General features: G+C 67.6%; 47 protein-coding genes, 1 tRNA gene and 1 pseudogene (1 of these 49 cut by a window edge). 27 read left to right on the forward strand and 22 right to left on the reverse strand.

Annotation, left to right across the window (positions count from 1 at the left end):
• The first annotated feature begins 817 nt into the window (after positions 1-817).
• The 5 genes and pseudogenes from rimP (at position 818) to infB (ending at position 7,237) form a co-directional block, all read left to right on the forward strand.
• Complete coding sequence (gene rimP, locus LZD57_RS04420) at positions 818-1,411, forward strand: ribosome maturation factor RimP (protein ID WP_233717923.1); 594 nt, start codon at positions 818-820, stop codon at positions 1,409-1,411.
• 158 nt (positions 1,412-1,569) lie between these two features.
• Complete coding sequence (gene nusA, locus LZD57_RS04425; protein ID WP_233717924.1) at positions 1,570-3,183, forward strand: transcription termination factor NusA; 1,614 nt, start codon at positions 1,570-1,572, stop codon at positions 3,181-3,183.
• A gap of 95 nt (positions 3,184-3,278) precedes the next feature.
• Positions 3,279-3,917: an RNA-binding protein gene (locus LZD57_RS04430; RefSeq protein WP_233718608.1), complete on the forward strand. Its 639-nt coding sequence runs from the start codon at positions 3,279-3,281 to the stop codon at positions 3,915-3,917.
• Positions 3,918-4,009: 92 nt separating this feature from the next.
• Positions 4,010-4,156 (forward strand): annotated as a pseudogene (locus LZD57_RS24120) (translation initiation factor IF-2 associated domain-containing protein); the annotation flags it as partial.
• A 753-nt stretch (positions 4,157-4,909) separates the two neighbouring features.
• On the forward strand, positions 4,910-7,237 hold the full coding sequence (gene infB, locus LZD57_RS04435) for a translation initiation factor IF-2 (protein WP_420844751.1): 2,328 nt from the start codon (positions 4,910-4,912) through the stop codon (positions 7,235-7,237).
• Positions 7,238-7,627: 390 nt separating this feature from the next.
• Here the strand turns inward: infB and lepA are convergent, their stop codons facing one another.
• On the reverse strand, positions 7,628-9,439 hold the full coding sequence (gene lepA / locus LZD57_RS04440; RefSeq protein ID WP_420844752.1) for a translation elongation factor 4: 1,812 nt from the start codon (positions 9,437-9,439) through the stop codon (positions 7,628-7,630).
• A 111-nt stretch (positions 9,440-9,550) separates the two neighbouring features.
• A complete protein-coding gene (gene ruvC, locus LZD57_RS04445) occupies positions 9,551-10,063 on the reverse strand; it encodes a crossover junction endodeoxyribonuclease RuvC (protein ID WP_233718610.1) in 513 nt (170 codons plus the stop codon).
• Between the two features lie 152 nt (positions 10,064-10,215).
• On the opposite strand from ruvC, the gene LZD57_RS04450 reads away from it, so the two are divergent.
• Positions 10,216-10,815, forward strand: coding sequence for a Uma2 family endonuclease (locus LZD57_RS04450; RefSeq protein ID WP_233717927.1), 600 nt, complete (start codon positions 10,216-10,218; stop codon positions 10,813-10,815).
• 79 nt (positions 10,816-10,894) lie between these two features.
• Here the strand turns inward: LZD57_RS04450 and LZD57_RS04455 are convergent, their stop codons facing one another.
• Positions 10,895-11,644: a YebC/PmpR family DNA-binding transcriptional regulator gene (locus LZD57_RS04455; protein ID WP_233717928.1), complete on the reverse strand. Its 750-nt coding sequence runs from the start codon at positions 11,642-11,644 to the stop codon at positions 10,895-10,897.
• A 112-nt stretch (positions 11,645-11,756) separates the two neighbouring features.
• Positions 11,757-12,725, reverse strand: coding sequence for a polysaccharide pyruvyl transferase family protein (locus LZD57_RS04460; protein ID WP_233717929.1), 969 nt, complete (start codon positions 12,723-12,725; stop codon positions 11,757-11,759).
• A gap of 230 nt (positions 12,726-12,955) precedes the next feature.
• Here LZD57_RS04460 and LZD57_RS04465 point away from each other — a divergent pair, with 230 nt between their 5' ends.
• Positions 12,956-13,447 carry a GFA family protein gene (locus LZD57_RS04465; protein WP_233717930.1) on the forward strand — a complete coding sequence of 164 codons (492 nt, stop codon included), beginning with the start codon at positions 12,956-12,958 and terminating at the stop codon, positions 13,445-13,447.
• Positions 13,448-13,547: 100 nt separating this feature from the next.
• On the opposite strand, the gene LZD57_RS04470 is transcribed toward LZD57_RS04465, so the two are convergent.
• Positions 13,548-13,967: a BLUF domain-containing protein gene (locus tag LZD57_RS04470; protein WP_233717931.1), complete on the reverse strand. Its 420-nt coding sequence runs from the start codon at positions 13,965-13,967 to the stop codon at positions 13,548-13,550.
• 162 nt (positions 13,968-14,129) lie between these two features.
• Here LZD57_RS04470 and LZD57_RS04475 point away from each other — a divergent pair, with 162 nt between their 5' ends.
• The 3 genes from LZD57_RS04475 (at position 14,130) to LZD57_RS04485 (ending at position 17,482) form a co-directional block, all read left to right on the forward strand.
• The gene (locus tag LZD57_RS04475) at positions 14,130-14,738 is read left to right on the forward strand and encodes a tetratricopeptide repeat protein (protein ID WP_233717932.1); all 609 of its coding nucleotides are present in this window, start codon (positions 14,130-14,132) and stop codon (positions 14,736-14,738) included.
• Between the two features lie 188 nt (positions 14,739-14,926).
• A complete protein-coding gene (locus tag LZD57_RS04480) occupies positions 14,927-15,766 on the forward strand; it encodes an MBL fold metallo-hydrolase (RefSeq protein WP_233717933.1) in 840 nt (279 codons plus the stop codon).
• 204 nt (positions 15,767-15,970) lie between these two features.
• Positions 15,971-17,482 carry an MDR family MFS transporter gene (locus LZD57_RS04485; protein WP_233717934.1) on the forward strand — a complete coding sequence of 504 codons (1,512 nt, stop codon included), beginning with the start codon at positions 15,971-15,973 and terminating at the stop codon, positions 17,480-17,482.
• A 107-nt stretch (positions 17,483-17,589) separates the two neighbouring features.
• On the opposite strand, the gene LZD57_RS04490 is transcribed toward LZD57_RS04485, so the two are convergent.
• The 3 genes from LZD57_RS04490 to LZD57_RS04500 all read right to left on the reverse strand — a co-directional run bounded on the left by LZD57_RS04490 (position 17,590) and on the right by LZD57_RS04500 (position 20,525).
• Positions 17,590-18,096, reverse strand: coding sequence for a thermonuclease family protein (locus LZD57_RS04490; RefSeq protein WP_233717935.1), 507 nt, complete (start codon positions 18,094-18,096; stop codon positions 17,590-17,592).
• A gap of 438 nt (positions 18,097-18,534) precedes the next feature.
• A complete protein-coding gene (locus LZD57_RS04495; protein ID WP_233717936.1) occupies positions 18,535-19,791 on the reverse strand; it encodes an ATP-binding protein in 1,257 nt (418 codons plus the stop codon).
• The gene (locus tag LZD57_RS04500; protein ID WP_233717937.1) at positions 19,788-20,525 is read right to left on the reverse strand and encodes a response regulator transcription factor; all 738 of its coding nucleotides are present in this window, start codon (positions 20,523-20,525) and stop codon (positions 19,788-19,790) included. Before LZD57_RS04500 ends, LZD57_RS04495 begins: the two co-directional genes overlap by 4 nt.
• Positions 20,526-20,762: 237 nt before the next feature.
• Here LZD57_RS04500 and LZD57_RS04505 point away from each other — a divergent pair, with 237 nt between their 5' ends.
• Entirely contained in the window at positions 20,763-21,704 is a 942-nt protein-coding gene (locus LZD57_RS04505; RefSeq protein WP_233717938.1) for a hypothetical protein, read from the forward strand.
• 211 nt (positions 21,705-21,915) lie between these two features.
• Here the strand turns inward: LZD57_RS04505 and LZD57_RS04510 are convergent, their stop codons facing one another.
• Positions 21,916-22,680, reverse strand: a complete 765-nt coding sequence (locus LZD57_RS04510; RefSeq protein ID WP_233717939.1) for a DUF1045 domain-containing protein — start codon at positions 22,678-22,680, stop codon at positions 21,916-21,918.
• A 218-nt stretch (positions 22,681-22,898) separates the two neighbouring features.
• Here LZD57_RS04510 and LZD57_RS04515 point away from each other — a divergent pair, with 218 nt between their 5' ends.
• Positions 22,899-23,771: a D-alanyl-D-alanine carboxypeptidase family protein gene (locus LZD57_RS04515; RefSeq protein WP_233717940.1), complete on the forward strand. Its 873-nt coding sequence runs from the start codon at positions 22,899-22,901 to the stop codon at positions 23,769-23,771.
• A 26-nt stretch (positions 23,772-23,797) separates the two neighbouring features.
• Here LZD57_RS04515 and LZD57_RS04520 read toward each other — a convergent pair whose 3' ends face one another.
• The 4 genes from LZD57_RS04520 to LZD57_RS04535 all read right to left on the reverse strand — a co-directional run bounded on the left by LZD57_RS04520 (position 23,798) and on the right by LZD57_RS04535 (position 33,052).
• A complete protein-coding gene (locus LZD57_RS04520) occupies positions 23,798-24,172 on the reverse strand; it encodes a PIN domain-containing protein (protein ID WP_338034682.1) in 375 nt (124 codons plus the stop codon).
• On the reverse strand, positions 24,172-24,363 hold the full coding sequence (locus LZD57_RS04525; protein ID WP_233717942.1) for a type II toxin-antitoxin system VapB family antitoxin: 192 nt from the start codon (positions 24,361-24,363) through the stop codon (positions 24,172-24,174). The genes LZD57_RS04520 and LZD57_RS04525 overlap by 1 nt, the downstream gene beginning before the upstream one ends.
• Before the next feature lie 176 nt (positions 24,364-24,539).
• Positions 24,540-31,103, reverse strand: coding sequence for a translocation/assembly module TamB domain-containing protein (locus LZD57_RS04530; RefSeq protein WP_233717943.1), 6,564 nt, complete (start codon positions 31,101-31,103; stop codon positions 24,540-24,542).
• Entirely contained in the window at positions 31,103-33,052 is a 1,950-nt protein-coding gene (locus tag LZD57_RS04535; protein WP_233717944.1) for an autotransporter assembly complex protein TamA, read from the reverse strand. Before LZD57_RS04535 ends, LZD57_RS04530 begins: the two co-directional genes overlap by 1 nt.
• 476 nt (positions 33,053-33,528) lie before the next feature.
• On the opposite strand from LZD57_RS04535, the gene LZD57_RS04540 reads away from it, so the two are divergent.
• From LZD57_RS04540 to LZD57_RS04560, 5 genes are all read left to right on the forward strand, one after another.
• The gene (locus LZD57_RS04540) at positions 33,529-33,855 is read left to right on the forward strand and encodes a type II toxin-antitoxin system RelE/ParE family toxin (protein ID WP_255699769.1); all 327 of its coding nucleotides are present in this window, start codon (positions 33,529-33,531) and stop codon (positions 33,853-33,855) included.
• Positions 33,852-34,172, forward strand: a complete 321-nt coding sequence (locus LZD57_RS04545; protein WP_233717946.1) for a helix-turn-helix domain-containing protein — start codon at positions 33,852-33,854, stop codon at positions 34,170-34,172. The genes LZD57_RS04540 and LZD57_RS04545 overlap by 4 nt, the downstream gene beginning before the upstream one ends.
• 301 nt (positions 34,173-34,473) lie before the next feature.
• Entirely contained in the window at positions 34,474-34,962 is a 489-nt protein-coding gene (locus LZD57_RS04550; protein ID WP_233717947.1) for a (2Fe-2S)-binding protein, read from the forward strand.
• A 114-nt stretch (positions 34,963-35,076) separates the two neighbouring features.
• Positions 35,077-37,422, forward strand: a complete 2,346-nt coding sequence (locus LZD57_RS04555) for a xanthine dehydrogenase family protein molybdopterin-binding subunit (RefSeq protein WP_233717948.1) — start codon at positions 35,077-35,079, stop codon at positions 37,420-37,422.
• 134 nt (positions 37,423-37,556) lie between these two features.
• On the forward strand, positions 37,557-38,363 hold the full coding sequence (locus LZD57_RS04560; protein WP_233717949.1) for an FAD binding domain-containing protein: 807 nt from the start codon (positions 37,557-37,559) through the stop codon (positions 38,361-38,363).
• Between the two features lie 116 nt (positions 38,364-38,479).
• On the opposite strand, the gene LZD57_RS04565 is transcribed toward LZD57_RS04560, so the two are convergent.
• Together LZD57_RS04565 and LZD57_RS04570 are read right to left on the reverse strand one after the other, a co-directional pair.
• Positions 38,480-38,968 carry a BA14K family protein gene (locus LZD57_RS04565; RefSeq protein ID WP_233717950.1) on the reverse strand — a complete coding sequence of 163 codons (489 nt, stop codon included), beginning with the start codon at positions 38,966-38,968 and terminating at the stop codon, positions 38,480-38,482.
• A 286-nt stretch (positions 38,969-39,254) separates the two neighbouring features.
• Positions 39,255-39,686 carry a BA14K family protein gene (locus tag LZD57_RS04570; RefSeq protein ID WP_233717951.1) on the reverse strand — a complete coding sequence of 144 codons (432 nt, stop codon included), beginning with the start codon at positions 39,684-39,686 and terminating at the stop codon, positions 39,255-39,257.
• A gap of 276 nt (positions 39,687-39,962) precedes the next feature.
• Here LZD57_RS04570 and LZD57_RS04575 point away from each other — a divergent pair, with 276 nt between their 5' ends.
• Positions 39,963-41,210 carry a putative DNA modification/repair radical SAM protein gene (locus LZD57_RS04575; protein WP_233717952.1) on the forward strand — a complete coding sequence of 416 codons (1,248 nt, stop codon included), beginning with the start codon at positions 39,963-39,965 and terminating at the stop codon, positions 41,208-41,210.
• Positions 41,211-41,363: 153 nt separating this feature from the next.
• On the opposite strand, the gene LZD57_RS04580 is transcribed toward LZD57_RS04575, so the two are convergent.
• Positions 41,364-41,439, reverse strand: a tRNA-Thr gene (locus LZD57_RS04580).
• A 465-nt stretch (positions 41,440-41,904) separates the two neighbouring features.
• On the opposite strand from LZD57_RS04580, the gene LZD57_RS04585 reads away from it, so the two are divergent.
• From LZD57_RS04585 to LZD57_RS04595, 3 genes are all read left to right on the forward strand, one after another.
• Positions 41,905-42,705 carry a putative quorum-sensing-regulated virulence factor gene (locus tag LZD57_RS04585; protein ID WP_233717953.1) on the forward strand — a complete coding sequence of 267 codons (801 nt, stop codon included), beginning with the start codon at positions 41,905-41,907 and terminating at the stop codon, positions 42,703-42,705.
• A gap of 80 nt (positions 42,706-42,785) precedes the next feature.
• Positions 42,786-43,139 (forward strand): DUF2147 domain-containing protein, encoded by a 354-nt coding sequence (locus tag LZD57_RS04590; RefSeq protein WP_233717954.1) that lies wholly within the window; start codon positions 42,786-42,788, stop codon positions 43,137-43,139.
• Between the two features lie 124 nt (positions 43,140-43,263).
• Positions 43,264-45,003 (forward strand): cisplatin damage response ATP-dependent DNA ligase, encoded by a 1,740-nt coding sequence (locus LZD57_RS04595; RefSeq protein WP_233717955.1) that lies wholly within the window; start codon positions 43,264-43,266, stop codon positions 45,001-45,003.
• A gap of 25 nt (positions 45,004-45,028) precedes the next feature.
• On the opposite strand, the gene LZD57_RS04600 is transcribed toward LZD57_RS04595, so the two are convergent.
• The gene (locus tag LZD57_RS04600) at positions 45,029-45,904 is read right to left on the reverse strand and encodes a LysR family transcriptional regulator (protein ID WP_233717956.1); all 876 of its coding nucleotides are present in this window, start codon (positions 45,902-45,904) and stop codon (positions 45,029-45,031) included.
• 136 nt (positions 45,905-46,040) lie between these two features.
• Here LZD57_RS04600 and LZD57_RS04605 point away from each other — a divergent pair, with 136 nt between their 5' ends.
• Both LZD57_RS04605 and LZD57_RS04610 read left to right on the forward strand, forming a co-directional pair.
• Positions 46,041-46,700, forward strand: a complete 660-nt coding sequence (locus LZD57_RS04605; protein WP_233717957.1) for an NADPH-dependent F420 reductase — start codon at positions 46,041-46,043, stop codon at positions 46,698-46,700.
• A gap of 133 nt (positions 46,701-46,833) precedes the next feature.
• The gene (locus LZD57_RS04610; RefSeq protein WP_233717958.1) at positions 46,834-47,103 is read left to right on the forward strand and encodes a DUF6460 domain-containing protein; all 270 of its coding nucleotides are present in this window, start codon (positions 46,834-46,836) and stop codon (positions 47,101-47,103) included.
• 172 nt (positions 47,104-47,275) lie between these two features.
• Here LZD57_RS04610 and LZD57_RS04615 read toward each other — a convergent pair whose 3' ends face one another.
• Positions 47,276-49,591: an FdhF/YdeP family oxidoreductase gene (locus LZD57_RS04615; protein ID WP_233717959.1), complete on the reverse strand. Its 2,316-nt coding sequence runs from the start codon at positions 49,589-49,591 to the stop codon at positions 47,276-47,278.
• A 184-nt stretch (positions 49,592-49,775) separates the two neighbouring features.
• The gene (locus tag LZD57_RS04620) at positions 49,776-50,336 is read right to left on the reverse strand and encodes a L,D-transpeptidase family protein (protein WP_338034679.1); all 561 of its coding nucleotides are present in this window, start codon (positions 50,334-50,336) and stop codon (positions 49,776-49,778) included.
• Between the two features lie 99 nt (positions 50,337-50,435).
• Between LZD57_RS04620 and LZD57_RS04625 the strand changes: the two genes are divergently transcribed.
• Both LZD57_RS04625 and LZD57_RS04630 read left to right on the forward strand, forming a co-directional pair.
• Positions 50,436-51,119: a response regulator transcription factor gene (locus LZD57_RS04625; protein WP_233717960.1), complete on the forward strand. Its 684-nt coding sequence runs from the start codon at positions 50,436-50,438 to the stop codon at positions 51,117-51,119.
• A 315-nt stretch (positions 51,120-51,434) separates the two neighbouring features.
• Complete coding sequence (locus tag LZD57_RS04630; protein ID WP_233717961.1) at positions 51,435-51,887, forward strand: cyclic nucleotide-binding domain-containing protein; 453 nt, start codon at positions 51,435-51,437, stop codon at positions 51,885-51,887.
• Positions 51,888-51,924: 37 nt separating this feature from the next.
• Here LZD57_RS04630 and LZD57_RS04635 read toward each other — a convergent pair whose 3' ends face one another.
• Positions 51,925-52,728, reverse strand: coding sequence for an exodeoxyribonuclease III (locus LZD57_RS04635; RefSeq protein WP_233717962.1), 804 nt, complete (start codon positions 52,726-52,728; stop codon positions 51,925-51,927).
• Positions 52,729-53,007: 279 nt separating this feature from the next.
• On the opposite strand from LZD57_RS04635, the gene LZD57_RS04640 reads away from it, so the two are divergent.
• Positions 53,008-53,889 (forward strand): alpha/beta fold hydrolase, encoded by an 882-nt coding sequence (locus LZD57_RS04640; protein WP_233717963.1) that lies wholly within the window; start codon positions 53,008-53,010, stop codon positions 53,887-53,889.
• 36 nt (positions 53,890-53,925) lie between these two features.
• On the opposite strand, the gene LZD57_RS04645 is transcribed toward LZD57_RS04640, so the two are convergent.
• Positions 53,926-54,573, reverse strand: coding sequence for an outer-membrane lipoprotein carrier protein LolA (locus LZD57_RS04645; protein WP_233717964.1), 648 nt, complete (start codon positions 54,571-54,573; stop codon positions 53,926-53,928).
• Between the two features lie 163 nt (positions 54,574-54,736).
• Positions 54,737-55,918, reverse strand: a complete 1,182-nt coding sequence (gene metC, locus LZD57_RS04650; protein ID WP_255699770.1) for a cystathionine beta-lyase — start codon at positions 55,916-55,918, stop codon at positions 54,737-54,739.
• Positions 55,919-56,137: 219 nt separating this feature from the next.
• Between metC and LZD57_RS04655 the strand changes: the two genes are divergently transcribed.
• Positions 56,138-56,980 carry the 5' portion of an amino acid ABC transporter substrate-binding protein gene (locus LZD57_RS04655; RefSeq protein WP_233717966.1) on the forward strand. It continues 177 nt past the right edge of the window, so the window shows 843 of its 1,020 coding nt (coding positions 1-843); it begins with the start codon at positions 56,138-56,140; its stop codon lies off the right edge, out of view.

Genomic DNA, 56,980 nt, shown 5'->3' on the forward strand with positions numbered 1-56,980 from the left:
CAACATCATCCGAAGCGCAAACGATAAACACTCCCTCAAATCACGACGAAAACTTGCTGGATGGTCACCGAATTACATCGCAGAACTGCTCCAACAAAGCCTATAAAAATTTGGATTCGGAGCCCTGGAACGCTGCGAATGATTCTCGCCGGCGGCCATGGCAAAAAATATTCTGTCGAACTTAGTATTTTGCATGCATTGCCGTCGTCCTTGCTTCGCGCTCGTCCATGCGTTTCAACAGAGGGGACGCATTCCCAATGGATGAACGCGTTTCGCAGGAGTGACGAAGGGCCTTTGCCCGATGTCCGGCTCTTTGGTCGTCTCGTCCTGCGCCGTTCCCGACGAAAGCCGTCCGGAAGCGACGATCGGCTCTCCGCGCCCCTCCGGCGCGATATCCAGACCGGACGACTCCTCTGCGACCCGACCCGGACGACTCATGTGCTTGCGACGAGGACCGATCGACAGGACCGATCCGGCTCTTGAAGCGCGGAACGAAGCGGGGTATATGAAGCGCATATTCTCTGCGGTGATGTCGTGAGAGTGGGTCCGGCCGGTCCCGCTCTTTTTTGTTACCAAACGCCGGGACTACCGTTCCGGCCCCGGGTGAACGGCAGCGCTGCAGTGATTGGGAGATCGAAACCGTGCCGGCAGCCGAATCGGCCGCAGGCGCCGCGATCCCCGGGTCATCCGCGCCGACGGGCCGGCGGCAGCTTCCGGGGCCTCGAAAGCGGCGCGGGCCTCGCGGCGCCGCCGCGCCGAGAGCGATCGGCAACGACGATTCGGGATCGATCGGCAAAGGAGCATCAGTCTGAGCGACATGCGCATCGTCCGCGAACAGGGTCTGGAAGCCAAAATCGCCGACGTCGTCGAGGCGACGATCGAAGGTGCCGGCTATCGCCTCGTGCGCGTCCGCATCTCCGGCCTGAACGGCATGACCGTGCAGATCATGGCGGAGCGTCCCGACGGGACGATGACCGTCGAGGATTGCGAAACGGTGTCGCGGGCGATTTCGCCGGTGCTCGACGCCGTCGATCCGGTCGACCGCGAGTATCATCTCGAGGTCTCGTCGCCGGGCATCGACCGGCCGCTGGTCCGCAAAAGCGATTTCGAGACCTGGGCCGGCTATCTGATGAAGCTGGAAACCAGCCGGTTGATCAACGACCGCAAGCGCTTCCGCGGCAAGATCGTCGAGGTTTCGGACGCCGCCATTCGGGTCGAGCGCGACCAGCCCGCCTATGGCGAGCCGAGCGCCATGGAGATTCCCTTCGACGCCATCGGCGAAGCCCGTCTCATCCTGACCGACGAGCTCGTCGCCGCCTCGCTGAAGGCCGACAAGGCGGCGCGCAAGGGGCGCGGCGAACCGGAAGAGCCAAGCGAAGAGTCGGGTTCCGACCCGAGCGGACTGCATTGAAAGAGATGGCGCCGGACGATCCGGCGCCGCGCCGCACGGCCGCAAGGCGGTGGCGAAAAATGAATGGCCCCGTTGATCTGCGGGCAGGAAACGAATGCTTCAGGACGAACGCGCGGGAACGAGCCCGGCCGCGATCGTCCGATCAGGAGACTTGAAAAATGGCAGTCAGTGCGAACAGGCTCGAGCTTCTGCAGATCGCGGACGCGGTGGCGCGGGAAAAATCGATCGACCGCGAGATCGTCATCGGCGCCATGGCCGACGCCATCCAGAAGGCCGCCCGCTCGCGCTACGGCCAGGAGACCAACATCCGCGTCGACATCAATACCAAGACCGGCGAGATGAAGCTGCAGCGCCTGCTCGAGGTGGTGGACGACGTCGAGAACCCGAACACCCAGATCTATCTGGAACTCGCGCGCGACAAGAATCCCGATGCCGAGCCCGGCGACTTCATCGCCGAGCAGCTGCCGCCGATGGATTTCGGCCGCATCGCCGCCCAGTCGGCCAAGCAGGTGATCGTCCAGAAGGTGCGCGACGCCGAGCGTGACCGTCAGTACGACGAATTCCGCGACCGGGTCGGGGAGATCGTCAACGGCACGGTCAAGCGCGTCGAATACGGCAACGTCATCGTCGACCTCGGCCGCGGCGAAGGCATCATCCGCCGCGACGAACAGATCCCGCGGGAGATGTTCCGCTACGGCGACCGGGTCCGCGCCTATGTCTACGACGTGCGCCGCGAGCAGCGGGGCCCGCAGATCTTTTTGTCGCGAACCCATCCGCAGTTCATGGCGAAGCTCTTCACCATGGAAGTGCCGGAGATCTACGACGGCATCATCACCATCAAGGCGGTGGCGCGCGATCCGGGGTCGCGGGCGAAGATCGCCGTGGTCTCCTCGGATTCCTCGGTCGATCCGGTCGGCGCCTGCGTCGGCATGCGCGGCTCCAGAGTTCAGGCGGTGGTCGGCGAACTGCAGGGCGAGAAGATCGACATCATCCCCTGGTCGCCGGATGCCGCAGCCTTTCTCGTCAACGCGCTGCAGCCGGCGGAAGTCGCCAAGGTCGTGCTCGACGAGGATGCCGAGAGGATTGAAGTCGTCGTTCCCGATGACCAGCTTTCTCTGGCGATCGGCCGGCGCGGCCAGAACGTCCGCCTCGCCTCGCAGCTCACCGGCTGGGACATCGACATCCTGACCGAGGAAGAAGAGTCCTCGCGCCGCCAGAAGGAATTCCAGGAGCGGTCGGAGACCTTCATGGAGGCGCTGGACGTCGACGAGATGGTCGGCCAGCTCCTCGCCTCGGAAGGCTTCGCGACGGTCGAGGAAGTGGCCTATGTCGACGCCGACGAGGTCGCCTCGATCGAGGGCTTCGACGAAGACACCGCCCAGGAGATCCAGACCCGGGCCCGCGAGTATCTGGAACGCCGCGAGGCGGAGTTCGACGCCAAGCGCAAGGAACTCGGCGTTGCCGACGAATTGAAGGAGATCGACGGGCTGACGACGGAGATGCTCGTCGCGCTCGGCGAGGACGACGTGAAGTCGCTCGAGGACTTCGCCGGTTGTGCCGTCGACGACCTGACCGGCTGGAGCGAGCGCAAGGACGGCGAGACGAAGCGCTATCCCGGGACGCTGAGCGCCTTCGACGTTTCGCGCGCCGACGCCGAACAGATGATCCTGTCGGCACGGCTGAAGGCCGGCTGGATCACCGAGGCGGATCTCAGGGGTCCGGAAGTCGACGAGGAAGAAGGCGAGGAGGCAGTCGAAGACCACGCGGCTTGAACGGCGACCGGGCAGGTGCTGCGGTGACGGGGCCGGATGGCGGGGCGGAACGGGGCGAGGCCCCGGACGAAAGCGATTTTCCGGGGGAGGATCTCCTGAACCCGCGCACCTGCATCGTCACGCGGCAGAGCCTCGATCCGAGCGCGCTCATCCGGTTCGTGCGCGACCCCGAGAACCGGGTCGTGCCGGATCTGAAGCGGCGGCTTCCCGGGCGCGGCGCACATGTCTCGATCAGCCGCGAGGCGGTTGAGGCGGCGGTGAAGCGGCGGCTGTTCGCCAGGGCGTTTCGCTCCAAGGTGGAGGCGCCGGAGGATCTCGGGGCGATGGTCGATCGCCTTCTGGCGAGCCAGGCCACCGGCTCTCTCGGCCTCGCCCGCAAGGCCGGCCAGCTGGTCGCGGGCGCCGCCAAGGTGGAGGCCGCGGTCCGGACGGGACGGGCCATCGGCCTTCTCCAGTCGCTGGAGGCGGCCGAAGACGGAGTGAGGAAGATCGAGGCGGTTCGACGCGCCAGACAGCGCGAGACGGGCCGGACGATCGCAAGGTTTCGCCTCTTTGGCACCGACGAAATCAGCTTGGCGTTGGGCGGGGGGAATGTGATACATGCAGCCATCCTTGCCGGTGATGCAGGCTCGGCTGCTCTGAAGCGCTTGGAAGCGCTGGCCAGATATCGGGGTGAGATCCCCGAAGAGGCGATCGACGGCGCCGTCCGCGGCGACTCGTCGCCGGAACATTGAGACTGCAAACGATTGGAAGCGCCTCGCAAAGCGCGCTTCCTGGCAAGACGAAGGGCGCGGGAACCGATCCCGCGCAGGAAGTGGAAGCGTAGATGAGCGATACCAAGTCCGGCGACGACAAGACGCTCCATGTGAGCTCGAAGAAGACCCTGACCCTGAAGCGCGGCGGCGTCGAGCAGTCGACGGTGCGCCAGAACTTCAGTCACGGGCGCACCAAGAATGTCGTGGTCGAGACCAAGAAGCGGCGGATTCACAAGCCGGAAGAGGCGGCGGCGCCCAAGCCGAACGTCGCTGCCGGACTGAAGCCGCGCGCCAGCGAGCCTCAGCCGGCCCAGCCGGCCCCGCAGCAGGACCGTGCGCCCGCCGGCAGCGTCGCCCCGAAGGTCGCGCCGGCGCCTCAGCCGCTCAACAGCGGCGGTCGCCCCAAGCAGATCGAATTCCCGCCGAAGCCGGCTCCGGCGGCTGCTGCAGAGCCGGCCGAGACGCCGGCGGCGGTCGCGCCCGAGGCGCCCGCAGCCGCGAGCGCCCCTGCCGAAGCGCCGGTCGCGGCCGAGGCTGCGGCCCCGAAGGCGCCGCCGCAGGAGCCCGTTGCCGAGGCCAAGCCGGCCGAAGTCGCTCCGGCCGAGCCGACGCCCGCGGAAGCGCGTGCGACGTCTCCTGCCGCGGACGAGACCGCCGAGACGGCCCGCCCGGCGACGACGGCGAGCGATGCGTCGGCGACCGGCGCACCGCAGCGGCCCGCCGCATCGGCGCCGTCTTCGCGCACCGGCCAGGCCTCTTCGACGCCGGCCCCCGTCCAGCGTGGCCGCGACGGCGCGGGACGCGACGGTCCGCGTGGTCCGCGCCCGGACAACCGTGGCGACACCCGCGACAATCGCGGTGGCCAGAACCGTCCCGGCGGCCGTGACGATCGCCGCGCCGCGCCGCAGGCGGCTCCCACGGGTCAGCGGCAGCCGCGCGGCGCCGTGCTTTCCGACCTGTCGTCGCGGGAAATGGATGCGCGCCGCCGGGCCCTCGAACTCGCCAAGCAGCGCGAGGCCGAGGCGCGCCGGCTCTTCCAGGAGGAAGAAGCCCGCCGCATCGCCGACGACGAACGTCGCCGGGCCGAGCGCGAGGAATCCGAGCGCCGTCAGGTCGAGGAACAGGCCCGTCTCGAGGCCGAAGCCGAAGCAAGACGCAAGGCCGAAGCCGACGCCGCGACCCGGCGCAGCAACAAGCCCGCCTCGACGGCCAAGGAAGCCGCGCCCCTGTCTCCGGCCGACGCCGAGGCGGCGGCGGCCAGGGCCGAACGCGGCGAAGGCCGGCGGCGCAACGTCGGCGAGGAGGACGAGGGTGCGCGCCGCGGCGCCAGCAGCCCGCGTCGCAGCCCGCGCGGCGGAGCCACGGCCGAGACGCCGAAGCCGGCGCGTTCGGACCGCAACGAGGGACGGCGGAGCGGCAAGCTCACCCTCGACAAGGCGCTGACGGCCGAAGAGGGTGGCCGCGGACGGTCGCTGTCGTCGATCCGTCGCCGCCAGGAGAAATTCAAACGCTCGCAGCAGAACACGCCGCGAGAGAAGATCATACGCGAAGTGATACTTCCAGAGACGATCACCATCCAGGAACTCGCCAACCGCATGTCGGAGCGTTCCGTCGACGTCATCAAGTTCCTCATGAAAGAGGGGCAGATGATGAAGCCGGGCGACATCATCGAGGCCGATCTCGCCGAACTCATCGCATCGGAATTCGGGCACACGGTGAACCGTGTCGCCGAGTCGGACGTCGAGACCGGCATCTTCGGCGTCGAGGACAATCCCGAAGCGCTGGTGTCGCGGCCGCCGGTCGTCACCATCATGGGCCATGTCGACCACGGCAAGACGTCGCTGCTCGACGCGATCCGCAAGACCAAGGTGGTTTCCGGCGAGGCCGGTGGCATCACCCAGCACATCGGCGCCTACCAGGTCGAGCAGAACGGTCACAAGATCTCGTTCATCGACACGCCGGGCCACGCCGCCTTCACGGCGATGCGTGCCCGCGGCGCCCAGGCGACCGACATCGCGGTGCTGGTCGTGGCGGCGGACGACAGCGTCATGCCGCAGACGATCGAGTCGATCCGCCACGCCAAGGCGGCCGGCGTGCCGATCGTCGTGGCGATCAACAAGATCGACAAGCCGAGCGCCGATCCCGCCAAGGTGCGCAGCGGACTGCTGCAGCACGAGGTGTTCGTCGAATCCATGGGCGGCGAGGTTCTCGACGTCGAGGTTTCGGCGGTCAAGGGCACCGGTCTCGACAAGCTTCTGGAGGCGATCCTCCTGCAGGCCGAACTGCTCGATCTGAAGGCCGATCCGACGCGCACCGCCGAGGGCGTCGTCATCGAGGCGCAGCTCGACAAGGGCCGCGGCCCGGTCGCGACCGTACTCGTCCAGACCGGCACGCTGAAGGTCGGCGACATCGTCGTCACCGGCGACGAGTGGGGCCGGGTGCGCGCTCTGGTCAACGACAAGGGCGAGCAGCTCAAGGAGGCTCCGCCGTCGCTGCCGGTCGAGATCCTCGGCATGCAGGGGACGCCGCAGGCGGGCGATCGCTTCGCGGTGGTCGAGAACGAGGCCAAGGCCCGCGAGATCTCCGAGTACCGCCAGCGGCTCGCCCGCGAGAAGCAGGTGGCGAAGTCCGCCGGCCAGCGCGGCTCGCTCGAGCAGATGATGTCGCAGCTCCAGGATACCGGCCAGAAGAACTTCCCGCTGGTCATCAAGGGCGACGTGCAGGGCTCGATCGAGGCGATCGTCGGCTCGCTCGACAAGATCTCGACCGACGAGGTGCGGGCGCTCATCGTCCATTCGGGCGCCGGCGCGATCACCGAGTCCGACATCTCGCTGGCCGCCGCCTCGAACGCGGCGATCATCGGCTTCAACGTCCGCGCCAACAAGCAGGCGCGCGAGGCGGCCGAACGCGAGGGCATCGAGATCCGCTACTACAACATCATCTACGATCTCGTGGATGACGTGAAGGACGCGATGTCGGGCCTGCTGTCCCCGGAGCGGCGCGAGACCTTCCTCGGCAATGCCGAGATCCGGGAGGTGTTCAACATCACCAAGGTCGGCAAGGTCGCGGGCTGTCTCGTCACCGAGGGCGAAGTCGAGCGCGGCGCGGGCGTTCGCCTGATCCGCGACGGCGTCGTCATCCACGAGGGCACGCTGAAGACCCTCAAGCGCTTCAAGGATGAGGTGCAGAAGGTCATCAGCGGCCAGGAATGCGGCATGGCCTTCGAACGTTACGAGGACATCCGCCAGGGCGACGTCATCGAGTGCTTCCGCGTCGAACACGTGGCGCGGACGCTGTAAGGACGCGCGACGGGGTCGGAAGCCATGTCTCAGGCAAACTCAAGCGCGAATTTGCAAGTGAAACCTGGCCACGATCCGTGCCGCGCCCGGAGAGCGGAGATCGATGCATGGAACCGGGGCGGATATTTCGTCCCGGTTCCATGGCGACGGACAAATCTCGGATGATGCTCGGCGTGGTGGCGACGTAAAATCGTCCTGCGAACTTTCTGCAAAAGAAGCACGCGAGCGTGTCGCCCGTCGACTTGCAGACTCAAAGACGCGCCGCGGTCACACGTCCGAGGGCCGCGGCGCCGGGCTCGTCGAGCATGAGCAGGCCATCGGCGCTTCGACCTATGCATCCTTCGACGGGCTCAGGAAGCCCACGATGAGGGGAAAGGCCAGCGCCCCCGCTCAACTGTCCATTTTCAGCGCCGCGATGAATGCTTCCTGCGGGATCTCGACCTTGCCGAACTGGCGCATGCGCTTCTTGCCCTCTTTCTGCTTTTCGAGGAGCTTGCGCTTTCTGGTGGCGTCGCCGCCGTAGCATTTGGCGGTGACGTCCTTGCGCAGCGCCGAAATGGTCTCTCTCGCGATGACCTTGCCGCCGATCGCCGCCTGGATCGGGATCTTGAAGAGGTGGTGGGGGATCAGCTCCTTCAGCTTCTCGCACATGGCTCTTCCACGACGATCGGCCTGGCTGCGGTGGACGAGCATGGAGAGCGCGTCGACCGGCTCGGCATTGACGAGGACCGAGAGCTTGACGAGATCGCCTTCCCGATAATCGGTCATCTGGTAGTCGAAGCTGGCATAGCCCTTCGAGATCGACTTCAGCCGGTCGTAGAAGTCGAAGACCACCTCGTTCAGCGGCAATTCGTAGGCCACGAGCGCGCGCTTGCCGACATAGGAGAGGTCGATCTGGATGCCGCGGCGCTCCTGGCAGAGGGTCAGGATGTTGCCGAGATAGTCGTCGGGCGTCAGGATCGTCGCCTTGATCCAGGGCTCCTGGATGTGGTCGATCCTGACGACGTCCGGCATGTCTGCCGGGTTGTGCAGCTCGATGTCCGAGCCGTCGGTCAGTCTGATCTTGTAGACCACCGAGGGGGCCGTCGCGATGAGGTCGAGGTCGAACTCGCGGGAGAGGCGCTCCTGGATGATCTCGAGGTGGAGAAGGCCGAGGAAGCCGCAGCGGAAGCCGAAACCGAGCGCCGCCGAGGATTCCATCTCGTAGGAGAAGCTGGCGTCGTTGAGCCGGAGCTTGCCCATCGCGGCTCTCAGATCGTCGAAATCGGCGGCGTCGACCGGGAAGAGGCCGCAGAAGACCACCGGCTGGGCCGGCTTGAAGCCGGGCAGCATGTCGGTCGTCGGGCGCTTGTCCTCGGTGATCGTATCGCCGACGCGGGTGTCGGCGACCTCCTTGATCGACGCCGTGATGAAGCCGAGTTCCCCTGGACCCAGAGCGTCGACCTGCACCATTTTGGGAGTGAAGACGCCGACCCGGTCCACCGGATATTTGGCGTCCGTGCCCATCATCCGGATGGTCTGGCCCTTCTTGAGCTCGCCGTCGATGATGCGCACCAGCACGATGACGCCGAGATAGGCGTCGTACCAGCTATCCACCAGCATCGCCTTGAGCGGCGCCTTGCGGTCACCTTCCTTGGGGGCGGGCAGGCGATGGACGATCGCTTCCAGGACGTCCTCGATGCCGAGACCGGATTTCGCCGAGATCATCACCGCCTCGGAAGCGTCGAGGCCGATCACCTCCTCGATCTGCTCCTTGACCTTGTCGGGCTCGGCGGCGGGCAGGTCGATCTTGTTGAGGACCGGGACGATCTCGAGATCGTTGTCGAGGGCGAGATAGACGTTGGCCAGCGTCTGCGCCTCCACCCCCTGCGCCGCGTCGACGACGAGGAGCGCGCCCTCGCAGGCCGACAGCGAGCGGGACACCTCATAGGCGAAGTCGACATGGCCCGGCGTGTCGATCAGGTTGAGAACGTAGGTCTCGCCGTCCTTCGCCGTATAGTGCAGGCGCACGGTCTGCGCCTTGATGGTGATGCCGCGCTCGCGCTCGATGTCCATCGAATCGAGCACCTGATCCTTCATCTCGCGGGTGTCGAGGCCCCCGGTGTTCTGGATCAGACGGTCGGCGAGCGTCGACTTCCCGTGGTCGATATGGGCGACGATCGAGAAGTTGCGGATGCGCGAAAGCGGCGTGTCGGCGGGCATGGTGCTCATGGCCCGCGATATAAAGACAGTTAACGCGTCTTGGAAGCGTTCGATTGCGCGTTGCGGGAGAGATTTGGGCCGTGACGGGGGCCGGCTGCGGGCCGGGCCGCCTCAGCGCCCGGCGAAGGCGGCGCGGGCCTGGGCCGACTGGCGGTGATGGGTGTGGCAGATGGCGATGGCGATGGCGTCCGCGGCGTCGTCGGTGTCGAATGTCGCCTTCGGCATCAGCACTTTCACCATCATGTGGATCTGCTTCTTCTCGCCGTGGCCGACGCCGATGACCGCCTTCTTCACCGCGTTCGGCGCGTATTCGGCAACGGGCAGCCCGGCGAGCGCCGGGACCAGCAGCGCGACGCCGCGGGCCTGGCCGAGCTTCAGGGTGGCGACGGCGTCCTTGTTGACGAAGGTCTGCTCGACCGCCGCCTCGTCCGGCCGGTGGGTGTGGATGATTCCGGAAAGGCCCTCGTGCAGCTGGCAGAGCCGCGAGGCGAGGTCGCATTTCGCATCGGACGTGATCGTGCCGCTCGCCACGAAGCGCAGCGAGTTGCCCATGGTCTCGACGATGCCCCAGCCGGTGCGGCGAAGGCCGGGATCGATGCCGACGATGCGGACGGGGGACTCCATTAACATTTTGTTCAAACTCTCCTTTACCCGAATCGCTTGCGATTGGACAGACGAAACATGAACAAAGATGAAACGAGCGGCCGGAGCGGGAGAACATCGCTCGCGCAGGACACGGTATCGCGCTATGATCGACCGGAATGGAGGCGATGGCGATGAGCGAGGCCAAGACGATCAAACGGATGACGCCGGACGAGTTTTTTGTCTGGCAGGCCGAGCAGGACGAGAACTACGAGCTGGTGAACGGAATTCCGGTGCTGCCTGCAAAGGCGATGACCGGCGCCAGCCGCCGCCACGACATCATCACCGTCAACATCCTGCGGCTTCTTGGCAACCAGCTGCGCGGCAAGCCCTGCCGGCCGCATACCGACGACATGACGGTGAGGAATCCCGCCGGCAACATTCGCCGGCCGGACGTCATCGTCGACTGCAAGGGCGGGCCGGACCGCTCCATGGAAACCGGCGAGCCGCGCGTCCTCTTCGAGGTGCTGTCGCCCTCGACCATGGCCTTCGACCGTTTCCGCAAGGTGGAGGAGTACAAGACCAACGACGGCGTCCGCGTCGTCCTGCTCGTCGCCTCCGAATCGGCCGAGGTCATCGTCTGGCGACGGGACGGGGAGGGCGCCGACGCCTGGCGCTCGGAGATCGTCGAGGGCTTGGCTGCGACCATCGACCTGCCGGAGATCGGCTGCGAGCTGGCGCTCGAAGAGGTCTACGAGGACACGGGCGTGAAGGACGGACCGGGCGGCGCGTGAGGCGGGAGGTTCGATCTCGCCTTGCCGCTCCCGATCTCGTTCGACGGGCAAGGCGCGCCGGCGCTCTGGCTCGTGGGCTTCAAGCCGCCGAGAGCTTCGCCATCACGGCGTCGTCGACCTCGAAATTGGCGTAGACGTTCTGGACGTCGTCGTCCTCGTCGAGATTGCCGATGAGCTTCAGGACGCTCTGGGCCTTTTCCTCGTCGACCGGGGTGCCGGTCTGCGGGCGCCAGATGGCGCGGACGCTCTCGGCCTCGCCGAGGGAGGCTTCCAGCGCGGTGGAGACCTCGTTGAGGTCCTCGAAGGCGGTGATGATGGTGTGGCCGTTGTCGTCGGAAACGACGTCGTCGGCGCCGGCCTCGATCGCCGCTTCCATCACCGTGTCGGCGTCGCCCACCTTCGCCGGATAGACGATCTCGCCGACCCGGTCGAACATGAAGGAGACCGAACCGGTCTCGCCGAGCGCGCCGCCGGACTTGGTGAAGTAGGAGCGCACGTTCGAGGCTGTGCGGTTGCGGTTGTCGGTCAGGGCCTCGACGATGACGGCGACGCCGCCCGGGCCGTAGCCTTCGTAGCGGACCTCGTCGTAATTGTCGCCTTCGCCGCCGGCCGCCTTCTTGATGGCGCGGTCGATGTTGTCCTTCGGCATCGACTGGGCCTTGGCGTTGTTGATCGCCAGGCGCAGGCGGGGATTCATGTCGGGATCGGGCAGGCCGGCCTTGGCGGCGACGGTGATTTCGCGCGCCAGCTTGGAGAACAGCTTGGAGCGGACGGCATCCTGCCGCCCCTTGCGGTGCATGATGTTCTTGAACTGTGAATGACCGGCCATGCGGCACCTGCCCGTTTGAATGTCAGCGCTGAAACGTGACGGTCATATAAAAAATTCTCGCCGTGACGTCCAGAACGGTCGACGGCCTGTCGGCCGCCCCTCGGGCCGCTCATCAAAGGAAGTCGCCGTCAACGAGGAGGTCGCTTCGCACCGGCCAGCGCTCGTCCTCGAAGCGGACGGCTTTGCGATAGGGGAAGGCGTCGAAGAGCGGCCGAGGGTCGAAATGAAAGAACGGCGCCTGACGTTCGCACCATTCCAGCACGCGATGCCAGTCGAGCGGTTGCGGGCGAGGCCAGGAAAAAGCCGGGACGGTCTCTCGATCGAGGACCGAATAAAAGTCCGCCATGCGATGATCCAGTCGATGGGTCTGGATCTCGGCGATCTCCATGTTCTGGGGACCGAAGGGCGCCGTGGCGCCGAGAAACAGTGCAGGGATGCCGAACGCTTCGGCAACGACGATCCCGTGCAGCGACGTCGACAGGATCCGGCGGCACTGGCAGATCCTGCGAACGACTTCGGCGACACCTTCGACCGACCGCTCGGCGACGGGGTTGATGAAGGTGACGCGCGCTGCGAGCTCCGGCGGCATGTCGTAGCGCCGCAGACCCGGCTTGAGCGATGCGCCGGGACGGCGCTCGCTCCATTCGGTCAGGTGCAGGACGAGCCCGAAATCGTGGACCTTCTCTTCGTTTGCGTATTCGGGCCAGATCTTGTTGGCGAACCAGCCGGGATCGCCATAGACGTCGGGAGCGTGGAGCCCGAGCGCTGCGAGGCGCTCTTTCGTCAGCCGTCCCCGGGTCGCGGCGACCCGAAACCGGGTGCCGGGCGGCAGGTGGTAGCCTGCCTCGTCGACGTTGGAGCCGCGCGTGAAGGTGTCGAGGCCCGTCCCCCAGATGCGAACCGTCCCGCCGGCAAAATTCTGAGCGATCGTGCCGATGCCGGAAAGGCGGCTCTCAGGTGAGACGAATGGCATTTTTCGTAGCCGCCGCCCCGAGATCGCGCTGACGACGATCGGGCTCAGCGCGTCACCAAAATTCACATAGGGCAGATCCGCGGGCATGCTCGCCCATGTGGCGTTCAACTCGCGCCTCACCTTTCGTCGCGAAATCTCGACCTGCCGTCGAACCTCGGCGAGAATGCCATGCTGCAAAAGCGAGATGTTCCGGTCCTTTCGATTGCAGGTCCACAGTGATCGAAGAGAGTGTAGATTTCCAGTCTGCGGCCCGGCAAACGAAGAGCGGGCGCCACGGCATCCCGCGGCGAGATCACGCACGAACCGCCGATTGGTCGGCGCAACGAGGAGGCGAGACCATGACGGTGACGATGCCGTCGCTGCCGCTCACCGGCGGCTGCCAGTGCGGCCTGGTACGCTACCAGATCCGGGCGGTGCCGGCGATGTTCTATCTCTGTCACTGCACCGAATGCCAGAGACAAACCTCGAGCGCCTTCGGCGAGAGCCTGCGCTGCGATCCGGCATCCGTGACGGTGACGGGCGCGATGCGCACGATGCGGCGCGTGGCCGAAAGCGGCAGCGTGCGGCTGGGCGACTTCTGTCCCGACTGCGGCGTGCGCATCCTGCATCGCTCGGAAGGCGATCCGGGCCGACTGAACGTCAAGGCCGGCACCCTCGACGACGCCGGCTGGCTCGTCCCGGCGGGCCATATCTGGACGCGGTCGAAACAGGCTTTCGTGGCGATCGGCGAGGACGAACTCGCCTATCCGCAGGGGCCCGACGACGGCGGGGCGGCGCTGAAGGCGCGTTGGCGGCAGATGCTGGGAAACGCTGCGAGCGAAGCGCCCTAGGACCTGCTGCCCTGCCCGGAGGCCGGCTCGGCGACGCGCGGGGCAGGGCCCGCGGCTCCTCGTCGGACCATGGGTTCGAACGCAAGGAAGGCCGACGGCGCTATGCCGCCCCGTCCGCGACGGTGCCGGCGTTGCGCCGTTCGGCATCGAGTTCGGCGAGGCTTTCGAGCGCGGCGCGGACGATCTCTTCGCGCAGTTCCAGCTCGCGCCGGCTCATCGCCATGCGGTCGAAGTCCGACCACATGATCCACCGCGACAGGGATGGCCCCGCCGCGCTCTGGTTGAGGAAGATACGGATGTCGGTGTGGCGCTTGTCGGCGATGATCGCCGTCATCAGGGTTTCGATGGCTTCGAGCGGGCCTTCCAGGAGCTGGATGAAGCGGTTGAACTCGTGGATCAGCATCCCGGTCACGGCGAGGTCGGCATTGCGCCGGGCGGCGCTCGCGGCGATGGCGCGGACGTCTGCGGCGGTGATGCCGGGGGCCGGGCGGGAGAGATAAGCGAGCCGGTAGACCGTCATGGATGCCATCCTTGCTGCCTGCCCGCCGCCGCGGCGATCCTCGGGTCGAGCGATAACGACAATATGACTTTGCCGGCGCCGCGCCAACTGGAGGAATGGCGGCGGACGGACGGTGATCGCACCGGAGGCGAAGGCTTGCGAAGGGAACGTCGGATGAGAGGCATGGGTTTCGTCGCACGGGTCGCCGTCGCCGGCGTCCTTCTCGTCGCGGCCGCTTCGGTGCCTCCTGCGGAAGCCGGGGAGGCGAAAGCGGCTCCGTCCGGCGGTCCGCAGGCGGCGGCTACGGGTCTCGACCGCCTTTATGCGGCGCTGAAGACGGCGCCGGACGAGGCGGCGGCGCGGGCGATCGAGGATGCGATCTGGCGCCGCTGGATGGAGGCGCCGGACCTGCGAACCGCGGATCTCGTCCGCGAGGCGATGGCCCGGCGGGAGATCTACGACTTTGCCGGTGCCAGAACGCTGCTCGACGAGGCGGTCGCCCGGGCTCCGGACTATGCCGAAGCCTACAACCAGCGGGGCTTCGTCCGCTTCCTGCAAGAGGACTACGACGGCGCGCTCGAAGACGTCGACCGGGCGATCGAACGCGAGCCGCGGCATTTCGCGGCGAGGGCCGGGCGGGCGCTGATCCTGATGCGTCAGGGCCGCCATCGCCTCGCCCAGGCAGAGCTCCGCCGGGCAGTCGAGATCCATCCCTTCCTGAAGGAGCGCGGCATGCTGGTCGGCGAGCCGGCGAAACCGTCCGAACCGCCGCGGCCGGGCATAGACCTTTGAGGCCACCGCCACTGTCGGCCGCCGTCTCCAGTCGCGACGAGGACCGTCCTCGGTCGATGCGAGGGCAATGACGGGTAATTGAGTTTGGCCGGCGCCCGGCTGACTGTAGCGTCGACAACGGGTCGGTCGCCGTCGTCGCGGCGTCTTCGTGATCCGACCCGCGAAGCGAAACTGCCGGAGGGTTCGCCGTGCGTCTCACCTCGTTCGGATCGATCGCCATTCTCTGCGTCGCCGGCATCGCCGGCCGGGCCGAGGCGCAGCCGGCCGGCGCTCCGAACGAACGGCCGAGCCAGTGCCGCGCGATCGCCAGCCTGATGCCGCAGGCGACCTTCGCGCAGTTTTCCGGCGGCGAGCGCGGTCTGTTCCAGAATCCGCAGGGCGATCAGTCCGTCAGGATCACCTACGTCACCCATGCGACCTTCCTGATCGAGAGCCCGCAGGGCGTCGTCGCGGCGACCGACTTCGCCGGCTATGCCGGGCCGGCCGTTCCGGACATCGTGACGATGAACAAGGCCCATTCGTCCCACAACACGCCCTATCCGGACCCGGCGATCCAGCACGTGCTGCCGGGCTGGAATCCGGACGGCGACGGCCCGGTGCATCATGCGGTGACCGTGGGCGACATGTTCGTGCGCAACGTTTCCACCGACATCCGCTCATGGGGCGGGGCGATGGAGGCCGACGGCAATTCGATCTTCATCTTCGAGGTGGCGGGGCTGTGCATCGGGCATCTCGGCCATCTTCACCACACGCTGACGGACGAGGACTATGCCGCGATCGGCCGCCTGGACGTCCTGATGGTTCCGGTCGACGGCGGCATGACCATGAGCCAGGCCGGGATGGGCGAGATCACCGAGCGGCTGCATTCGCGGATCGTCCTGCCCATGCATCGCTTTCGCGGACCGATCGACCGGTTTTTGGAAAAGCTGCCGGACTTCGCGGTGGAATGGCCGCGCGAGGACAGCTTCACCGTCTCGGTGAAGACCCTGCCGGACCGTCCGACGGTAATCGTCCTGCCCGGGGTCTGACCGCGGCGCCGGGTCTTCCGCCGTGCGGCGCCGACATCATGCCGCGCTTGCCAGCCCCCGGCGACGGGTCTATGGCAACATTGCAAGATTTCCTTAGTGAATCTCTCCCTCCCGGCTCTCGACCGCCGCGCCCGCGTCGTTCCGGTCGATCCGGGGCAGTCGCCGCGGGGTGCCATCGCGCCACGGCCATCACCGGTTTGCCCAATGCCCGAGACCCCGGCGCTCCGCCGTCCCCTCATCGTCGCCGCGATCATGGCGGCCATGGCGATGATCTCCATCGAGGCGACCATCGTCTCGACGGCGATGCCGCAGATCGCCGGCCAGCTCGGTGATCTGCATCTTTATTCCTGGGTCTTCTCCGCCTTCCTCCTCGCCCAGACCGCGATGACCGTCGCCTTCGGCAAGCTCGCAGATCTCTATGGCCGCCGGCCCATACTTTTGATCGGCATCGCCATCTTCCTCGCCGGCTCGCTGCTCTGCGGCTTCGCCTGGTCGATGCCCTCGCTGATCGTCTTCCGGCTGATCCAGGGCGTCGGCGCCGGCGCCATCCAGCCGGTGGCGCTGACCGTCGTCGGCGACATGTATTCGGTCGAGGAACGCGGTAAGGTGCAGGGCTATCTCGCCAGCGTCTGGGGCGTGTCCTCGGTGGCGGGGCCGCTCGCCGGCGGCCTGATCATCCAGCATCTCTCCTGGGCCTGGATCTTCTGGATCAACATTCCGATCGGCATTCTCGCCGCCGCGGGTTTCGTCGCCTTTCTCAACGAGGGCATCACCCGCGAGAAGCGCAAGGTCGACGTCCTCGGCGCCGGCCTCTTCGCGGTCTCGGTCGCAGCCCTGATGGTCGCGCTGACGGAGATCGGGTCCTCCACCGTCACGGTCGCCGCGGCGCTCGCCGTTGCGCTGGCGGCCGGCGTTCTCTTTCTCGCGCAGGAGCGACGGGTGAGGGATCCGATGATGGATCTCGGCCTGTGGCTGCGCCGCGTCATCGCCACGGCCAACGTCGTGACGCTGCTCAGCGGCATGACGATCATCGGGCTGACCACCTTCCTGCCGATGTACGTCCAGGGCGTTCTCGGCCAGACGCCGCTCGTCGCCGGCTTCACCCTGACGGTGATGGTGCTCGGCTGGCCGATCGGGGCGACCGTGGCGGCGAAGAACTTCAAGCGTTTCGGCCTCAGGCCCATCCTGCTCCTCGGCGCCGCGCTGCTGCCGATCGGCGCCAGCGTCTTCCTCTTTCTCGGCCCCGGCGCATCGCCCGTCTTCGCCGGTTTCGGCTCGCTGATCGTCGGCTTCGGCATGGGCTTTCTCAGCAATGCCGCGATCGTCATCGTGCAGAGTTCGGTCGGCTGGAGCGAGCGGGGCGCGGCCACCTCGTCGAACATCTTTTCGCGCAATCTCGGCTCGACCCTCGGGGCGACGGCGCTGGGCGCCGTCTTCAATCTCAGCCTCGCCAGCGGCGGCGGCGGCGCCCTGCCAGCGAGCCTCGACAGGATCCAGGCGCTGCTGGAACGGCCGGGCGCCATCGCCGCCGATCCGCAGACGCAAGAGGCGCTCGCCCACTCCCTGCATCTCACCTTCTGGGCGATGTTCTGCGTGGCGGCCCTGACCTTCGCCCTGGCACTACTGGTGCCCAAGGCGAGGGCCGCGGCGGCGACCGTGCGGGTGCCCGAGGAGGCGGCCGGCGTGCCGGAGGCGGTGCCGACGCCGGAGGCATAGCCGGCTTCGAAGCGTTGGCGGATGCCGGTGCCGGCCGATCCATCGCGCCGTCGCCGCGATGCCCCGCCGTTGCGGCGGGGCGGCTGCGTGTCAGCAGCCTGATGGGTTCATCGTCCGCACCACACGTTGCCGCGGTTCGGCCAGGGCTGTGCCAGGCCTTCGGCCATCAGCACGGCGCCGGCGTCGCGGCCATCCGACAGGGTGATGGTGACGAGTTCGCGGCCATATCGGTCGTGGCCGTCGCCGTCGAGATCGTAACCCGCCGCAAGCAGCGCCTGCAGGCGGCGGGTGGCCTGACGGCCGATGGTTCTTTCGCGCGGGCACTCGGGGCGGGAGATCTCCGGCGCGTCGATGTTCACGAGGCGCCATTTGGTCCCGCCGGCCCAGCCGGTGTCGCCGTCGACGAGGCACGTGTGACGCTTGCCCTGACCGCAAAGGGGCAGGGCGCCCCAGCGCGCCGCGGTCCGCGGCCCCTCCTCGGCCGCGCCGATCGGCGGAACCCGGAGATCGAGCATCGCCACCTGCCGCTCGATGGCCGCAAAGGCGGCGTCGAGCGCGCCGTTCTCCTGCACCTTGCCGAGAACGAGCGCGCCGGCGAAGACCACCGCGACCACCAGAGCGTCGCCGGCCAGGCGGGGAATCGAGAGCCCGCGGGCGCGGCGCCGGCGCGCCGGGCGTCGGCGAGCGGAGGGACCGGTTCGGACGAATTGGGACGGTGCGTTGCGCATGACCGCAGGTTGCGGCCGCCCGGTCGCCAGGCCGTGAAAGCATTCCGTAAGATTTTATGCATCGGACGGATTTTCCGTGCAGCTTGCAATCGCGCATCGCCGGGTGTCAGGGCAATCGCTTGAAGGCGAGTGCCGTCGGCGACGCTTCGATCTCCCTCTTTACGGAGGAGATGCATGGCAAGCCCGAGGGAGTGTCCCGCTATCGTCCGATGGTCCGGCGCGAGTGCACCCGCCTGTCGGCATTTCTCCGCAAGGGCGAAATCGGGCCGATCGCCAGCCCGGCCCCTTGCTTCAAGCGAGCGCCCTGCGATGCGTGCCGCCGCCTCAGCCCGCGGCGAGCGGCAGGCGGATCAGCTGTTCGAGGCCGCCCTCCGGCCGGTTGGATATCGCGATCGTGCCGCCGGCCTGATCGACGATCTCCTTGGCGATCGCCATGCCGAGCCCGGCGCCGGGCTTCAGCTTGCGGCGGCCGGGGTCGACCCGGAAGAACGGCTCGAAGGCGCGTTCGAGCAGCGCTTCGGGAATGCCCGGGCCGTCGTCGACGATCCCGATCTCGGCGAAGCCACCCCGCCTTGCGAGCGACAGCCGCGCCGCGCCGCCATGGACGGCGGCATTCTCCATGAGATTGCGCAAGGCGCGCTTCAGCGCCAGCGGCCGGGCCGAAACGGTGAGATCGACGGTCGCGGGGCCCGGCGGCGCGACGGTATGGCCGAGGTCCGCCAGCTCGCCGACGATTTCCTGAAGCAGAGGCCTCAGCCGGACCGGCTCGTTCGCCTGGGGCTCGACCTCCTCGCGCACCAGCCGGATGGCGCTGTCGGCGATGCGGTCGAGTTCCTCCAGATCCTTCAGCCAGGTCTCGCGTTCGTCGTCCGGCAGGAATTCGGCGCGCAGGCGCATGCGCGTCATCGGCGTCCTGAGGTCGTGGCCGGCGGCGGCGACGAGGCGCATGCGGCTTTCGACGGCGGCGCGCACCCGTCCCGTCAGCCGGTTCAGCGCCGAGGCCGTGGCGCGCACCTCGGCCGGACCGTCCTCGGGGACATGGGCCGGCAGGCCGTCCGGCCCGACGGTCGAGACCGCTTCGTCCAGGATGACCAGCGGCCGGGTCATCTTGGTGGCCGCGAAGATCGAGATCGCCGCGACGCCGACGGCCAGCACCGTCATGTAGGTGACGAAGCCGAGCAGACCCCGCGGCGGAAAGCCGGGATAGGGCAGATAGGCCCAGCGCCCCGGCTCGACCTCGAAGGCGATCTGGCGGGTGCGCGCCTGGGGGTCGCCGACGATCCGCACCGGAATGCTGAGGCCCCGGGCGGCGAGGGCCTCGCTGATGCCGAGGCCGTCGCGCACCAGGACGTCCGGCTCGCTCGTCGGCATCCTGCCGATGGTGACGCCGAGACGTTCGGCGGCGCCGGGGTCTTCCTGCAGAACGGCCGCGACGATGCGCACCTCCTCGGCGAAGGTGGCGCGGAAACTGTCGCGGTCGGGCCGGTCGAGCATGGTCAGCGAAACCAGCGCCGCGAGGGCGACGACGCCGAGGACGGAGGCGAGAAGAAGCAAAGCGAGGCGAAACCGCAGGGACTTCACGGCTTGGCCTCCTCCTCGTCCCGCTCGACCGGCGCGGCGAACTGGTAGCCGCCGTTGCGCACCGTCTTGAACAGCCGGAAGACGCCGTTGTCGTTGAGCTTTCGCCGGAGCCGGCTCATCGTCACGTCGATCGAGCGGTCGAACGGATCGGCGGAGCGGCCATGCAGGAGGTCCATGAGGATGTCGCGCGACAGCACCCGGCCCGGCCGTTCGAGGAAGATCATCAGGAGGTCGAACTCGGCGCCGGTGAGGGAGACCTCACTGCCGTCGGGTCCGGTGAGGCTGCGCCGCTCGGGGCTGACGGTGAAGCCCTCGAAGCGGAAGGCGGAGGAGGTCGCCTCGCCGCCCTCCTTCTGGGCCGACGCGCTGCCGCGGCGCAGCACCGCGCGGATGCGCGCGGCGAGTTCGCGCGGGTTGAACGGCTTGCCGAGATAGTCGTCGGCGCCGAGCTCGAGCCCAATGATCCGGTCGACGTCCTCCTTCAGGGCGGTGAGCAGGATGACCGCCAGTTCCGGCCGCTCGTCCTTGATCTCCCGGCAGATGTCGAGGCCGGAGCCGTCGGGCAGCATGACGTCGAGGACGACGAGATCCACCCTCGAATCGGCCAGCCGCTGCTGGCATTGCCGGCGATTGGCCGCGAGCTGGCAGCGAAAGCCCTGGCCGTCGAGATATTTGCCGAGGAGCCGGCAGATCTCCGGATCGTCGTCCACCACGAGAATGTTGGGCTGGTTCATCGACGTCGGTCCCGAAACATGGCGTTTGCCGAGCATGATGGTCACTTTGCCCCTGCTTTGCGACGTCGCGGAGATCCCGGCGAGAGCCGTTTTGTAATCATCTGTTGCAACACCCCATGTCGTTACTCGGCGTAACAAATCGGGCCTGTCGCGGCGACGTTCGGCAATCTTCCGCCGCACCTTCGCAACATCCCGTCCCTATGTTCTCCCCATCACTCGAATCAAGGGAGATCAGTGATGAGAACAATTCGAGACACGAAGACCGGCCGGTTCGGCGGTCGCGCCAAGATGGCCACCGGGGCGGCGCTGGCCGCGGCGCTGTTCGGCACCAGCGCCTTCGCGCAAGGGGTGCCGCAGCAGCCGCGCGAGCCGTCGGCGAGGATGCAGGCCGGGGAAGGACCGGGGCACAAGGGGCCCGGGCGGCACGGCGCGATGCGCTTCGCCCAGGACTTCGAGCGTGGCCATCACGGCTGGCGCCATGGCCGCCATCACGGCCCGCGCCACGGCATGATGTCGCCGGCGAAGCTGGCGGGCGCCCTGGCGGCGCTGGAGACCGGCATCGGCATTCAGCCGGACCAGATGGGCACCTGGCGCAACTTCACCGGCGCGCTCGTCGCCTTCGCCGAAGCGGCTCAGCCGCCGCGCGGCCGCCATGGCATGGGGCCGGGGCCGCGGGGTCCGCGCGGCATGGATGCCGGACGGGGCGGGCCGGGGGCGACGCCGGCACCGCAGCCGCCCGAGGCCGGCGCCGGCAATGCCGACGACGCCGCGGCCGCGGGTGCGCCGGGCGATCGGCCGCAGCAGGGTCTCTTCGCCTTCCGCATGCTCGACCGCTTCGCCGATCGCGCCATCGACGCGGGCGAGAAGGCGAAGACGCTGAAGTCGGCGCTCGCCGACCTCGAAGCCACCCTGACCCCGGAGCAGGTCGACCGGGCCCGCGGTCTCGTCCGCGCGATGATGCGCGACATGCGCAAGGAGCATCGCGGCGGCCGCTGGGACCGTCACGATCGCGGCGATCGCACGGGTTGGAGAGGCCATCACCGGCAGGGCCAACGCGGTCCGATGTCGCAACAGGGCGGCATGCACATGGGTCCGGGAGGTCCCGGCGGCCCCGCCGACGAGGACCAGGACGAGATGGAGCCGGAGACGCCGTCGATGGACGAGCCGCAGCAGGGCTGAGGCGATACGCGGCGGCCTGCCCGAATCGGGCCGCCTGAGAGGAAATGCGGCGGAGACCGACCCCCCTCGGGTCTTCGCTGCAGATTCGCGGGATCGGCGACCGTCCACGCCGGTCCCGTGGCTGCTCGGAAGCCGCCGAGGCGCCTTGCGCCCCGGCGGCTTCCGGCATTTCACGGCCGCCGGCGAGACCGCCGGGTGGCGAAAGATCGGCTCAAACCGCTTCGAAGCGGTGGACCGAGTGGACGCGGAAGGGCGCGCCCGGCTCCGGCTCGACGAAGATCGCCAGCTGGTCGATCGCGAGCGTCTCGCCGTCGAATTCCGCGAAGGTCTCCTGAAGATCGGGGCTCAGCGCCTCTACCTGTTCGTCCGAGAGCGCGCCCGACAGGGTCATGTGAAAGCGGAATTCCTCGAAGACGTAAGGATAGCCCCATTCTTCGAGATAGGCGCGCTGGCGCTCGGTGAGCCGGTCCGGCCGGCGGCGGGCGATGGCCTCTTCGCTCAACGGCGCCCGGAACGGCGCGAAGGCGCGGACGGCCGAAGCTTCCATTGCCGACATTTCCGGCGAGGGCTCCGCCGGCACCAGCGCGAAGAACGCCCCGAGCCTTGCGGGAACGCGGGCCGTGATTGCAAAGGGGCGCTGCGCGGCGCAGAACTGCGACAGCCGCGCGTCGATGCGTTGAAGATCGACCGCATCCGCGAGCGCGAAGGGCGCGACGATCGTCGCGTGGAAGCCGTAGCGGGCCGGGGAGGCGACGAGCGGGTCGCGCACCGCGATCGCCTCGCGGCTGGCCTCGCCGTCGAACGGATTGCGGCCGAGCCAGCGATTGGCCGTCATCGCCAGCGGCGAGCCCGCCGGCGGAGTGAAATAGATCGCCGCGCGCATGCCGGTCGTCCCCTCGAAAGTTCCGGCCGTGTCCGACCCTCGACGCACCAGGACGCCGCAGGCTTCGGCGTCGTCGCTGGTCCGCGGCATCATGCGACCTGTTCGATGACGGTCCGATGTCAAGTCGAAGGGGGTTGCGCAACGCCGGTGCCGCCGCGACGGAGGGGCGTTCCGCAGCCGCCCGGCCGCCCCTGTGGCATCGCCAGCACAGGCGAAGCGCGAAGTCTTTCAATGCTCTGTTCGGGGTTTGACAGGATTCCGGCCGGTTGCGCATAGCTCGGCCACCCGCAATCGACGAGGGCCGGCTCACCATGCGCGACTGGTTTCAGCAGCTTCGATCCGTCCGGCTCTTCGGCGTCCTTGCAGTGCTGCTTCCGGCGCTGCTTCTGGCCGGTTGCCAGACGGCGGAGTTGACGCCGGCTTCGCTCGGCCTGACGACCCTGACGGAGCAGAGCGTCGCCGAGATCCGCGGCCACTCCGTTCTCGTCATGGATTACCAGAGCGCCCGCATTCTCGAGGCCGAAAACCCCGACGCGCTGCGCTATCCGGCCTCGCTGACGAAGATGATGACGCTCTTTCTCCTCTTCGAGGCGGTGGATGCGGGCAAGCTCTCGCTCGACACGGAGCTCGTCGTCAGCGCCGAGGCGGCCGCCGAGCCGCCGTCGAAGCTCGGTTTCAAGCCGGGGGAAACCATCGCCGTGCGTGACGCGGCGCAGGCGCTGGCTACGAAATCGGCCAACGACGTCGCCGTGGTGATCGCCGAAAATCTCGGCGGTACGCAGGCCAATTTCGCGACCGTCATGACCGCCAAAGCCCGCCAACTCGGCATGCGCAACACCCGCTTCGTCAACGCCTCGGGTCTGCCCGATCCGGGCCAGATCTCGACGGCCCGCGACATGGCGATTCTCGCGAGGGCCCTGATCTCGCGGTTCCAGCGCTACATGCCGATGTTCCGCGTCACCGAATTCTCCTTCAAGGGCCGGACCTATCGCGCGACCAACAAGCTGCTCGGCAAGGTCGAGGGCGTCGACGGGCTGAAGACCGGCTACATCCGCGATTCCGGCTTCCACCTCGTCGCCACGGCCATGCGTGGCGGCCGGCGCCTGATCGTCGTCGTCATGGGCGGGCGGACCGGCAATGAGCGCAACGCCGAAGTGACGGGGTTGATCGACAAGTATCTGTAGCTGCGACCGGCGGCTGCGCCGGCCGCTCACACGGCATTTGGCGAATAAGCGATCTGCAGTTCCAGGGCGACGGAAGCCAGTCTTTTGTCCCGGGTCCAGAGCCTCAGGCTGGAATTCGACAGACAGGCTGCGACCAGTGCGACGTCGACGAAGCCGATACCGCGCCGGTAAAGCCGATGCCGCTCAATTCGCTGCCGGACTTCGCCGAGAGGCGTCGGAGCGACGGTCGGCAAACCCTCGATCATCGCGAGGAATGCCCCTCGGTCACGAACCGATCCGAGTGCGAGTTCCGCGGTGACGTAAGGATGGGCTGCAATCTGATTGGCGAGGAGCAGATCCTCCAGGAAATCGTCTCCCTGGCGGAGGTGATCGACCCAGACGGACGTATCGGCAATGATCATCAATCGAGGCGACGGCGAGGCGGTGCCTCGAAATCCGGCTCCGTGCCACCGAGCGCCGCAAGCTTGCGTCCGCTCTCACGTTCGATGAGGGCCGTGAGGGCTTCACGAAGCAAGGCCGTCCGCTCCGTGTTTCCCGTAAGGGCGACGGCGCGCCGGAGGAGTTCGTCGTCGAGCGTCACGGTCGTTCGCATCGGCTTTTCCAGGACAACAACGTTACGCCCTCAAGCTAAGCGCGTTTCCAAAGAAGGAAAAGTGCTGCCGTAGCCGCTCAGGCTGCCCCTGGACGTCTTTGCGGGCCGGCTGATTTCGCCGATATCCAAACCGTTCGAGAGCTTGCGCCTCTCTTTGCCGGTGACGCCTGCGCCCCTCAGAACTCACCCTCGTAGAACACGCCGACCTCGCCGCCGCCTTCCGTCGTCACCGCGCCCTTGGCTTTCAGCCCGCCGCCGAGCTTCAGTTCGAGCGAGACGCGGCCGGTCGAATCGACGCCGAGATAGGTGTTCTCGTTGAGATACTTGCCGACGCCGACGGCGGTCTGGCCGTCGGAGGTGGTGGTGACGTTCAGGGCATCGACGCCGAGCTGGGAGCGCAGATTGTCGAGGAGGCCGGTCGAGCCGCCGACGCCGGCGAGCGTCGCTGCGGCCTCGGCCAGCTGGGCGATCTGCAGAGGCGAGAGGTCGGACGTTCCCTGGCCGAAGATCAGCCGCGCCAGCACCTCGTCCTGGGGCAGCGCCGGGTTGGAGGAGAAGCTGACCGACGGATCGTTCGCCGGCCCGGTCACCGTCACGTAGACGGTGACGTCGTCGACGGTCGAGGACGCCTCGAGGTCGAGGGTCGGGATCAGATCGCCGGTGAAGCTCAGATTGCCGCGCTCGAAGGTCAGCACCTTGGAGAGGATCTGGAACCGGCCGCGCACCAGTTCGAAGCCGCCGACGATGGAAAGGTTCGCGGCCGGGCCGGTGATCCGCAGCGAGCCGCCGAGTTCGAGATCGAGGCCGCGGCCGCGCACGAAGACGCGGTTCGGCGCGTTGAACGTGATGTCGAGATTGATGCCGCCGCCGCTGGTGCCGCTGGCGTTCTTCGGGAAGAGCTCACGCTGCTGCTCGATGACGGCCGGGCTAGCGTTGCGGTGGGTGACGTCGATCCGCGCCAGCGAACTCGGAAGGTTGTCCGGCACGATGATGTCGATTTCTTCGGCGTTGACCGTGCCGGTGAGGGTGGGCGTCGCGACCAGCGGGCCGGTCAGCGTCAGGTCGGCCGACAGCCGCGCGGCGACGAGTTCGCCGTCGTTGTAGCGGGCGCGGTCGGCGCGGATCGTCAGATCGGCGGGGAACTGACCGGTGAGGCCGACCGTCCCGCCGATGGTGACGCTGCCGCCGGAGGAGATCTGGCCGGTGAAGCTCTGGATCGTCGCGGTCGTGCCGCTGAGGACGATCTTCGTGTTGATGTCGTTGAGGGCGACGTTGAAGCCGGTATCGACCAGCCGCGCTCCGGCGACGGTGACCGTGCCGTTGACGTTGGGCTGGGTGACGGGACCGGTCGCCCGCACGTCGATGCGGGCCGTGCCCTGAACCGAGCGCCCGCCCTCGGCGAGAATCGGATTGGCGAGCGAAAGTGGCGCCGTGCCGTTGGCGGCAAGATCGAGGGTCGGCGTGCCGGCAAGGCCGACCGAGCCGTTGACGGCGAGATCGATGCCGCTGCCGGACAGGCGCGTATCGGTGGTGACGCGGTTGCCGGCATATTGCCCCTGTGTGACGATCTGCAGGCCGCCGACGCCGGCGCTGCGGGTCTGCTGGATCGAGACGCCGGAGGCGGTGACGTCGTAATTCACCTGCGGATTGCTCGGCGCGCCGGTGGCCCTGACGGTGCCGTTGATCGTCCCCTGCGGGGCGAGATCGCCGGCGGCCGCACTGGCGATCGAGGCGGGCAGGTTTCGGATCTCGGCAGTGAGGTTCAGATTGCTCTGGCTCGCCCCGCCGGTGACGCGGATGGTGCCGCCGCCGACCCGCACCAGCGCCTGGTCGAGGGCGAGATTGCCGTTCTGATAGCTGCCGGCGAGGTCGGCCGAGAGGGGAGGGGCCCCGGCGGCTCGGCTCTGGGCGACCGAGACGTTGGCAGCCGAGAGGTCGAAGCGCGCGTTCGGGCTGGAAAGCGAGCCGGTGGCAGTCGCCGTGCCGGACAGGGTGCCCTGCGCCCCGAGGCCGTCGACGAAGCCGTTGGCGAGGCCGACGGGGAGCCGGGCGAGATCGACGTCGACGTCGAGCTGCTGACCCACCGTGCCTCGCGCCGTCAGGCGACCGTCGCCGGCGACGACCTCGGCATTGGCGAGGTTGACGGTGCCGTCCTCATAGGTGCCGGCGACGTCGAGGGTGAGCGGCGCCGTGCCGGAGCGGGCGATCTCTTCGGTGGTGATGCCCGAACCGGACAGCGTGAACTGCGCGGACGGGTTGGACAGCGATCCCGTCGCCGTTGCGTTGCCGGAGATCGTGCCGCGAGCGCCGAGGCCTTCGACGAAACCGTTGGCGAGGCCGGCGGGAATGCCGGTGGCGGTCACCTCCAGATCCAACTGATCGCCGATGGTGCCGGATGCCGACAGGCTGCCGGAACCGACGGACAGGTCGGCCCGCTCGATGGTGGCGGTGCCGCCCGAATAGGAGCCGGCCGCGTCGAGGCCGATCGGCGCGATGCCGGAGTCGGCGATCTGCCGGGTCGTGATGCCCGAGCCGGTGAGCTGGAAGGTCGCCTGCGGGTCGGAGAGCGAACCGGTCGCCTTGCCGGAGCCGGAGACCGTGCCGCGGGCGCCGAGCCCTTCGACGAAGCCGTTGGCGAGACCGACCGGCAGCTCCGACAGGTTCAGCGTCAGGTCGAGATTTTCGCCGACCGTGCCCGAAGCCGACAGGGAGCCTTCGCCGACGGTGACGTCGGCGCGCTCGATCGTCGCGGTGCCGCCTGCATAGGAGCCCGCCGCATCGAGGGCGAGCGGCGCGACGCCGGACCTGGCGATCTGCTCGGTGGTGATTCCGCTGCCCGAAAGCCGGAAGGTGGCGTTCGGGTCTGAGAGCGAGCCGGTCGCCCGGCCGGTGCCGGAGATCGTGCCTTCGGCGTTGAGCCCGTCGACGAAGCCGTTGGCGAGGCCGACGGGAAGGGCGTCGAGGGCGAGGTCGAGGTTCAACTCTTCGCCGACCGTGCCCGACGCCCGCAGCGAGCCGTCGCCGACGTCGAGCCTTGCGGTGTCAAGGTTGAGCGTGCCGTCGCGGTAGTTGCCGTCGGCGGCGAGGGTCAGCGGCGGGACGCCGCCTTGTGCGATCGCCTTGGTGGTGATGCCGGTGCCGGACAGGTCGAAGGTGGCGTCGGGCCTTTCGAGCGTGCCGGTCGCCCGCGCCGTGCCGGAGACGGTGCCCTCGGCGCCGAGGCCCTCGACGAAGCCGTTGGCGAGGCCGACCGGCAGACGGCTGACTTCGGCCGTGACGTCGAGGGTCTCGCCGATGCGGCCGGAGACGGTGAGCGAACCGTCGCCGACGTTCACGACGCCGGTCTGGATGTCGGCGGTGCCGTCCGCATAGCTGCCGGCAAGGCGCAAATCGAGCGGTTTGATGCCGGACTGGGCGATTTCGTCCGTGGTGATGCCGCTGCCCTGGATGTCGAAGGTGGCATCGGGGTTGGTCAGCGTGCCGGTGGCGCTCACCGTGCCGGAGATCATGCCCCTGGCCGAGAGGTTGGGCACGAAGCCGTTGACGAGGCCGACGGGGAGGTTTTCCGCCCGCGCCCGGACGTCGAGGGTCTCGCCGATCGTGCCCGAGGCGGTCAGCGAGGCCGAGCCGACCTCGACGTCGGCATTGGCGAGCGTCAGCGTCTCGTTGTCGTAGGAGCCGGAGGCGTCGAGCGAGAGCGGCTCGATGCCGGCGTCGGCGATCGTCTTGGCGGTGATCTGGCGGCCGGTGAGCGAGAAGGTGGCGGCGGGTGCGCTCGTCGTCCCGGAAACCTGCGCCTCGCCGGACAGGGTGCCCGAGGCGTCGAGCCCCTCGACGAAGGCGTTGGCGATGGCGACGGGGGCTTCAGTGAGATCGACGTCGAGGTCGATCGTCTCGCCGACCGAGCCGGTGGCGGTGAGCGAGCCGTCGCCGAGATCGAGGCGGGCCGTCTGGAGCTGCAGCGTGCCGCCGGAATAGCTGCCGGCGACCGTGCCGTCGACCGGCGGCGTCGCCGGGCCGCCGGAACGGGTGGCGACGACCTGTCGGGCGCGGATGTCGAAGCGGGCGGAGGGATCGCTCGCCTGGCCGCTCACCGCGGCGGTGCCGTCGAGGGTGCCGGCAAGCGACAGGTCAGCGACGAAGGGATTGGCGACGGCGGCCGGCACGTTCGTCAGATCGGCCGACAGGTCGAGCGTCTCGCCGGCCGAGCCGGAGGCCGACAGCCTGCCCTCGCCGACGGAGAGGATGAAATCGGAGAGCGTGGTGGTGCCGTCTGCGATGCGGATCCGCGCCGGCTCCTGCAGCGCCACGGCGGCATCGGGAATGGCGGCGGTGAGCTGCTGGAGTTCGATCAGCGTCTCGTTCGGGGAGAAAGCGGCGTTGCCGGCGAGCGTTATCGGAACGCCATTCGCCCGCGCCGAAGCGTCGATCGCCGTGCCCTCGCCTTCACGGCCAAGATCGATGGCGAGATCCTCGACGTCGATCCCGGCGGCGCCGATCGACAGTGCCCGGATCGTGCCCTCGGGCTTCGGGACACCGAGATAGTCGTAGACCGACAGGTCGATCTTCGCACCGACGAGGCTGTTGCCGGAGACCGAAACGTTGTCGCCGGCAAGATCCGGGCGGGCGACGGGCGTGCCGTCGGCCTCGACGTCGAAGCCGATGGTTCCGGCGACGTCGCCGCTCGCCGTTACGCCGCCAAGGGCGGCCAGGGCTTCGAGATCGTCGAGACTGACGTCGAGGGTGCCGATCGGAAGGAAGTTCTCGTTGAGGACGAGGTCGCCGGTGATGCGGTTCGGGCCCTGGCGGATGACGAGGCCGGAAAGGCGGCGTTCGCCGTTCTCCTGCGTCGTCAACTGCGCCTGGCCTTCCAGCGGCTGGCCGTCGATGGTGCCGGAAATGTCGACGCTTGCCCGCGGCGAGGCGGGATCGAGCGTGCCGGTGGCCTTCACGGTCAGATTGGCGAGTTCGCGGCCGTTGATCGACAGGCCGTTGCCGTCGACGGTGAGATTCACGTCGGGCTTTTCGACCGGGCCGCTGGCCGTCAGATCGAAGGTGGCGGCACCGGAGAAGGACTGGCTGACCGCACCCGCATTGGCGATACGGCCGGAAATGTCGGCCGAGACGGTGTCGCCGTTCAGCCCGGCCTGGCCGGTGATCGAGAGATTGTCGCCGGTGACCTTCAGGTCGTTCGCACTGAGGCCGCCGTCGGCGGTGCGGGCGAAGCGGCCGGCCACCGCAAGGCTCTCGCCGGCGATGGGCGAGAGGGCCGCCGACAGCGCCACGGTCTGGAAATTGGAATCGAGCGTCAGGTCGAAGGTGGAGAAGCTCAGCGCGGCCGAACCGGTGACGGTCAGATTGGCCGTGTCGGTCTCAAGCCTCGCCGGGTCGAGCCGGATGCCGTTCTGGTCGAGCGCGCCGCTGCCGGAAAGCCTGATCGGACCGTCGAGGAAGCGCTGCTGCACGCCCTCCGGGGCCTTTGCGGAGGCGGCGCTCGCCGAAAGCTGGAACGGGCCGGTGAGGCCGGTGACGTCGAAGCCCGCGCTGGTCAGTTCGGCGCCGAGATTGTTCGCGGCGTAGTCGGCATAGACGACCTGCGGGAGATTGGCGTTGACCGTGAGATTGGCGTTCGACAAAGCACCCTGGAGCGATGCCTGCAGGCTCGATATGGACAGGTCGATCGGCGTCTCCGGCGTACCGAAGGACAGGGCGAGCGGTCCGCCGCCGGGGGCGCTCAGCTGGACGGAGAGATCGTTGCCGGAGCCCGACGGATCGACCGTGCCCGTGGCCGAGACCTGCACGGCCTGCGAGGACAGGGTGCCCTGTTCGATCCGGTAGGTGCCGTCGTCGCGGATTTCGACCGTCGCGTCGAGATTGGCGCCGCCTTCGACATAGCGCTGATAGGCCTCCGGCACGAAGCGCTCGGCCGCGACGTTGAGCGACAGCGCGGCACGGTAGGCATCGTCCTGCCGGTCGACGCGGGCGGTCAGGGTTGCGGCCTGCTCGTTGTCGACGGTGAGCGCGCCGTTCGCCATGAAGCCGGAGAGCGGGCCGGAGCCGTTGACCGTCAGCTGCACCGGCGGGGCGCCGGGAATGCCGAGCAGCGTCGCGACGAGGCCGCCCTGGGGCTCGCTGGCGTCGACATTGACGACCAGCCGGTTGTCGTCCGGCGCGAAGTCGACCGTGAAGGCGATCCGCCCCGGCTGGTCGAGCCGCTCGACGGTCGCCTGAGCGGACAATTGCGTCGGGTCGGCATCGAGGGCCAGGCTGGCATTGGCCTTGAGCCGCGCCCGCGTGCCGGCGATCGCCTCGCCGAGGACGAATTCCTGGATGGCGATCTGCTGGATGTCCGCGGTGATCGAGGGCAGGGAGAACCCGCCGCCGCCTTCGCTGGCCGGCTGGCCGGTCGGCAGCCGCTCCAGCACGATCCGTCCGGCGGAAAGGTTCTCGATCGAGACGTTGGAGCGCACCAGCGCCAGCGGCGACCAGTCCATGGCGAGGTCGCTCGCCGTCAGGAAGACGCCCTCGGGGTCCGAAACGGTGACCGTGTCGATGCGGATCGACCCGCTGAGGGCGCCCGACAGGCCCTCGATCTTCACCTTCATCGTGTCGGTCGAGATCAGGTTCTCGATCTGGCCGGCGATGAACTGCTGGGCATGGGCCGGCCGGTTCGCCGGCAGCAGCGCGGCGAGCGCCAGGAACAGCGTCAGGACAAGGGCGGCGAGGCGTTCGTTGAGCATCAGAAGGCCTGTCCGATTCCGGCATAGATCTGGTAACCGGCGTCCCGCGGCCCCGGATCGAGGGGGATGCCGACGTCGATGCGGATCGGACCGAAGCTGGTGAGATAGCGGGCGCCGACGCCGGCTCCGAGCTTGAAGTTGGAAAAGTCGGGCACGAGTTCGTCGGAGACCGTGCCGAAATCCAGGAAGGGCACGATCTGGATGTTCTCGGTGACGCCGATGCGCGCCTCGACCGAGCCCTCGAACAGCGACAGGCCGCCCGTCGGCGTGTCGGTGAAGCGCTCGTTGAAGCCCGAGCCGGGCGGTACGTCGCCGGGGAAATAGGGGCCGATCGACTGGAACTCGTACCCGCGGACCGAGCCGCCGCCGCCGGCGTAGAAGCGGCGGTCGTTCGGAATGTCCTCGACGTCGGCGCCGAAGATCGTGCCGTAGCCGAGCCGGCCGGCAAGGATCAGCCGGTCGCTTTCCGTCAGCGACAGATAGGCCCGGCCGTCGAGCCTCGTCTTCACGAAGGGCGTCGAGGTGTTGAAGCCGTAGGACGGCTCGGCGAGCGCCTGGAAATAGAAGCCCTCCGTCGGGTTCAGCTCCTTGTCGCGGCCGTCATAGGTGTAGGTGATCGGCAGCGAGGTGATGAAATAGTTCCGATCGCCGAGATAGTCGGTGATCTCCTCGTATTCGGCGCGCAGGGTGACGTTGAGCTTCTGCTGCCGGTCGATGTCGTATTCGACGCCGCTCGTCGCCGCATAGCTGGTGCGGTCGTAGGCGAGCGGCTGCTCGCGCTTGATCTCCAGCGAGCCGATATAGACCGAATCCGGGCCGAGGACGCCCGGCTTCTTGAACACCAGCGAACTCGAATAGTCGAACCCGTCGGTCTCGCGCGCCTCGCCGGAGACGGCGGTCGCGCCGATCCGCGACACCGAGGCGTCGAAGCGCAGCGACTCGGCCCGGCCGAAGAGGTTGCGATAGCCGACATAGCCGCTGGCGCCGGCGCCCTCGGTGTTGGAATAGGTGGCACCGACGCCGTAAAAGCCGAACTTGCGCTCGCCGACCTCGACCTGCACCGGCAAAGTGCCGTCCGGATCCTGGGCCTTGCCTTCCTTGACGGTGACCGACGAAAAGACCCCGAGCTTGAGGAGGCGGGCCCGCGCGTCGGCGAGTTCTTCGGGCGAGAACACCTCGCCGGCCTTCAGCCCGGTCATGTAGGCGATGAAGCCCGGATCGACGTCCTCGGCGCCGTCGACATAGACGTCGCCGAAGGGAACCCGCGGGCCGGGATCGAGGGCCGCCTGATATTCCAGCCGGTCCGTCGCCGCGTCGGCGATGATGTCGCGATCGGTGACGGCGACGAAGGGGCGGCCGTCCTCGCGCAGCGCGTTGAACATCTTGCCTTCGGCTTCGAGCACCTTCGCCGAGCCGGCGTCACCGCCGGCCTCGAGCCCGTATTCGGCCGGGTCGACGGGGATGCCGCCGGAGGAGACGGCGATGCGGCCGAGCGTGTATTTCGGCCCCGGGCGGACCCGGATCGTCACCGGCACGGGCCGTGCGGAAAAGCTCGCATCCGGCTGCAGGGTGGTGATGTCGCGGCCCTCGACGAAGACGTCGACGAGACCGTCGTAGCGGGCCTGTTCGAACAGGGCCGCCACGAGCCGCTTGCGGTCGGTCTTGGCCTTGGACAGGAGGCCGAGCGAGCCGGAGACCGGCTTGTCCTCGTCGCTGATCAGGCCGGAGGCGTCGCGCAGCGTGTCTTCCAGCGATCCGTCCGCGTCTTCCGGGGTGGGCTCGACGGCGAGCGTCACGGTGTAGTTGAGGGGATCGATGACCTCGACGTCGGCATCGGCGCTTTCGAAGAACTTCACGCCGAAGATCTCGAACGCGCCGGCCGGCGAGGCCAGGGAGATCGCCAGGGCAATCGCAACACAGATTGCAGGCAGGCGGCCAAAATCGGGCAAACGCTTCAATCCCCTGAACCAGCGGTCATGTGGAGGGTGAGAGTGCCCGCCGTCATGGCGCGCCAGGGCCTGCCGGCCCTTCCCGAAAAGTTTCGCTCCCCCCTTCAGGTATGGATAAGCATGCCCGGAAATCGTGAAATAACAACTACGAAGGCCCGCCGGATCGGCCGGCGAACACCTCGCAAACGTCGATTGAGCCCGTGCTGTGCCGATGGGACAACAGGACGGACGCAAAGCCGGACTTACTGTCGCAGGGAGGCTTGGAGGCCAGAATTTTCTTGCGCGTGGCCAATGTGCGACAAGGGTGGTCTGGCGGGCCGACGGATCGGGCCGCGATGTTCGCGTCCCGATGCCGATCATCCCTCGAAAGGACGTTGGCGGCTTCAGGCCGACGGAGCGCGTTCGGTTGGCGTGCCGAATGCTTCGTCATGGAAAGAGCGCATTGACGTCATGCGGCCAGAGCATAGCATGGGCTCATGAGGGTCGTACGTCTGAAGCCATATCTTCGAGCGATGGAACGGATGGGGCTGGATGATGCGGCCATGCGCGAGATAGAAGCCGGGCTTGCCGCTGCCCCGAACGCGCATCCCGTCATCCGAGGCTTGAGGGGTGTTCGCAAGGCCCGGTTCGCGCTGCCGGGCCGGGGGAAATCCGGTGGTGGGCGCGTCATCTATTATGTCGCCGTGAAGTCTGCCATCTACATGATGACCGCTTATCCGAAGAACGAGTCGGATGATCTGTCGAATGCGCAACGCGAGGCAATTCTGGCGGCCATCGAGAGATTGAAGGGAGGAGCGGGATGAGCCGAGTTGGCGACGACCTCGTCGAAGCGTTCGCAGAAATCGAAGCCGAACTCGGCGGCACGGCAAAGGCGCAGTCCTACGACGTTCCGGCCGCCCTGTTCACCCCCGAGCGGATCCGTTCGATCCGATCGAGGCTTGCCGTGACGACGCGGGCTTTCGAGCGCGAATTCGCGATCCCGGCTCGCAGGATGGACGCTTATGAACAGGGCCGCCGCCGTCCCGACGAGACGACGATCGCTCTTCTTCGGGTGATCGAGAAAGATCCCGACGCCGTCCGCAAGGCGCTGGCGTCAGAACCCCTCGCGGAACGCGCCTGATCCCGAGAGGCCGGATCGTCTCATCCTTGCGTGTGGCGCCGGCGGCCGGCGGCACCCGGCGCCGGGTCGCGACGACTCGGCCGTGCCAGACCCGATACGCCATCCGCCGACGCGCCGTCCGCCGGGCGACGGCGGCTTGGATGGAACGATTCTGAAAAGCGCTTGAAGCCCACGCCACAAAGGGGCAATCTCCCCCGCGAGCGCCCCGCCCTGCCTGCTTCGACGCCGAAGCGGGTGCCGAGCGGAAGGGGGACCGGCGACATGACCGGCCGATCGAGCCGGCGAGTTTGGGAGGAGTTGCATGACGGACGTCACCATCACCGTGAACGGGCGCGAGATGAAAGGATCGGTCGAAGACCGGACGCTGCTCGTCCAGTTCCTGCGCGAAAATCTCGGCCTCACCGGCACCCATGTCGGCTGCGACACCTCGCAGTGCGGCGCCTGCGTCGTCCATGTCGACGGCAAGGCGGTGAAGTCCTGCACCATGCTCGCCGTCCAGGCCTCGGGATCTTCCGTCACCACCATCGAGGGCCTCGCCGAGGGCCAGGAACTGCATCCCGTGCAGGCCGCCTTCCGCGAGCATCACGGCCTGCAGTGCGGCTACTGCACCCCCGGCATGATCATGACCGCGGTCGACATGATCAACCGGCACGGCGCGTCCCTCGACGAGGAGACGGTGCGCGAGGAACTCGACGGCAACATCTGCCGCTGCACCGGCTACCACAACATCGTCAAGGCGATCCTGTCCGCGGCGGGGGCCTCGCAGGCGCCGGCCATGGCGGCCGAGTGACGTGATGCACTGCCGCGGGCCCCACCCGGCTTCGCGGTCTTCGAACGGTTTCATCGGTCGCGGGATGCGCCCTGGCGCAAGGGAGCCGTGATCGATCTCGAGGGAGGTTTGAGAATGGGCGTTGAGGGTATCGGTGCGAAGGTTCTTCGCAAGGAGGACCGCCGTTTCATCACCGGGCGCGGCCGCTATGTCGACGACATGAGCGTGCCGGGCATGAAATATGCCGCGTTCGTGCGCTCGCCGCACGCGCATGCCAGGATCACCGGCATCGACACCAGCGCGGCGGAATCCATGCCGGGCGTCATCGGCGTGCTCAATGGCCAGCAGTTGCAGGGCGACGGCATCGGCAATCTGATCTGCGGCTGGGCGGTCAGTTCCAAGGACGGCACGCCGATGAAGATGGGCGCCTGGCCGGCGCTCGCCTCCGGGACCGTGCGCCATGTCGGGCAGGCGGTGGCGATCGTCGTCGCCGACACCCAGGCGAAGGCCCGCGACGCCGCCGAGGCGGTGGTTGTCGACTACGAGGAACTGCCCGTCGTCACCAAGGCGGTCGACGCGCTGAAGGACGGCGCGCCGCAGCTACATCCCGAGGCGCCCGGCAACCTGATCTTCGACTGGGAACTCGGCGACAAGTCGGCGACGGACGAGGCCTTCTCCAGGGCCGCCCACGTCACCAGGCTGCACATCCACAACAACCGCCTCGTGCCGAACCCGATGGAGCCGCGAGCCGCGCTCGGCGTCTACGATCCGGCCGAGGATCACTACACCTGCTGGACGACGTCGCAGAACCCGCATGTCGCCCGGCTGGTGATGAGCGCCTTCTACAACGTCGCCCCGGAGCACAAGCTGAGGGTCATCGCGCCCGACGTCGGCGGCGGCTTCGGCTCGAAGATCTACATCTATCCCGAGGAGATCGTCTGTCTCTGGGCCTCCAAGCGCACCGGCGTGCCGGTGAAGTGGACGTCCGACCGCTCGGAAGCCTTTCTCACCGACGCCCATGGCCGCGATCACGAGACCGAGGTGGAACTCGCGCTCGACGCCGACAACAAGATTCTCGGCCTGAAGGTCGAGACGATCGCCAATCTCGGCGCCTACATGTCGCTGTTCTCGTCGTCGGTGCCGACCTATCTCTACGCGACGCTTCTGTCGGGCCAGTACGACATCCCGGCGATCTACGCCAACGTCAAAGCGGTCTACACCAACACCGTGCCGGTCGACGCCTATCGCGGCGCCGGGCGGCCGGAGGCGACCTACGTCGTCGAGCGGACGATGGAGACGGCGGCGCGCGAACTCGGCATCTCGCCGGCGGAGTTCCGCCGCAAGAACTTCATCCGCTCCTTCCCGCACCAGACGCCGGTGATCATGGCCTATGACGCCGGCGACTTCGACGCGACGCTGAACGCCGGCATGCAGGCGGCCGACGTCGCCGGCTTCGAAGCGCGCCGCGAGGAGGCGAAGTCCCGCGGCAAGCTGCGCGGCCTCGGCATGAGCTGCTACATCGAGGCCTGCGGCATCGCGCCGTCGAAGGCGGTCGGCTCTTTGGGGGCGGGCGTCGGTCTGTGGGAATCCGCCGAGGTGCGGGTCAATCCGGTCGGCACCATCGAGATCCTCACCGGCTCGCACAGCCACGGCCAGGGCCACGAGACGACCTTCTCGCAGCTCGTCGCCGAGCGCTTCGGCCTGCCGGTCGAGAACGTTCAGGTCATCCATGGCGACACCGACAAGGTGCAGTTCGGCATGGGCACCTACGGCTCGCGGTCGGGCGCCGTCGGCATGTCGGCGATCCACAAGGCTCTGGACAAGGTGGAAGCCAAGGCCAAGAAGATTGCCGCCCACGTGCTCGAGGCCGACGAGGGCGACATCGTCATCGAAAACGGCGAGGTGAAGGTCGCCGGCACCGACAAGAAGCTCGGCTGGCACGAGGTCTGTCTCGGCGCCTATACAGGCCACAACCTGCCCGACGGCATGGAGCCGGGCCTGAAGGAGGGGGCGTTCTACGACCCGACCAACTTCACCTTCCCGGCCGGCTGCTACATCTGCGAGGTCGAGGTCGATCCCGAAACGGGCACGACCGAGATCGTCCAGTTCGTCGCGGCGGACGATTTCGGCCGGGTGATCAACCCGATGATCGTCGAGGGCCAGGTGCATGGCGGCCTCGCCCAGGGCATCGGCCAGGCGATCCTCGAAAGCACCCATTATGACGACAGCGGCCAGCTGACCACGGCGTCCTACATGGACTACGCCATGCCGCGGGCCTGGGACCTGCCGAACTTCAAGGTCTCGACCACCGAGACCCTTTGCCCGGGCAATCCGCTCGGCATGAAGGGCTGCGGCGAGGCGGGCGCGATCGGTTCGCCGCCGGCGGTGATCAACGCCATCACCGACGCCATCGGCAACAACGAGCTGACCATGCCGGCGACGCCCGAAAAGGTCTGGAAGGCGCTCAACGCCGTCCGCTAGGCGATGCGAAGACACACTGGCCGGGCTCTTTCAAAGGGCGCGGCCGGTCCGGCCGGCAACGAGAGTTCGACGATTGCGCCGCGCGGCTGCCCGACAGCCCGGCGCCCCGAGAAGGCCCCAAGGAGGCACGATCCATGTACGAGACCAGCTATCACCGTCCGTCCTCTCTGGCGGAGGCGGCCCAGCTCGCCGGCGAAAAGGGCGACGAGGCGAAATATCTGTCGGGCGGCATGACGCTGATCCCGACGATGAAGCAGCGGCTCGCCGCACCCGAGGCGCTCATCGATCTTCGCCATGTCGGCGAATTGAAGGGCATTTCGGTGAGCGGCCGGTCCATCCGCATCGGCGGCGGCATGACCCATGCCGAGGTTGCGACGAGCGACGAGATCAAGTCCGTCTGCCCGGGCTTTGCGGCGCTCGCGGGTCTGATCGGCGATCCAGCGGTGCGCCACATGGGCACGGTCGGCGGCTCGGTCGCAAATTTCGACCCGGCGGCGGACTATCCGGCGGCGCTTTTGGCGCTCGGCGGCACGATCCACACCGACAAGCGGGAGATCCCGGCCGACGAGTTCTTCCAGGGTCTGTTCGAGACGGCGCTGGAGGAGGGCGAGATCGTCACCGCCGTGTCCTTCGAGGCGCCCGACCAGTGCGCCTACGAAAAGTTCCGCAACCCGGCCTCGCGCTATGCCATGTGCGGCGTCTTCGTCGCCAGGCGCGCCGACGGCGTCAAGGTCGGCGTGACCGGAGCGGGCGCGAGCGGCGCCTTCCGCTGGAGCGACGGCGAGCAGGCGCTGTCCGGCAATTTCGCCCCGGATGCGGTCGAAAGTCTGGCCGTGCCGGAGGGCGACATGGTCTCGGACATCCACGGCTCCTCCGCCTACCGGGCCAATCTCGTCAAGGTCGTCACCAAGCGGGCGGTGAAGAAGGCCCTCGACCACTGACGGCGACGCGCCGGGGCGCGAGCCGATCAGGCGTGAGAATCGAGGACGAATGACGAAAGGCCGGCGGAGCGATCCGCCGGCCTCTCGTGTTCCCGTACGTTCTGCCCCAGCGTGGGTCAGAGATTGCAGCGGTGGCGGTAGCCGTCATAGCCGAGGAAGGTGTCGGTCCGCGGGTCGTAGGACCTGTAATGCTCGGCGCAGACCGTGGCGTGGTCGCCGTAATAGACCGGGCGCGGGGCGACCCGGTAAGCCCGGCGAACCGGATAGACCCGCTCGACCGGGACGGGGCGCCGGTAATAGACCGGAGGCTCGTCGTAGTAGCCGGGCGAGGCGATCGCGCTGCCGACGATGGCACCGAGGGCGAGCCCGCCGATGCCGGCGGCCACTGCGGCACCGCTATTGTGATGGTGCCAGCCGCCACGATCGTAATGGTGGCGGTAGCCCCCGCCGCGATACCAGCCGCCACCGTGATGCCACCCGCCGCCATGGTGGTAGCCGCCACCGCGATGCCAGGGCTCGGCACTCGCGGTGAGCGTTCCGGCGCCCATCGCGCCGAGCGAAACTGCGGCTGCAAGAGCCGCGGAAACTAGTCTCTTCATGGTCATTCTCCGATCGCTCCGGGCCGAGCGGCCGAAATCCCTAGCCGGGAATGGTCGAGGGAGCCCGTCTGTCCCTTCGTCAGGAGGCCGCCCTCGGCGGCTTCTCCTGGCTGTTCCATAAACTCTTCGAAGGCATCGCCGGTTGCGCCGAGGCGCGGTCACATTTGCAATGACCCGTCGACCGACGATCGCAGGGACGACCCGCTCCGACGCGAACCGGCGGACCTGCGATGAGACAAGGCCCGGCGGATCGTCCGCCGGGCCTTTCGCTCACATCGGCATCGCGCCGAAATCAGTATTTGCAGCGGTGACGGTGACCGTCATAGCCGAGGAAGGTGTCCGTCCGGCGGTCGTAGGAGCGATAGCGCGCCTCGCAGCGAGCGATGTGTCCGCCGCCGTAGCCGCGGGTCGGATAGACCCGCTGAACGGGGACCGGACGGCCGTTGTCGGCCAGCGCGCCGCCGACGATGGCGCCGATTGCCAGGCCTGCAATGCCGGCGCCGATCGCCGCGCCGTTGCTGTGATGCCGGCGGTAGTATCGGCCTCCCCGATAGTGACGGCCGCCGCGATAATAGCGATGCCCGTTCCACCGATGGCCACGGTTCCAATTATGGCTCCCATGGTGACCACGCCAATGCGGGTCCGCGCTGGCCCCGACGGTGGTGGTGCCGAGAGTGCCGAGGGCCAGCACCGCGGCGAGAGTCATCGAAATGAGTTTACGCATCAGAATGCTCCGGTAATCGAAAGGCGCGTGATGACGGGCAACGTCGCCAGGGCAGATCGACGCCCTGAAACGTCTCGTCATCGGATCGTCCCATCGGATCGTCCCCTTGGCGAATATAACGTAGCTTTATCGTCTTTGGTTTCATCGACCGATCAAAACTGATTGAGAATCAAGCCCTTGCGACGCGGCCCCGGCGGTGTGGCCGCGACGAAAGGTAACAGGCGGCGGTCGGCTTTTTCGCTGGCAAGAACGTTTCATGAACGCTATGTGGCCCGGATGCCGACGCTCGATCTTCGCACCAAGCTCGCCGTCCTCTCCGATGCGGCGAAATACGACGCCTCCTGCGCCTCCAGCGGGGCGGCCGGACGCGACTCCGCCAAGTCGAAGGGCATCGGCTCGACCGAAGGCTCCGGCATCTGCCATGCCTATGCGCCGGACGGGCGCTGCATCTCGCTCCTGAAGATCCTCCTCACCAATTTCTGCATCTACGACTGCGTCTATTGCATCAATCGCTCTTCCTCCAACGTGCAGCGGGCGCGGTTCAGCGTCAAAGAGGTCGTGGCGCTGACCATGAACTTCTACCGCCGCAACTACATCGAGGGACTGTTTCTCTCCTCCGGCATCATCCGCAGCTCCGATTACACGATGGAGGAGATGGTGCGGGTCGCGAAGAAACTGCGGCTGGAGGAAAACTTCTCCGGCTACATCCATCTGAAGACCATTCCGGATGCCTCGCCGGCGCTGCTGGAAGAAGCCGGGCTCTTCGCCGACCGGCTCTCGGTCAACATCGAGATGCCGACGGACGTGACGCTGTCGGCGCTGGCGCCGGAAAAGGACCCGCGCGACATCCGCCGCTCGATGGGCCATTTGCGCGCGAAGATCGAGGAGCACCGGGGCGAGAAGCGCGACAGGACCAGGCCGAAGCGGTTTTCCGCCGGCGGCCAGTCGACCCAGATGATCGTCGGCGCCGACGCCTCGAGCGACGACGACGTTCTCAATCGCTCGGAGAACCTTTACGGCAATTACCGCCTCAGCCGGGTCTATTATTCGGCCTTCTCGCCGATCCCCGATTCCTCCAGCCGCCTGCCGCTCGCCAAGCCGCCGCTGATGCGCGAGCACCGCCTGTATCAGGCCGACTGGCTGATGCGCTTCTACGGCTTCCAGCGCACCGAGATCGTCTCCGGCGGAGAGGCCGGCATGCTCGACCTGTCGCTCGACCCGAAGCTCGCCTGGGCGCTGAAGAACCGCGAGAGCTTTCCCGTCGACGTCAATCGCGCCGACCGGGAGATGCTGCTCAGGGTGCCCGGCCTCGGCACCCGGGCGGTGAAACGCATCCTCTCGACCCGCCGGCACCGGACGCTGCGGCTCGACGACCTCGCCCGCCTCTGCCAGTCGATCGACAAGGTCCGCCCCTTCGTCGTCACGCTCGACTGGTCACCCGGCGGGCTGACCGACGACGAGAGCCTGAAACAGCGCTTCGCGCCGACAGCAGGTCGGTCGGGGCGGCAACTGGAGTTGTTCTGAGGGAAGGCGTGGTTCGCCTCGCCCTGCTTCTCAAGACCTGGCTGCGCGACGGCGCCGTCGGGATCGTGCCCCCTCGTGGCGCAGGATTCGCCATGGGCTTCCGGAACGCGCGATGCGACCCGACCGGGCGAAAATCAACGAAAAAAGGGAAAATGGTGCCCCAAGCCGGACTCGAACCAGCGACCTACGCATTACGAATGCGTTGCTCTACCAACTGAGCTATTGGGGCACGCGAAGCCGGGTACTCACGTCCGCCCGTCATCGAGGCTCTGATACCGGCAAAAGTTCGGGCGTTCAAGGGGAAATCCGGCCGGGTCCGCCACGCGGCCAGCCCGGCGACAGGTGGGGAGAGACGGGCGGGAGCATGCCGCGATCAAAAAAGTGCGGCGGGATCACCGTCCGTGCGGCGTGCGGCGTGTCCGATTGGCGTGAGGCGGCCGCCGTCCGTGCGGCGTGTGTCCCTTCGGTGGTCCGACCGCGCCGGCCCGCGCCGGGCGGGGGCGTCGACCGCGGTGACGGGATGCGGCCGGCGGGTGGCCGGGGAGGCGAGCGGGAGGGGGCAGGATCGTCGCAGCCTGGGTTTGTGGATCGCGTCGGCGGCGTCTGAGCCCTGACGGCCGATCCGCGCGGATCGGCCTCTCGCCGCCCTCGGGGTTCTTGTCTTCGCCGTTGCGAAGGGCGATCTTTCGCAAGCATGACCGATCTCTTTCCACCCATCGCGACGACGCCGTCGTTGTTTGCCGAATCGCCGCCGCGCCGCGTCCGGGTGATCGACACCGAGACGGCCGGGCAGCGGCTGGCGGAGGACGCGGTGATCGAGATCGGTTCGGTCGATCTCGATCTTCTGACGGGCGAAATCACCAATCCGATGCAGAGCCTCTGCGACCCGGCGGGCGTCCCGATCAACCCGCATGCGCGCAAGGTCCACCGGATCACGGACGAGATGCTCGCCGGCGCGCCGGGCTTTGCCGAGGCGGCCGCGCCGTTTCGCTTGGCGGCGGTGTTCGCGGCCCAGCGCGCCGAGTTCGATCGCTCGCGCCTGCGCTTTGCCGGCCGGTGGCTGTGCACCCACAAGCTCGCCCTCAGAGCCTTTCCGAGCCTGAAGGCGCATGGGCTCCAGAGCCTCGTCAAATACGTGCCGCTCGATCTGTCGCCGGTCGAGCCGCTGCTTGCGGGGCTCGCCCCGCATCGCGCGCTCTACGACGCGGTGTGCACCGCCGTCCTGTTGCGCGCCATCACCGCCGTTCTGATGCCCCGCTGCCACGACCTCGCCGACTTTCTCGACCGGGCCGAACGGGCGTCGGCCGAACCGGCGCTGCTCGGCAAGCTCCGCTTCGGCCGCTACAAGGGGATCCCGATCGGCGAGGTGCCGGAGGACTATCTCGAATGGCTGAGCCGCGAGCCCGGCATGGACGCCGACGCCGTGTTCACGGCGCGGCATCAGCTGAAGCTGCGCGGCATCCGCGGCGCCCGGGCCCTGCCGGCGCGGGTTTGACCAAAGGGGTGGCCGCTCACGTGTGACGGAACGTCCGCCGCGGCATCGTGGTGGAGGATGATGGCGTCTTTCCGTCGGCCATGACGCACCGACCTCCGACGGTCGCCGTCCCGATCCTCCTCCTTGCCAACACGGCGGGCGGGGCCCATGCCGCGCCGCCGATCGCCGGGACCCCGGTGAGCGAGGACGGTACGACGATCGCCGTCGCCGGCTGCGACGCCGGCCTCTGCGCCACCGTCGCCAGCGGCCGCTACCGGGGGCAATGGGTCGCCCGGGTGGCCGGATCGCCGCCGGACGACGCGGGCCGGGTGCGCGACCCGCGCAGCGGCGAGACCTATGACGGCGGGTTGCGGCTGCACGGCGGGCGGCTGGATCTGCGCGGCTGTCTCGCCAAGGTGTTCTGCCGCACGGTGCAGCGCTGGCAACGGCCCTGAGGGCTGCAGTGGGAGGCCGGCGCGGCCGGTTTGGCGACCGTCCGGCCCGAGCTGCCGATCGAAGCGCAGGGCCCGACGCCGGGCCGGCTTGCCGGCGCTCGCCGCCGCAGCATGTTGCGGCAGGATGAAATCCTTCGCCGACCTTCTCGACGCCCTCGTCCTGCAGCCTTCGCGTAACGGCAAGCTGCGGCTTCTCGTCGAGCATTTTCGCGCCGTTCCCGACCCGGAGCGGGGTCTCGCGCTGGCGGCGATCACCGGCGACCTCGATGTCAGGAGCGTCAAGCCGGCGATGCTGCGCGAGCTGGTGGCGAGCCGCATGGATGCGGTGCTGTTTCAGTATTCCTACGACTATGTCGGCGACCTCGCCGAGACCATCGCGCTGGTCTGGCCGGAGGGGGAGGCGATCGGCGATCATCGGTCGGCCGGTGCGGATGGGGACCCCCCTCTGCCTGCCGGCATCTCCCCCTCAAGGGGGGAGATCGGACGTCATCTCGTGCAGGGGACCGCACCGACCCTGTCGGAGATCGTCGCCCGGCTCGGCGCCGCGTCCCGGCAGGAGGGCGTGAGATTGGTCGAAGCCTGGCTCGACCGGCTGGACGCTTCGGGCCGCTATGCGCTGTTGAAGCTCGTCACCGGTGGGCTGAGGATCGGCGTCTCGGCGCGGCTCGCCAAACAGGCGCTGGCCGATTTCGGGGGAAAGGACATCGCCGAGATCGAGGAACTCTGGCACGGGCTCGAACCGCCCTACGAGGTGCTGTTCGCCTGGCTGGAGGGGCGGGCGGACAAGCCCGTCTCGGCGGCGTTGGCGCCCTTCCGGCCGGTGATGCTGTCGCAGCCGCTGGAAGAGCCTGACCATGGGCTGATCGATCCGGCGGTCTATGCCGCCGAGTGGAAATGGGACGGGATCCGCGTCCAGGCGAGCGCCGAGGGCGGCGTGCGCCGGCTCTATTCGCGCACCGGCGACGACATTTCCGGCGCCTTCCCGGACCTGACCGACTTCATGACCTTCGAGGGTACGCTCGACGGCGAATTGCTGGTCGCCGCGACCGGCGGGAGGGGCGGCACGCCTCTGGTCGAAGATCGCGGGGCAAGGCCGGACGACATCGTCGCGGGGACGTTTTCCGATCTGCAGCAGCGGCTGAACCGCAAAACCGTCTCCGGGGCGATGCTGAAGAAGCACCCGGTGTTCCTGCGCTGCTACGACCTTCTTGTCGACCGGGGCGAGGACATTCGCGCCTTGCCCTTCGCCGCGCGGCGGGAGAGGCTGGCGGCCTTCGTCAAGGGCCTCGAGCCGACGCGCTTCGACCTCTCGCCGCTGGTCGCCTTCGATGATTTCGAAGCGCTCGCGGATTTGCGCGCCGCGCCGCCGCACCCGGTGATCGAGGGGCTGATGCTGAAGCGGCGGGATTCGGCCTATGTGCCGGGGCGGCCGAAGGGGCCGTGGTTCAAGTGGAAGAAGGACCCGCATCTCGTCGACGCCGTGCTGATGTATGCCCAGCGTGGCCACGGCAAGCGGTCGAGCTATTACTCGGACTACACCTTCGGCGTCTGGAGCGGCCCGGCCGACGATCCGGAGCTAGTGCCGGTTGGCAAGGCCTATTTCGGCTTTACCGACGAGGAGCTGAAGCAGCTCGACAAATACATCCGCGACAATACGGTGCAGCGTTTCGGCCCCGTTCGCTCGGTCCGGGCCGAGCCGGACCACGGCCTCGTCATCGAGGTCGCCTTCGAGGGGCTGGCGCGATCGAGCCGGCACAAGTCGGGGGTGGCGATGCGCTTTCCGCGTGTCTCCCGTCTCAGATGGGACAAGCCGGCCTTCGAGGCCGACCGGATCGAGACGCTGGAGGCGATGCTGCCGGATTGACGGCGGCGAATTGGAGCGCGGCGGCTCACGGCCGGGGAAAGGCCTCGACCAGCATGTCCAGGAACGTGCGCAGCTTCGCCGTCGGGCGGCGATCCGGGGCGTAGAGGACGTGCATCGGCCATGACGGCGCGTCCCAGCCCGGCAGCAGCCGCTCCAGCCGCTTCTCGTTGAGGAGCGGCTGGATCAGCATTTCCGGCCCCATGACGATGCCGGCACCGGCCTCGGCGGCGTGGAGCATGGCGCGCGTGTCGTTCATCCTGAGGCGACCGCCGACGCGCACGTCTTCCACTTCGCCGTCACGACCGAACGTCCATGTGTGGCTGCGGCTCTCGCTCGATCCGAGGAAGACGAGGCATTCGTGGTCGGCGAGGTCGCGCGGATGGCTCGGCCGGCCCCGGCGGACGAGATAGGCCGGGGCGGCGGCTGGGATCAGGCGATAGGGCCCGAGCGGCCGGGCGACGAGGGAGGAATCGGCGAGCTCTCCGATCCTGACGACCGCATCGAAGCCTTCCTCGATCAGATCGACGCGGCGATCGCTCAGGACGAGATCGACGTCGACCTTCGGATGGCGCTCGGCATAGCTGAGGACGACCGGCGCCAGCGCCGCGCTGCCGAAGGTCACGGAGGCGTTGATCCTGAGCCGCCCGCGCGGCTCGGCGGCGAGGTCTTCGGCCAGCGCGTCGGCCGCGTCCGCCTCGGCAAGGACCACCCGGCACTGGCGATAATAGGCGAGGCCGAGTTCGGTGAGGTTCTGGCGCCGGGTCGTGCGGGCGATCAGCCGGGCGCCGAGCCGGGCTTCCAGAGCCGCGACGTGCTTGCCGACCATCTGGGCGGAAAGGTCGAGTTCGGCGGCAGCCGCGGCGAAGGAGCCGCAGTCGGCGACCTTCACGAAGACGGACATGCCCGAGAGTCGGTCGATCATTCCAAACTGCTGGTTTCGACTGTTGCGTGATATGACGACTTTATCATCTTGAGGAAGGTAATCAAATGGATGGCGAGGGCGCCGGGAGCGCCCGCACGAGCCAAGGAGAGAAGACATGCGGATCGGAATGATCGGCGCCGGCTTCGTCAGCCAGAACGTCGCGAAGCTCGCCATCGACAGGGGCCATGAGGTGATGATGTCGAATTCCCGCGGGCCGGAGACCCTATTCAGCGTTGCCGCGGCGCTCGGCTGCAGGACCGGTACGGCCGAGGAGGCTGCCAGCTTCGGCGAACTCGTCCTCGTCGCCGTGCCGCTGACGGCTTTCGACCGGCTGCCGGCGAAGGCGTTGTCGGGCCGGATCGTCATGGACCCCAACAACTACTATCCCCAGCGCGACGGCGCGATCGCCGAACTCGACGAGCATCGCGAGACGACCAGCGAGCGCCTTGCCCGGCATCTGCCCGGCGCCCGCATCGTCAAGGCATTCAACGCGATCCGCTCCATCGAATTGACGCGGGATGCGAGGCCCGCGGGAGAGGCCGGGCGCCGCGCCCTGCCGATCGCAGGCGACGACGCAGAGGCGAAGCGGCAGGTGATGGATCTCACCGACGAGCTCGGCTACGAGCCGTTCGATGCGGGGAGCCTCGCCGAGAGCTGGCGGTTCGAGCGGGCTAAGCCCGCCTATTGCGTGCCGCTCGACCGGGAAGGGCTGGCCGAGGCGCTCGCTGCGGCCGAGAGAGACGTCGAGGTGCCCGACGGCTCCTGGCGCCGCTGAGGCGTCCGCCATAGGGGGGGGCGCGGGTCGGTGCGCCCGATGCGGGAGGGCCGGCGGAACTTGCAGTTCGCCGGCCCGCCGCCTACCTGCGGGGATCGAAGGACGACGCCACCCCGAAGGAACAACGCCGCCCATGTCCGAGCGCATCAATCGCTTTCTCGGAGGCTCGCCGATCGGCGTCGCCGTCCGGTTGATCCTGATCTCGATCCTCGTCGGGTTCATTCTGTCCTGGCTGAACTGGAACCCTCGCGACATCATCGACTGGGGCGTGCGCACCGTCGACTGGGTCTGGCGCTCGCTGTTCGGCTCGGCCGAGCGGGCGGTCTATTATTTCCTCCTCGGCGCTGCGATCGTCGTGCCCGTCTTCATCATTTCCCGGCTGCTCAAAGTCGGCCGGCGGTAGCGCCGCGTTTCGACCGGATCCTGTCACGGCGGCGCCGAGGCACGCCCCTCTGCCTGACGGCATCTCCCCCAAGGGGAGATCGAGGCCGGCCGGCCGCACCATAACCCACGGTGGGCCGCTGCGCTCTGCGTTTCAGATCAGCCGAGGGCTCGGCTGGCGAAACGCTGGCCGATCACTCCGCCGCGCGCTTGACGATCCGCACCGGCACCGACTTCGCCGCCGGCACGTGGGCGCGACGCGAGTGGTGCCACAGCGGCACGAGCACGTTCAGCTCGGGATAGTAGCCGGCGCAATTGCCCTTCGGCAGGGGCCAGGCGTGGACGCGGTAGTTTTCCACCCGCCGCGTCACGCCGTCGTCGACATGGGTTTCGACGTCGACGCGGTCCTCGTCCGTCAGGCCCAGCCGGCGCATGTCGGTTTCGTTCATCAGGATTACCATGCGCGTGCCCTTCACGCCGCGCAGCCGGTCGTCATAGCCGTAGATCGTCGTGTTGAACTGGTCGTTCGAGCGGACGGTGATGAGCTTCAGAACGTCGGGCCGGGTGGTGTCGATGTCCGGATCGACGTCGAAGCTCTCGGGGACGAGGAAGTTCGCCTTCTTCGTTTCGGTCCGCCATTCGCGTTTGGTCGCGCCGATGTCGCGGTGGAAACCGCCGGGCGTCCCCATGCGCAGGTTGAAGTTCCTGAAGTCCGCCGGATAGGCCCGCTCGATCGCGTCGCGCACGAGGCCGTAGTCGGCGACCCACTCGTCCCACGGCACCGTCGACTTGCCGGCGATGGTGGCCTTGGCGAGTTCGGCGGTGATCTTCGGCTCCGACAGGAGTTCGCGCGAGGCCGGCTCGGTCTTGCCGAAGGACGCGTGGATGCAGGCGGTGGAGTCCTCCACCGACACGACCTGCTCGACCCCGTTCTGGGCATCGCGCTCCAGCCGGCCGAGACAGGGCAGGATGTAGGTCTTTTCGCAGGTGAGGAGATGGTTGCGGTTGAGCTTCGTCGAGATCTGGACGTTGAGCCGCATCTTCCGCCAGGCTTCCTCCATCCGGCCCGTGTCGGGGATGGCCCTCGCGAAGTTGCCGCCGAGGCAGACGAAGCCCTTCACGGATCCGTCGAGGAGACCCTCGCACGATTCGACCGTGTCGAGGCCCTTCTCCTTCGGCACGCTGAAGCCGTAGAACTCCTCGAACTTTTCGACGGGGATGAGGTCGGGCTTTTCGGTGATGCCGACGGTGCGCTGGCCCTGGACGTTGGAGTGGCCGCGGATCGGCGAGATGCCGGCCCCGGTCTTGCCCATCATCCCGCGCATCAGAAGGAGATTCACCAGCATCTGGACGTTCTCGATGCCGTGCCGGTGCTGGGTGAGGCCCATGCCGTAATTGCCGATCACCTTCTCCGCCTTGGAGTAGACCCGCCCGACGTGTTCGAGTTCGCTGCGGGGAAGCCCCGAGCAGCGCTCGATCTGCTCCCATTCGGCGTCGCGCACGAACGTCTCGAACGCCTCGAAGCCGTGGCAGTGCTCTTCGATGAAGGCGACGTCCAGCACACGTCGTCCGCCAGTCTCCCTGGCCGCGTCGTCGAGGGCGAAGACGGCCTTGGCGATGCCGGTGATCGCCGCGACGTCGCCGCCGCCGCGGACCTGGTAGTAATCGCTCGACATCTTCGTCCCCTCGTCGGGAGACAGCATTTCGAGCGGGTTCTGCGGGCTCTTGAAACGCATCAGGCCGCGTTCGAAGATTGGGTTGAAGGTGATGACCGGGGCGCCGCGCTTCCTCGCCTCTTGCACCCAATGGAGCAGCCGCGGCGCATTGGTGCCGGTGTTGTGCCCGAAGAAGAACATCATGTCGCAGGCGTCGAAATCCTCGAGCGTCACCGTGCCCACCGGCGAACCGATCGATTCCGGCAGTCCGACCGAGGTCGATTCGTGGCACATGTTGGAGGAGTCGGGCAGGTTGTTCGAGCCGTAGATGCGCGCGAAGAGCTGCCACATGTGCGAGGCTTCGAGCGAGGCGCGGCCGGAAACGTAGAAGACCACCGACTTCGGATCGAGACCGCTCAACTCCTCGCCGATTTCCCGGAACGCGTCGGCCCATTTGATCGGCACGTACTGGTCGAGGCTCGCATCGTACTTCATCGGGGTCGTCAACCGACCCTGCTTTTCGAGGTCGTGGTCGGTCCATTCGAGGAGTTCCGACACCCGATGCCTGGCGAAGAACTCGCGGTCGCAGCGCTTCGGGGTGATCTCCCACATCGTCGCCTTGGCGCCGTTCTCGCAGTATTCGAACGGTTTGGGATCGGCCGGCTTCGCCCAGGAGCAGGAAACGCACTGATAGCCGTCGGGCTTGTTCTGGTTCTGCAAGGTCGCCCAGACGGTCGAAGCGAGCAGTCCCTCCTGGCTCGACTTGGCGACCAACGACTTGACCGATCCCCAGCCCCCCGAGGGCTCGTCATAGGGTTCGATGGTCGGCTTGTCGGTGTTTTCCGAACGGTCCATGAGGCATCCTCGCGGTCTCGGTTGCCTGCCTGGCCCGGAACGGGCTTCAGGCAGGCTTCAAACGGTTCCAATCAATCGAACTCGCCAGCCTCGCTGGGGTTGCAGAGAAGATGGCCCGGACGGCAATTTCGTGCCTCGGCGGTCCCCCGTGTCGCTCCGCGGCCTCCCGAAAGGCCCGGCGGTTTCACCGGCGGACGACGATCCGCGTTTGGCGGCCGAGGAGCGGGGCCAGCCTGCGCATGTCGGACGGGGACACGGCGATGCAGCCTTCGGTCGGCGGATGGCCGGGCTTGGCGACATGCAGGAAGATGGCGCTGCCGAGGCCGCGCGCCCGCCGGGTGAAATTCCAGTCGAGGACCACGACGACGTCGTAGAGCCCGTCGTCGCGGGCGAGCGTCTCGGCGCTGGCAGGAAAAGGCAGGCGGACGTGGCGGTTGTAGGCGGCATGTCGCGGCGCGTCGCACCAGCCGTCGACGCCGGGCCGGATTCCGCGGGTCGGCAAAGGGCTTTTCGGCCGGGCCATGCGGCCGCCACGATGCCAGAGTTCGACAACGCCCATCACCGCGACGGGGGTCGCGCCGTCCCCCTCGCGCTTGCCGATCGTCGTGCCCGAACGCCCGAGCGCGCAGGGGATGCGGAGCGGGCCGGCGGCGAGGATGCCGCGCCGGACGTCGCCCGGTTTCCGCCGGACGATGATGCGGTCGATCGTCACGGTGGGCGACATGGAAGCCTTGCGTTTCTGCAACAGTGTTGTCCTAGCCGCGAAATCCCTATGTTACAATCATCCGCCGACGATCCGGGCGGGCGAGCCCGCAACATTGACGACAGGCGAACTGCGGTTGGGATGAGCGCGAGAAGCATATTGATCGTCGACGACGACGATGACCTGAGAGAGACGCTGGCCGAACAGCTGTCCCTGCACGAGGAATTCAACGTCCTGCAGGAGGATACGGCGGCCAAGGGCATTGCGGCGGCACGGGGCGGCCTGATCGACCTCGTGGTGATGGACGTCGGCCTGCCGGACATGGACGGCCGGGAGGCCGTCAAGGTCCTGCGCAAGGGCGGCTTCAAGGCCCCGATCATCATCCTCACCGCCCAGGATGCCGATTCCGACACGATCCTCGGCCTCGAGGCCGGGGCCAACGACTACGTCACCAAGCCGTTCCGCTTCGCCGTGCTGCTCGCCCGCATCCGGGCGCAGCTGCGCCAGCACGACCAGAGCGAGGATGCGACCTTCCAGGTCGGCCCCTACGTCTTCAAGCCGAGCCAGAAGGTGCTGATCGACGAGAAGGGTGGCAAGATCCGGCTGACCGAGAAAGAGACGGCGATCATCCGCTATCTCTACCGCGCCGATCGGAAGGTGATCACCCGCGACGTGCTTCTGGAGGAAGTCTGGGGCTACAATTCCGGCGTCACCACCCACACGCTGGAGACCCACGTCTACCGCCTGCGCCAGAAGATCGAGCCCGATCCGTCGAACGCCCGGCTGCTGGTGACGGAGGCGGGCGGCTACAAGCTGATGCCCTGACCTGGAAGGGAGGGCCGGGCGGCTGGTGTCGCCCGGAACTCCCGTCGCCCCGGTCCCATTCCCGCGGACGAGCGGTGCGTCGTCGCCGCGCGAGCGACGCCCTCTCGCAACCCACGGGCGATCCGGCCCGCAAGTCTTGCCCGCGCGTTCACCCTTCCTCTACCAATCCCGTTCACGATAACGTTGCCGTGTCCGCGCGGCGAAGCTCCGCGGGCGCGGCTCCGGAGCCGTTTCGATGGTTAACGAAGAGGCTCGGCCGGCGCCTGCGGCGATGCTGCGCGCCCTCGGGCAGGAAAAGATCGGTACGCCGCAACGATGAGCCTCGAGAGCGACATCGCGATCCTCCGGAACGTCCGGCTCTTCGACGGCCTTCAGACCGATCAGCTGCGGCTTCTCGCCTTCGGCGCCGAGCACCGGCGGGTGCGGGCCCGCGAATTCGTATTCCGCGAGAATGCCCGGGCCGACGCCGGCTTCGTCATCGTGACGGGCAGCGTCGCCCTGACGCGCGGCCGCGGCGACGATGCGAAGATCCTCTCCCGCCACGGCCCGGGAGCGCTCCTCGGCGAGATCTGCCTGATCACCGAGACCACCCGGCCGGCGAGCGCCCAGACGGAGAGCGACTGCGACCTCATCCGCGTGTCGCGGACGCTGTTTCGCCGCATGCTCGAAGAATATCCGGAATTCGCCGCCGTCCTCCACCAGCGCATCCGCGACGAACTCGAAGCGATGCTCGCCGACATCGAACGGCTGGAAGACCGCTTTCGCTGAGGTTCGGCGGGTTTGGCTCTCCGGGCCGCCGAAATATTTACAGAGCGAACCGCGCGATCACCGGGACGTGGTCGGACGGCTTTTCCCAGCCTCTTGCCTCGGAGAGGATCTCGACCTTTTCGAGCACCGGCGCCATGTCGGCCGAGCCCCAGACATGGTCGAGGCGGCGGCCGCGGTTGGAGGCGGCCCAGTCCTTCGCGCGGTAGCTCCACCAGGTGAACAGCACCTCCTCGGGCGGAAAATGCACCCGCATCAGGTCCGTCCAGTTGCCGTCCTTCTGCGCCGTCACGAGCCCTTCGGTCTCGACGGGGGTGTGCGAGACGATCTTGAGGAGCTGCTTGTGGGACCAGACGTCCGTCTCGAGCGGCGCGATGTTGAGATCGCCGCATAAAAGCGCTGAGACGCCGGTCTCGCCATCGGCATTCGTCCGCCGCAGCTCTTCGACGAAATCGAGCTTGTGACGGAATTTCGGGTTGATCGCGGGGTCCGGCTCGTCGCCGCCGGCCGGGACGTAGAGATTGTGGATGCGGATCTTCCGGCCGCCGACCTCGATCCGCGTCGACAGGTGGCGCGCGTCGCCGACTTCGCAGAAATCCTGCCGGACGATGTCCTCGAAGGGCAGTTTCGAGACCGTCGCGACGCCGTGATAGCCCTTCTGCCCGTGGATCGCCACGTGCTCGTAGCCGAGCGCCCGGAACGCCTTTTCGGGAAACTGGTCGTTCGGGCACTTGGTCTCCTGCAGACACAGGACGTCGGGCCGGTGCTCGGTGAGGAACCGCTCGACGAGGCCGATCCTGAGGCGCACGGAGTTGATGTTCCAGGTGGCGAGGGAGAAGGGCATGGGCGCGGCGCTTTTGCTGGAAGGGACGGGCGGGGGAAGTCGGATGTCACTCCCGGCTTATGCCTGCGGGGCCTTCGACGGCAAGCGCGGCGTCACGCCTTTCCCCTTGGGAGTCGACACTTCGGTCGGTGACAGCGGGTCAGGCGAACTCGTCATTCCAGATCCTGCGCGGCAAGGAAGATGAAGTGGAACGACGGCGCTCCTCCCCGGCCTTGCCGATGCATTAGAACTCCGTATCTCGACCTGCAGCCGGAACGGTCCCGTGATGCGGAGAAACAAATGTTCGAAAGCTTCACCGAACGCGTCATCCCCGGCGAAGGCGCCGACATCTTCTGCCGGCTCGGCGGCGAGGGCCCGCCGCTGCTTCTGCTGCACGGCTATCCCGAGACCGGGGCGATGTGGGCGCCGATCGCAGACAGGCTGGCCGAGCGGTTCAGCCTCGTCGTGCCGGATCTGCGCGGCTATGGCCGCTCGTCGGTGCCGGAGAACGATCCTCTGAACGAGGCCTATTCGAAGCGCCGGATGGGAGCCGACATGGCGGCGGTGATGAGCGCGCTCGGCCATGAGCGCTTTGCCGTCGCCGGCCACGATCGCGGCGCTCGCGTCGCCTATCGGATGGGGTTCGACATGCCGGAGCGGCTGACGCGGCTCGTGGTCCTCGACATCGTGCCGGTCGCCGAGGTCTGGGAGCAGATGGGACCGGCAGAGGCGATGAAGGTCTATCACTGGCCGTTCCTCGCCCAGCCCCACCCGCTCCCCGAGACGCTGATCGGTGCCGACCCGGTCTTTTATCTGCGGCACACCATGGCGAGCTGGACCGGCGTGAAGTCGCTGGAGCCTTTCGCGCCCGAGGCCTTTGCCGAATATGCCGAGCATTTCTCAACGCCCGAGCACGTCCACGGCGCCTGCAACGACTACCGGGCCGGCGCGACGATCGACTGGCGGCTCGACCGCGAGGATCGCGATGCGGACCGCAAGATCGCCGCGCCGCTGTTGGCGCTGTGGGGTTCGGACGGGATTCCGGGCTCGGGCGAGAGCCCGCTCGACGTCTGGAAGCGCTGGGCCGCGGACGTCACCGGCGGGCCGATCGCCGCCGGGCACTTCCTCGTCGAGGAAGCGCCGGAGGAGACGCTGGCGGCTCTGCTCGGGTTCTTCGAATAGAGGTGAGGGCGACGGACGTCGCCCTCGAAGGCCGCCTCAGCGGTTGCCGGTCTGGCCCTGCGAGATCGCCGTATAGGGGATCTTGAAGGCCGAATCCTGGATGTTGCCGCCTTCCTGGACGTTGTAGATCATCACCGTCGTCTCGCGGCCCTGCTTGTCGCGGATCGTCCACTGCTTCAGGTCCGAGCTCTTCGGGTCGAACATCATGGTGATGCGGGAATTGCCGAAGACCGACCGGTCGCCCATGACGATGGTGGTCAGGTCCGGCTCTTCCTTGACGCTCTGGATGTTGGCCTGCGACAGGTTGATCCGCCGGTCGAGCAGGAGCTTCATCGGCGTCTGGGAGAGCGGATAGGTCTCCCAGGTGTTGAGCTTGCGGTTGTTGATCGCGACGTTGGACCCGTCGGAAATGACGCGCAGCGGCGCGTTGGCATAGTCGAAGCGCACCTTGCCGGGGCGCTCGATGTAGAACTTGCCTTCCGACTGACGGCCACCCGGATCGAACTGCACGAAATCCCCGTGCATCGAGGGGATGGAGGCGAAATGATCGGCGATCTTCTGGGCCGCGGCGGTCGCCTGGGCCTGTGCCGCGGGAACGGCGGCGGCGAGCAGCATCGCCGCCCCGGCGCCGGCGAGCGCGGCCTTGCGCCCGGCGCTGCGGATGAATTGCATGAATTGGGCCATCTTCGTGCGGCTTCCTCTCTTGGGACCTTCGCCCTTCGACGTCGCGCCGGTTCGCGCCGGCGTCGATCTTGGTTCGTCATCGTATTTTGGGAGCGTTACCTGGGGCTGCAATGGGGCCTAACCATGGCGTGAAGAGAGCCGGGCGGCCCGCCGCGCCGCGACCTCAGGTCACGCCCTTCGCCGCAGAAAGACCGCGTTCGAGGTCCGCCTCGAGGTCGGCGACGTCTTCGAGCCCCACCTGCAGACGGATGAAGGTGCCGTCCGACGGACCCTTGGAGATCGTCCGGTCGGAGAGATCCACCGCGACGGCGAGGCTCTCGTGCCCGCCCCAGGAATAGCCGAGACCGATGATCTGAAGCGCGTCGAGAAAGGCGCTGGCGCGGGCGAAGCTGCCGGGAAGCAGGAAGGAGAATAGGCCGGAGGAGCCGGAGAACTGGCGCTCGTAGAGTTCCCGGTCGAAGAACGACGGGAGGGCCGGATGGCGCACCTCGCCGACGCCCTCGCGGCCCTCCAGCCAGCCGGCCAGTTCGAGCGCCGAGGCCCGATGGCGCTCCAGCCTGACGCCCATGGTCTTCAACCCGCGCAAAACGAGGTAGACGTCGTCCGGCGCGGCGTTGACGCCGATCTGCATCTGCGTCTCGCGCAGGCGGTGGGCGGTCTCGCGCGTCGCCGAGACGCTGCCCATCATCACGTCGGAATGACCGCTCGGATATTTCGTCAGGGCGTGGATCGACAGGTCGACGCCGTGTTCGAGCGGGCGGAAATAGAGCGGCGTCGCCCAGGTGTTGTCGAGCATGGTGATGGCACCGCCCGCATGGGCGGCATCGCAGACGGCCCGAACGTCCATCATCTCGAAGGTGTTGGAGCCGGGCGCCTCGAGGAAGACGACCCTGGTGTTGGGCCTCATCAGCTCCGCGATGCCGGGGCCGACATGCGGATCGAAATACTCGATCTCGACGCCCATGCGCCGCAAGGTGCCGTTGGCGAACTGGCGGGTCGGCGAATAGACCGAATCGACGATCAGGCAGTGGTCGCCGGCGCCGAGAAAGGCGAGGAGGGGAATCGAGATCGCGGCGAGGCCGGACGGGACCAGAATCGTCTCATGGGCATTCTCGAGTTCGCTCAAGGCGTCTTCCAGCGCCTTCGTCGTCGGGGTGCCGCGTAGTCCATAAGTATAAGGCAGCGACCTGCGGTTCTTCATCGCGTCGGTCGATTCGAACAGGACCGTGGAGGCGTGAACGACCGGCGGATTGACGAAACCATGCATCGATCGGGGATCGTAGGGCCCGTGCGCGAGAAGGGTATTGGGGCCGGTCTGCCGGGATTTTGAGCGATCCGTGGTCAACTGTTCGTCCTCTTGGCTACTTCGTCTGCAGAGTTGATCGTTTCGCCGGTTTGCATTGCAAAAGAAAAAACCGGCAGCTTGACCTGATTAAAATTATGTCATGGAATTGCCCAGCTTGGCGGAGGTCACCGATGAAGAAGCGGTGCCGCCGCTGCCGCGCTCGTTTTTCAACGGCGCGGACACAGTTAAAACGATAACCCAAATGGGGAAGGCTTCCTGATGAATTCCAAGCTCCTGACAGCTCTGCTCGGCATGACGATCGCAGGGCTCGCCGGCGGCGCGGCCTCTGCGCAGACGCTCGACACCGTGAAGGAGAGAGGCCAGCTTCGTTGCGGCGTCAACACCGGCCTTCCGGGCTTCGCTTCCCAGAACGACCAGGGCGCTTGGCAGGGTCTCGACGTCGACTACTGCAAGGCGGTGGCCGCGGCGATCTTCGGCGATGCCTCGAAGGTGCAGTATTCGCCGCTGTCGGCCGTCCAGCGCTTCCCGGCGCTGCAGAACAGCGAAATCGACATGCTGGCCCGCAACACCACCTGGACGATGGACCGCGACACCACGCTCGGCCTCGCCTTCGCCGGCGTCAACTACTATGACGGCCAGGGCTTCATGGTGAAGAAGGACCTCGGCGTCAATTCGGCGCTCGAACTCTCCGGCGCGACGGTCTGCGTCCAGTCCGGCACGACCACCGAGCTCAACCTCGCCGACTATTTCCGCACCAACAAGATGGACTACAACCCGGTCGTCATCGAGGCCCAGTCCGACGTGAACTCGGCCTATGATTCCGGCCGCTGCGACGTGCTGACCACCGATGCCTCGGGCCTTGCGGCCTCGCGTCTCGAAATGGCCAGCCCGGAAAATCACGTCATCCTGCCGGAGATCATCTCCAAGGAGCCGCTCGGGCCCGCCGTGCGCCAGGGCGACGACCAGTGGTTCAACATCGTCAAGTGGACCCACTACGCCCTCCTCGACGCGGAAGAGCTCGGCGTCACCCAGGAGAACGTCGAAGAGATGAAGTCCTCCGACAACCCGGAGATCCGTCGTCTGCTCGGCGAGGACAAGGAC

Origin of the sequence: Jiella avicenniae, assembly GCF_021390325.1 — a bacterium.
In the GTDB taxonomy this organism is placed as follows: Bacteria; Pseudomonadota; Alphaproteobacteria; order Rhizobiales; family Rhizobiaceae; genus Jiella; species Jiella avicenniae.

Excerpts from the sequence above, each read along its gene's own strand:
- rimP (WP_233717923.1), top strand. The coding sequence starts at position 818 with ATGCGCATCGTCCGCGAACAGGGTCTGGAAGCCAAAATCGCCGACGTC.
- nusA (WP_233717924.1), top strand. The coding sequence starts at position 1,570 with ATGGCAGTCAGTGCGAACAGGCTCGAGCTTCTGCAGATCGCGGACGCG.
- infB (WP_420844751.1), top strand. The coding sequence starts at position 4,910 with ATGGATGCGCGCCGCCGGGCCCTCGAACTCGCCAAGCAGCGCGAGGCC.
- lepA (WP_420844752.1), bottom strand. The coding sequence starts at position 9,439 with ATGCCCGCCGACACGCCGCTTTCGCGCATCCGCAACTTCTCGATCGTC.
- ruvC (WP_233718610.1), bottom strand. The coding sequence starts at position 10,063 with ATGGAGTCCCCCGTCCGCATCGTCGGCATCGATCCCGGCCTTCGCCGC.
- LZD57_RS04450 (WP_233717927.1), top strand. The coding sequence starts at position 10,216 with ATGAGCGAGGCCAAGACGATCAAACGGATGACGCCGGACGAGTTTTTT.
- LZD57_RS04455 (WP_233717928.1), bottom strand. The coding sequence starts at position 11,644 with ATGGCCGGTCATTCACAGTTCAAGAACATCATGCACCGCAAGGGGCGG.
- LZD57_RS04465 (WP_233717930.1), top strand. The coding sequence starts at position 12,956 with ATGACGGTGACGATGCCGTCGCTGCCGCTCACCGGCGGCTGCCAGTGC.
- LZD57_RS04470 (WP_233717931.1), bottom strand. The coding sequence starts at position 13,967 with ATGACGGTCTACCGGCTCGCTTATCTCTCCCGCCCGGCCCCCGGCATC.
- LZD57_RS04475 (WP_233717932.1), top strand. The coding sequence starts at position 14,130 with ATGGGTTTCGTCGCACGGGTCGCCGTCGCCGGCGTCCTTCTCGTCGCG.
- LZD57_RS04485 (WP_233717934.1), top strand. The coding sequence starts at position 15,971 with ATGCCCGAGACCCCGGCGCTCCGCCGTCCCCTCATCGTCGCCGCGATC.
- LZD57_RS04500 (WP_233717937.1), bottom strand. The coding sequence starts at position 20,525 with ATGAACCAGCCCAACATTCTCGTGGTGGACGACGATCCGGAGATCTGC.
- LZD57_RS04505 (WP_233717938.1), top strand. The coding sequence starts at position 20,763 with ATGAGAACAATTCGAGACACGAAGACCGGCCGGTTCGGCGGTCGCGCC.
- LZD57_RS04510 (WP_233717939.1), bottom strand. The coding sequence starts at position 22,680 with ATGATGCCGCGGACCAGCGACGACGCCGAAGCCTGCGGCGTCCTGGTG.
- LZD57_RS04515 (WP_233717940.1), top strand. The coding sequence starts at position 22,899 with ATGCGCGACTGGTTTCAGCAGCTTCGATCCGTCCGGCTCTTCGGCGTC.
- LZD57_RS04520 (WP_338034682.1), bottom strand. The coding sequence starts at position 24,172 with ATGATCATTGCCGATACGTCCGTCTGGGTCGATCACCTCCGCCAGGGA.
- LZD57_RS04525 (WP_233717942.1), bottom strand. The coding sequence starts at position 24,363 with ATGCGAACGACCGTGACGCTCGACGACGAACTCCTCCGGCGCGCCGTC.
- LZD57_RS04530 (WP_233717943.1), bottom strand. The coding sequence starts at position 31,103 with ATGCTCAACGAACGCCTCGCCGCCCTTGTCCTGACGCTGTTCCTGGCG.
- LZD57_RS04540 (WP_255699769.1), top strand. The coding sequence starts at position 33,529 with ATGAGGGTCGTACGTCTGAAGCCATATCTTCGAGCGATGGAACGGATG.
- LZD57_RS04545 (WP_233717946.1), top strand. The coding sequence starts at position 33,852 with ATGAGCCGAGTTGGCGACGACCTCGTCGAAGCGTTCGCAGAAATCGAA.
- LZD57_RS04550 (WP_233717947.1), top strand. The coding sequence starts at position 34,474 with ATGACGGACGTCACCATCACCGTGAACGGGCGCGAGATGAAAGGATCG.
- LZD57_RS04555 (WP_233717948.1), top strand. The coding sequence starts at position 35,077 with ATGGGCGTTGAGGGTATCGGTGCGAAGGTTCTTCGCAAGGAGGACCGC.
- LZD57_RS04560 (WP_233717949.1), top strand. The coding sequence starts at position 37,557 with ATGTACGAGACCAGCTATCACCGTCCGTCCTCTCTGGCGGAGGCGGCC.
- LZD57_RS04565 (WP_233717950.1), bottom strand. The coding sequence starts at position 38,968 with ATGACCATGAAGAGACTAGTTTCCGCGGCTCTTGCAGCCGCAGTTTCG.
- LZD57_RS04570 (WP_233717951.1), bottom strand. The coding sequence starts at position 39,686 with ATGCGTAAACTCATTTCGATGACTCTCGCCGCGGTGCTGGCCCTCGGC.
- LZD57_RS04575 (WP_233717952.1), top strand. The coding sequence starts at position 39,963 with ATGCCGACGCTCGATCTTCGCACCAAGCTCGCCGTCCTCTCCGATGCG.
- LZD57_RS04585 (WP_233717953.1), top strand. The coding sequence starts at position 41,905 with ATGACCGATCTCTTTCCACCCATCGCGACGACGCCGTCGTTGTTTGCC.
- LZD57_RS04590 (WP_233717954.1), top strand. The coding sequence starts at position 42,786 with ATGACGCACCGACCTCCGACGGTCGCCGTCCCGATCCTCCTCCTTGCC.
- LZD57_RS04595 (WP_233717955.1), top strand. The coding sequence starts at position 43,264 with ATGAAATCCTTCGCCGACCTTCTCGACGCCCTCGTCCTGCAGCCTTCG.
- LZD57_RS04600 (WP_233717956.1), bottom strand. The coding sequence starts at position 45,904 with ATGTCCGTCTTCGTGAAGGTCGCCGACTGCGGCTCCTTCGCCGCGGCT.
- LZD57_RS04605 (WP_233717957.1), top strand. The coding sequence starts at position 46,041 with ATGCGGATCGGAATGATCGGCGCCGGCTTCGTCAGCCAGAACGTCGCG.
- LZD57_RS04610 (WP_233717958.1), top strand. The coding sequence starts at position 46,834 with ATGTCCGAGCGCATCAATCGCTTTCTCGGAGGCTCGCCGATCGGCGTC.
- LZD57_RS04615 (WP_233717959.1), bottom strand. The coding sequence starts at position 49,591 with ATGGACCGTTCGGAAAACACCGACAAGCCGACCATCGAACCCTATGAC.
- LZD57_RS04625 (WP_233717960.1), top strand. The coding sequence starts at position 50,436 with ATGAGCGCGAGAAGCATATTGATCGTCGACGACGACGATGACCTGAGA.
- LZD57_RS04630 (WP_233717961.1), top strand. The coding sequence starts at position 51,435 with ATGAGCCTCGAGAGCGACATCGCGATCCTCCGGAACGTCCGGCTCTTC.
- LZD57_RS04635 (WP_233717962.1), bottom strand. The coding sequence starts at position 52,728 with ATGCCCTTCTCCCTCGCCACCTGGAACATCAACTCCGTGCGCCTCAGG.
- LZD57_RS04640 (WP_233717963.1), top strand. The coding sequence starts at position 53,008 with ATGTTCGAAAGCTTCACCGAACGCGTCATCCCCGGCGAAGGCGCCGAC.
- LZD57_RS04645 (WP_233717964.1), bottom strand. The coding sequence starts at position 54,573 with ATGGCCCAATTCATGCAATTCATCCGCAGCGCCGGGCGCAAGGCCGCG.